Source organism: Streptomyces sp. NPDC030862, assembly GCF_055571835.1.
This window is the reverse complement of sequence record NZ_JBVIEN010000005.1, coordinates 524,882-580,077: the sequence shown is the minus strand read 5'-3', so window position 1 is coordinate 580,077 and position 55,196 is coordinate 524,882. Positions and strand designations below refer to the sequence as shown.

The window sequence follows — 55,196 nt, the reverse complement described above, 5'->3', positions numbered from 1 at the left end:
GTCGAGAATCGTGTCGCTGATCTGGTCAGCGATCTTGTCGGGGTGACCCTCGGTCACGGACTCCGAGGTGAACAGACGACGGGACACAACGCTCCCTGGGTTTGCAGCGGCTGCTGGCTGATCGTTTGCGGACCGGCAGGGGGCTGCGCCCCGCGTCGTTCCGAGGACAGTTTATCGGGCGCTCTCGACCGTCGGACCAGGTGTCTCGCACCGTGGGAGTCGGATTGGCCACGTACAGCCGTTCGTGGCTCGAAAACGATCCCGTTCTTGTCCAGAACGCCGGTCTTCTTACGGTTTCATCCCGCCGGAGGGGAACATGTGACATTCACCGGGCTTCTACCCGAGTCGCCCCAGACGGGGTACGACAAGGTCCCAGACGGTGTCCGCCAGGGCCTCCTTCGGGCCGTACGGTACGGGTGTCTCGGCGCCGTCCGCCGCCAGCACCACGGCCTCGCTCTCCTCGGCGCCGAAGGTCTTGCGCTCCCCCACCTCGTTGACGACGAGCAGGTCACAGCCCTTGCGGCGGAGCTTGTCCCGGCCGTTGGCGAGGACGTCGTCGGTCTCGGCGGCGAAACCGACGACCACCTGGTCGGGGCGGGCCCGGTCGGCGGAGATCTCGGCGAGGACGTCCGGGTTGCGGACCAACTCGACGGGCGCGGGCTCCTGGCCCTCGCGCTTCTTGATCTTGCCTTCGGCGTACGTGGCGGGGCGGAAGTCCGCGACGGCCGCGGCCATCACCACGGCGTCCGCGTCCGCCGCGGCCTTGAGCACGGCCTCGCGCAGCTGGACGGCGGTGCCCACGTGGACCACGTCGACGCCCGCGGGGTCCGGCATGCCGGTGTTGGCCTCGATGAGCGTCACCCGGGCCCCGCGGGCCGCCGCCGTGCGCGCGAGGGCGTACCCCTGCTTGCCGGAGGAACGATTCCCCAGGTAGCGGACGGGGTCCAGCGGCTCGCGGGTGCCACCCGCGCTGATGACGACGTGCCGGCCCACGAGGTCGGGCGCGGCGGCGCCCCGGGCGAGCACGCGACGGCAGACCTCGAAGATCTCGTCGGGGTCGGGCAGCCGGCCCTTGCCCGTGTCGGCGCCGGTGAGGCGGCCGACGGCGGGCTCGATGACGACGGCACCGCGGCGGCGCAGCGTGGCGACGTTCTCCTGGGTGGCGGGGTGCTCCCACATCTCGGTGTGCATGGCGGGCGCGAAGACCACCGGGCACCGGGCGGTGAGGAGGGTGTTGGTGAGCAGGTCGTCGGCGAGGCCGTGCGCGGCCTTCGCCAGCATGTCGGCGGTGGCGGGGGCCACGACCACGAGGTCGGCCTGCTGCCCGATCCGGACGTGCGGGACCTCGTGGACGTCCGACCAGACCTCGGTCGAGACGCAGTTCCCGGAGAGGGCGGACCAGGTGGCGGCGCCCACGAAGTGCAGCGCGGAGTCGGTCGGGACGACGCGGACGTCGTGGCCCGACTCGGTCAGCCGCCGCAGCAGCTCGCACGCCTTGTAGGCGGCGATGCCGCCGCTGACGCCCAGGACGACCTTCGGCTTGTGCACTCGTGCCTCCTCAAGGCATTTCCCACCGCGATGGTGCACCCCACGGCGCACCACCGGACACATCTCATGACACACCACAGGCCCGGCGGTGGGTACCGCCGGGCCTGCGAACGACGTGCTGATGCTGAAAAGCGCTGCTTCAGTGCGCCGGGCCCTCAACGGCCTCGGACGTCAGCAGGCCCGCGTTGATCTCGCGCAGCGCGATCGACAGCGGCTTCTCGTGGACGTGGGTGTCCACCAGCGGACCGACGTACTCCAGCAGGCCCTCACCGAGCTGCGAGTAGTACGCGTTGATCTGACGCGCGCGCTTGGCCGCGTAGATCACGAGGCTGTACTTCGAGTCCGTGGCCTCGAGCAGCTCGTCGATCGGCGGGTTGATGATGCCCTCGGGCGCGGTGATGGAAGAGGACACGCTCTACCTTCCGAAAACTTCTGGAAATGGGACAAAGATCAAACAACTTGCATCAAGGCTAGCAGCTCACGCGCTACGTCCTCGACCGAGGTGTTGACGAGCGTGGTGTCGAACTCGGATTCGGCGGCGAGTTCGATCTTGGCGACCGCGAGCCGGCGCTCGATGACCTCCGGCGGCTCGGTGCCGCGCCCGGTCAGGCGGCGGACCAGCTCGTCCCAGCTCGGCGGGGCGAGGAAGACCAACTGGGCCTCGGGCATCGACTCGCGGACGAGCCGGGCGCCCTGGAGGTCGATCTCCAGCAGGACGGGCTCGCGCGCCTCCAGCCGCTCCATGACGGCGCGGCGGGGGGTGCCGTAGCGGTTGCCCGCGAATTCGGCCCACTCCAGCAGCTCGCCGTTGGCGATCAGCTTGTCGAACTCGTCATCGCTGACGAAGTGGTACTGGACGCCGTCCCGCTCGCCGGGTCGCGGCTTACGGGTCGTGGCGGACACCGACAGCCAGACCTCGGGGTGCACCTTGCGCATATGAGCGACGACCGTGCTCTTGCCGACCCCGGAGGGGCCGGAGAGCACGGTCAGCCGCGGACGTACGTCCGATGTTGCAGCCATGGGGCGATTATTCCAGGTTTACCTCGATGCCCCGGACCGGCCCCGGCGGTCAGGCGCCGGAGCCACCGAACTCGCGCTCCAGGGACGCGATCTGGTTGGAGCCGAGCCCCCGCACGCGGCGGCTTTCGGAGATGCCCAGCCGCTCCATGATCTGCTTGGCGCGGACCTTGCCCACGCCCGGCAGCGACTCGAGGAGGGCGGACACCTTCATCTTGCCGATGACGTCGTTCTTCTGACCCTGCTGGATGACGTCGTGGAGGGAGGCACCGGAGTGCTTGAGTCGATTCTTGACCTCGGCCCGCTCCCGGCGAGCCGCGGCGGCCTTTTCGAGCGCGGCTGCGCGCTGTTCAGGGGTAAGGGGCGGAAGAGCCACGCCTACGTCACCTCGGATGTCGAACTGTCGGATACGGACCGGTGAGGAACCTAGTCGGCCCACACCAGGGGAGCAACGAGCAACGCAGTGCACGTTGGCTCTGCGACGGAGACTAGCGGCCATGGCCGCCGGAGTCAGCGAGAACAGACGAAAAGTCCTGGTCAGCATCGCTCTACCACGACAATACGGGCATATCGGCCGGGTTTTGCGGCCTGTTCCCGCCCTCGTGACGTCAACAAGGCCGCGAGGAGCCTCACCGGATGCCGTGACGCAGCTCACACGGCGGTCTCACCCACCGGTCGCCGCGCGCACCTCGTCCGCGTACCGCACCGCCGCCTCGCGCAGCGCCGCCGCCTCAGGGCCGTGGCGCAGCACGCCGCGGCTGACGTTGGGCACGACGTTGCGCACGGCCGCGCCGAAGACGCCCGGGAGGTCGGCCGGGGTGGCGCCCTGCGCGCCGATGCCGGGGGCAAGCAGCGGGCCGTTGATGTCGAGGTCGTACGAGGAGAGGTCGCCGAGCGTCGCGCCGACGACCGCGCCGAAGGAGCCGAGCGGGGTCTCCCCCGCGTTCTCCTCGGCGAGGTGGGCCAGCATCGTCGCGCCGATGGTGCGGCCGGCCGGGTCGTCGGTGCGTACCGCCCGCTGCACCTCGGCGCCCTCCGGATTCGAGGTGAGGGCGAGCACGAACAGCCCGGCGCCGCTCTCGCGCGCCAGGTCCACCGCCGGCTTCAGCGAGCCGTACCCGAGGTACGGGGAGACGGTCAGGGCGTCCGAGAAGAGCGGGGCGTCCTTGCGCAGGTAGGTCTCGGCGTACGCGGCCATCGTGGAGCCGATGTCGCCGCGCTTGGCGTCCATGACGACCAGCGCGCCCGCGTCCCGAAGGTCCGCGACGGCGCGCTCCAGGACGGCGATGCCGCGCGAGCCGAACCGCTCGAAGAAGGCGCTCTGCGGCTTGAAGACGGCGACCGTGCCGGCGAGGGCGTCGACGACGGTGCGGGTGAAGGTCTCCAGGCCCGCCACGTCGTCGTTCAGGCCCCAGGCGGCCAGGAGGGAGCTGTGCGGGTCGATGCCGACGCACAGCGGGCCGCGGGTGTCCATGGCGCGGCGGAGGCGGGCGCCGAAGGGTTCGAGCGGGCTCATACGGTGGCCTTTCGGGTGTCGGCGCCGACGGCCTCGGCGAGGGTGGCGTACGGCGAGGCGTTCAGCCGGGCCGCGAGGCCCTTGTGGATCGCGCGGGCGTAGAAGGGGCCCTCGTAGATGAAGGCGCTGTAGCCCTGGACGAGGGTGGCGCCCGCGAGGATGCGCTGCCAGGCGTCCTCGGCGGTCTCGATGCCGCCGACACCCACGAGGGTGATGCGGTCGCCCACGCGCGCGTACAGGCGGCGCAGGACCTCCAGGGAGCGCTCCTTGAGCGGCGCGCCGGACAGGCCGCCGGTCTCGCTCGTCAGGTACGCCGGGGACTTCAGGCCCTCGCGGCCGATGGTGGTGTTGGTGGCGATGATGCCGTCCAGGCCGAGCTCGACGGCGAGGTCGGCGACGGCGTCGACGTCCTCGTCGGCGAGATCGGGTGCGATCTTGACGAGCAGCGGGACGCGGCGGCCGGTGACCGTGCGGTCGGCGGCCTCGCGGACGGCGCTCAGCAGCGGCCGCAGGTGCTCGACGGCCTGGAGGTTGCGCAGGCCGGGCGTGTTGGGCGAGGAGACGTTGACGACCAGGTAGTCGGCGTGGCGGGCGAGCCGCTCCGTGGACGTCACGTAGTCGCCGACGGCTTCGGCCTCCGGGACGACCTTCGTCTTGCCGATGTTGACGCCGACGACGGTCTTGAAGACCGGCACGCGCGCCTGGAGGCGGTCGGCGACGGCGGCGGAGCCGTCGTTGTTGAAGCCCATGCGGTTGATCAGGGCGCGGTCCGCGACGAGGCGGAAGAGGCGCTTCTTGGGGTTGCCGGGCTGCGGCTCGCCGGTGACGGTGCCGATCTCGACGTGGTCGAAGCCGAGCATCGCCATGCCGTCGATGGCCGCGGCGTTCTTGTCGAAGCCTGCCGCGAGCCCGAAGGGGCCGTGCATGCGCAGGCCGAGCGCTTCGGTGCGCAGCTCCTTGTAGCGGGGCGCGAGGGCGGCGGCGAGGAAGGTGCGCAGCACGGGGACGCGGACGGCGAGACGGATCCAGCGGAAGGCGAGGTGGTGGGCCTTCTCGGGGTCCATCCGCTTGAAGACCAGGTGGAAGAAGAGCTTGTACATGGTGTGTGTCCTCATGAACGACTTCATGAGAAGGGGGACACCGGTCTGTCTGCCGGTGTCCCCCTCCCCCGTGGGCTGTCAGTCCTCGCGGGCCGCGATCAGGTGCTGGGCGTGTTCCTGGAGGGAACGCACGCCCACACCGCCGTGGTTGAGGGCGTCGATGCCCTGGACGGCGGCGGCCAGCGCCTGGACCGTGGTCAGGCACGGGACGCCACGGGCGACGGCCGCGGTGCGGATCTCGTAGCCGTCGAGACGACCGCCGGTTCCGTAGGGGGTGTTGACGATCAGGTCGACCTCGCCGTCGTGGATCAGACGCACGATGGTCTTCTCCCCGCCCGGGCCCTCGCCCTCGGACTGCTTGCGCACGACGGTGGCGTTGATGCCGTTGCGCTTGAGGACCTCGGCGGTGCCGGAGGTGGCCAGCAGCTCGAAACCGTGCGCGACCAGCTCACGCGCCGGGAAGATCATCGAGCGCTTGTCGCGGTTGGCGACCGAGATGAACGCCCGCCCCTTGGTGGGCAGCGGGCCGTAGGCGCCGGCCTGCGACTTGGCGTACGCGGTGCCGAAGACCGCGTCGATGCCCATGACCTCACCCGTCGAGCGCATCTCCGGGCCCAGGACGGTGTCCACACCGCGGCCCTGGACGTCGCGGAAGCGCGACCACGGCATGACGGCTTCCTTGACGGAGATCGGCGCGTCCAGCGGGAGGGTGCCGCCGTCGCCCTGCTTGGGCAGCAGGCCTTCGGCGCGCAGCTCGGCGATGGTGGCGCCGAGCGAGATGCGGGCGGCGGCCTTGGCCAGCGGCACCGCGGTCGCCTTGGAGGTGAAGGGGACGGTGCGGGAGGCGCGGGGGTTGGCCTCCAGGACGTAGAGGATGTCACCGGCCATCGCGAACTGGATGTTGATCAGTCCGCGGACACCAACGCCCTTGGCGATGGCCTCGGTGGAGGCGCGCAGGCGCTTGATGTCGTGCCCGCCCAGGGTGATCGGGGGCAGGGCGCAGGCGGAGTCGCCGGAGTGGATACCGGCCTCCTCGATGTGCTCCATCACGCCGCCGAGGTAGAGCTCGGTGCCGTCGTAGAGCGCGTCGACGTCGATCTCGATCGCGTCGTCGAGGAACCGGTCCACCAGCACCGGCCGGGTCGGGGAGATCTCGGTCGACTCGGCGATGTACGTCTCAAGGCGCGTCTCGTCGTACACGATCTCCATGCCGCGCCCGCCCAGCACGTAGGAGGGGCGTACGAGCACGGGGTAGCCGATCTCGTCCGCGATCGCCTTCGCCTCCGCGAAGGTCGTGGCCGTGCCGTGCTTGGGCGCGGGCAGGCCCGCCTCGGCCAGCACGCGGCCGAAGGCGCCGCGGTCCTCGGCGGCGTGGATCGCCTCCGGGGAGGTGCCCACGACCGGCACGCCGTTGTCCTTCAGCGCCTGGGCCAGGCCCAGCGGGGTCTGGCCGCCCAGCTGGACCACGACACCCGCGATCGGGCCGGCCTGCTGCTCGGCGTGGACGATCTCCAGCACGTCCTCAAGCGTCAGCGGCTCGAAGTACAGACGGTCGGAGGTGTCGTAGTCCGTCGAAACCGTCTCCGGGTTGCAGTTGACCATCACCGTCTCGTAGCCCGCCTCGCTCAGCGCGAAGGAGGCATGGACACAGGAGTAGTCGAACTCGATGCCCTGACCGATGCGGTTCGGGCCGGAGCCCAGGATGATCACGGCGGGCTTCTCGCGCGGCGCGACCTCACTCTCCTCGTCGTAGGACGAGTAGAAGTACGGCGTCTTCGCCGCGAACTCCGCCGCACACGTGTCGACCGTCTTGTAGACCGGGCGCACACCAAGGGCCTGGCGGACCTCGCGGACGACGTCCTCCCGCAGGCCCCGGATCTCGGCGATCTGGACGTCCGAGAAGCCGTGGCGCTTGGCCTCGGCAAGAAGGTCGGCGTCGAGGCGGTCGGCGGCGGCCAGCTCGTCGGCGATCTCCTTGATCAGGAAGAGCTGGTCGACGAACCACGGGTCGATCTTCGTCGCGTCGAAGACCTCCTCGGGGGTGGCGCCGGCGCGGATGGCCTGCATGACGGTGTTGATGCGGCCGTCCGTCGGGCGGACCGCCTCGCGCAGCAGCTCGGCCTTGTCGCCGACCGGGCCGGTGAAGGTGAACTGGCTGCCCTTCTTCTCCAGCGAGCGCAGCGCCTTCTGGAGCGCCTCGGTGAAGTTACGGCCGATGGCCATGGCCTCACCGACCGACTTCATCGTCGTGGTCAGCGTGGAGTCGGCGGAGGGGAACTTCTCGAAGGCGAAGCGCGGCGCCTTGACGACGACGTAGTCGAGCGTGGGCTCGAAGGACGCCGGGGTCTTCTCCGTGATGTCGTTCGGGATCTCGTCCAGCGTGTAGCCGACGGCGAGACGGGCCGCGATCTTCGCGATCGGGAAGCCGGTCGCCTTCGAGGCGAGCGCGGAGGAGCGCGAGACGCGCGGGTTCATCTCGATGACGATGACCCGGCCGTCCACGGGGTTGACCGCGAACTGGATGTTGCAGCCGCCGGTGTCGACGCCGACCTCGCGGATGATCGCGATGCCGACGTCGCGGAGGATCTGGTACTCGCGGTCGGTCAGCGTCATCGCCGGGGCGACGGTGATGGAGTCACCGGTGTGCACGCCCATCGGGTCGAAGTTCTCGATGGAGCAGACGACCACGACGTTGTCGTGCTTGTCGCGCATCAGCTCCAGCTCGTACTCCTTCCAGCCGAGGATCGACTCCTCCAGGAGCACCTCGGTGGTCGGCGACAGCGTCAGGCCCTGCCCCGCGATGCGGCGCAGCTCCTCCTCGTCGTGGGCGAAGCCGGAGCCGGCGCCGCCCATGGTGAAGGAGGGGCGGACGACGACGGGGTAGCCGCCGAGGGTTTCGACGCCCTTGAGGACGTCGTCCATGGAGTGGCAGATCACCGAGCGGGCGGACTCACCGTGGCCGATCTTGGCGCGGACGGCCTCGACGACGCCCTTGAAGAGGTCGCGGTCCTCGCCCTTGTGGATGGCCTCCACGTTGGCGCCGATGAGCTCGACGCCGTACTTCTCCAGCACACCCTGCTCGTGCATGGAGATCGCGGTGTTGAGCGCGGTCTGGCCGCCGAGGGTGGGCAGGAGCGCGTCGGGGCGTTCCTTGGCGATGATCTTCTCAACGAACTCGGGGGTGATCGGCTCGACGTAGGTGGCGTCGGCGATCTCCGGGTCGGTCATGATCGTCGCGGGGTTGGAGTTGACCAGGATGACCCGCAGGCCCTCGGACTTCAGGACACGGCAGGCCTGGGTGCCGGAGTAGTCGAACTCGGCGGCCTGGCCGATGACGATCGGGCCGGAGCCGATGACCAGGACGGACTGGATATCGGTGCGCTTAGGCACGCTCGGCCTCCATCAGGGATACGAAACGGTCGAAGAGGTACGCGGCATCGTGCGGGCCGGCGGCCGCCTCGGGGTGGTACTGAACACTGAAAGCCGGCTGGTCCAGCAGCTGCAGACCCTCCACCACGTTGTCGTTCAGACACACGTGGGACACCTCGGCCCGGCCGAAGGGCGTGTCGGACGGCTTGTCGAGCGGCGCGTCCACGGCGAAGCCGTGGTTGTGCGCAGTCACCTCGACCTTGCCCGTCGTACGGTCCTGCACCGGCTGGTTGATCCCCCGGTGGCCGTACTTCAACTTGTACGTACCAAAACCGAGCGCGCGGCCCAGGATCTGGTTACCGAAGCAGATGCCGAACAGCGGCGTCTTCCGCTCCAGGACGGCCTGCATGAGGGCGACGGGGTGGTCGGCGGTCGCCGGGTCGCCGGGACCGTTGGAGAAGAACACCCCATCGGGGTTGACGGCGTAGACGTCCTCGGCCGTGGCGGTGGCGGGCAGCACGTGCACCTCGATGCCGCGCTCGGCCATCCGGTGCGGGGTCATGCCCTTGATGCCCAGGTCGATCGCGGCCACGGTGAACTTCTTCTCACCGATGGCCGGGACGACGTACGGCTCGGTGGTGGCGACCTCGGCCGACAGGTTCGCGCCCTTCATCTGCGGCTGCGCCTGCACCTTGCCGAGCATCTCCGCATCCCCGCCGATCGCGTGACCGGAGAAGATGCCGACGCGCATGGCGCCGCGCTCGCGCAGGTGGCGGGTCAGGGCCCGGGTGTCGATCCCGCTGATACCGACCACGCCCTGGGCGGCCAGCTCCTCGTCCAGCGTGCGCGTGGCGCGCCAGCTCGACGGGATGCGGGCAGGGTCGCGGACCACGTAGCCGGAAACCCAGATCTTCTTCGACTCCGGGTCCTCGTCGTTGACGCCGGTGTTGCCGACGTGCGGCGCGGTCATCACCACGACCTGCCGGTGGTAGGACGGGTCGGTCAGGGTCTCCTGGTAGCCGGTCATGCCGGTGGAGAAGACGGCCTCGCCGAAGGTCTCCCCCACGGCCCCGTAGGCACGGCCGCGGAACGTGCGGCCGTCCTCCAGGACGAGTACGGCGGGAGTCTTGGCAGCTCCCCTGGTGGAGGTCGTCATCGTGCGGTGCCTTCCGTCGTGCTTGCGTGGTTCATGGAGTTGATGGCCTCGACCCAGGCCGTGTGCTCGGCCGCCCGGTCCGAGCGGAAGCCGGAGTCGATCAGCTTCTCGCCGTGCGCCCAGGTGACGATCAGCAGACCGCCCTCGGCGAGGACCTTGCCCGCGATGCCCTTGTCGAGCCGGGCCTCGCGAAGCTGCTCCGCCGGGACGAAGAAGTCGCGCGCCCCGGGGCGTACGACCTCCAGGCCCACGTCGGTGAGGGTCAGCTCGACGCGGCTCCGGGTGCCCAGGCCGTGGGCGACGATGCGGTCGAGCCACTGCCCCGCGGTGGTGGATCCGTGGTAGCGGCCGCTCATCGTCAGTTTCGCGGTGCCGGGGGTCTCCGGCATTCCCGGCAGGTCCGGGAGGTCCGACTGGAGGGCGCCGCGCCACTTCCAGCCCTGGCGCATCAGCCAGTAGACGAAGGCCACGAAGAGGAGCAGTCCGGCGACCCAGCCGAGCCGGGCGGCCCAGTCGGTCACTTCTGCGGATTTCTGCTCCGCGGCCAGTTCGAAGAGTGTCACGCCAGCTTCCCGTCCATGAGCGTCGCCCGGCCCCGCAGGAAGGTGTGGGTGACACGGCCCGGCAGCTCGCGGCCCTCGTAGGGCGTGTTGCGGCTGCGGGAGGCGAAGCCCGCGGGGTCCACGACACCACGGTATGCCGGATCGACCAGCGTGAGGTTGGCGGGCTCACCAGCCGAGACGGGGCGGCCGTGGCCGGTGGCGCGGCCGATCCGCGCGGGCTTGAAGGACATGCGGTCGGCGACGCCGGCCCAGTCGAGCAGCCCGGTCTCGACCATGGTGTGCTGGACGACGGAGAGCGCGGTCTCCAGGCCGACCATGCCCATGGCGGCCGCGGCCCACTCGCAGTCCTTGTCCTCGTGCGGGTGCGGGGCGTGGTCGGTGGCGACGATGTCGATCGTGCCGTCGGCGAGCGCCTCGCGCAGCGCCATCACGTCGCGCTCCGTGCGCAGCGGCGGGTTGACCTTGTAGACGGGGTTGTACGAGCGGACCAGCTCGTCCGTCAGGAGCAGGTGGTGCGGGGTGACCTCGGCGGTGACGTCGATGCCGCGGGACTTGGCCCAGCGGACGATCTCGACGGACCCGGCGGTCGACAGGTGGCAGATGTGCACGCGGGAGCCGACGTGCTCGGCGAGGAGCACGTCGCGGGCGATGATCGACTCCTCGGCGACGGCCGGCCAGCCGCCGAGACCGAGCTCCGCGGAGACGACGCCCTCGTTCATCTGGGCGCCCTCGGTGAGGCGGGGCTCCTGGGCGTGCTGGGCGACGACGCCGCCGAAGGCCTTCACGTACTCGAGGGCGCGGCGCATGATCACGGCGTCGTCGACGCACTTGCCGTCGTCGGAGAAGACGGTGACGCCGGCGGCGGACTCGTGCATGGCGCCCAGCTCGGCGAGCTTCTTGCCCTCCAGGCCGACGGTGACGGCGCCGATGGGCTGTACGTCGCAGTAGCCGTGCTCCTGGCCGAGCCGGTAGACCTGCTCGACGACACCGGCGGTGTCGGCGACGGGGAAGGTGTTGGCCATGGCGAAGACGGAGGTGTAGCCGCCGGAGGCGGCGGCGCGGGTGCCGGTGAGGACGGTCTCGGAGTCCTCGCGGCCCGGCTCGCGCAGGTGGGTGTGGAGGTCCACCAGGCCGGGCAGCAGGATCCGCCCCTCGGCCTCGATGACGGTCGCGCCCTCGGCCGACAGGCCCGTACCGACCTCGGCGATGGTCTCGCCGTTGATCAGGACGTCCTGGGCCTCGCCGCCCAGCACCTTCGCACCACGGATCAGGATCTTGCTCATGGGTCTTACTTCTCCTCGGTACGGGTGGACTGGGCGACGGCGGATTCGTTGCCGCCGAGCAGCAGGTAGAGGACGGCCATGCGGATGGAGACGCCGTTGGCGACCTGCTCCACGACCGTGCAGCGGTCCGAGTCGGCGACCTCGGCGGTGATCTCCATGCCGCGGACCATGGGGCCGGGGTGCATGACGATGGCGTGCTCCGGCATCTTCGCCATGCGCTCGCCGTCCAGGCCGTAGCGGCGGGAGTACTCGCGCTCGGTGGGGAAGAACGCGGCGTTCATGCGCTCGCGCTGGACGCGCAGCATCATCACGGCGTCGGACTTCGGCAGGGTGCTGTCGAGGTCGTACGACACCTCGCAGGGCCAGGTCTCGACGCCCACGGGCACGAGCGTGGGCGGGGCGACGAGGGTGACCTCGGCGCCGAGGGTGTGCAGCAGGTCGACGTTGGAGCGGGCGACCCGGCTGTGCAGGACGTCGCCGACGATCGTGATGCGCTTGCCTGCCAGGTCCTTGCCCAGGCCCGCGTCCCGGCCGACCAGGCGGCGGCGCATGGTGAAGGCGTCGAGCAGCGCCTGCGTGGGGTGCTGGTGGGTGCCGTCGCCGGCGTTGATGACGGCGGCGTCGATCCAGCCGGAGGTGGCCAGGCGGTACGGGGCGCCGGAGGCGCCGTGCCGGATGACGACGGCGTCGACGCCCATGGCCTCCAGGGTCTGCGCGGTGTCCTTGAGGGACTCGCCCTTGGAGACCGAGGAGCCCTTGGCGCTGAAGTTGATGACGTCGGCGGAGAGGCGCTTCTCGGCGGCCTCGAAGGAGATGCGGGTGCGGGTGGAGTCCTCGAAGAAGAGGTTGACCACGGTCCGGCCGCGCAGGGTGGGCAGCTTCTTGATCGGCCGGTCGGCGACCCGGGCCATCTCCTCGGCGGTGTCGAGGATGTGGACGGCGTCGTCGCGGGTGAGGTCGGCGGCCGAGATGAGGTGGCGCATCATCGGGGGTGTTTCTCCGGGTTCGTGGAGTTTCGTGGGCCGAGGCGAGTCCTGCTGCGGGGCCCTGGAGACGTGCGGGGGCGCAGCGAGGGCGCGCGCCGTACGAAGGAGGCGTACGGGACGCGCGTGCTACTGCTCGTCGGCGGCCGGGGCGGTCTCGCGGACGCCGAGCAGCACGGCGTCCCGGCCGTCCTCCTCGGCGAGCTGGACCTTGACCGTCTCCCGCAGCGACGTCGGGAGGTTCTTGCCGACGTAGTCGGCGCGGATGGGGAGCTCGCGGTGGCCGCGGTCGACGAGGACGGCGAGCTGGACGGCGCGGGGGCGGCCGAGGTCGCCGAGCGCGTCGAGGGCGGCGCGGATGGTGCGGCCGGAGAAGAGCACGTCGTCGACGAGGACGACCAGGCGGCCGTCGATGCCGTCACCGGGGATCTCGGTGCGGGCGAGCGCACGCGCCGGGCGCATGCGCAGGTCGTCGCGGTACATGGTGATGTCGAGGGAGCCGACCGGCACCGTGCGTCCGGTGATCTGGTCGAGTTTGTCGGCGAGACGGCGGGCGAGGAACACGCCGCGCGTGGGAATGCCGAGGAGGACCACGTCGTCGGCGCCCTTGGCACGTTCGACGATCTCGTGGGCGATACGGGTCAGAACCCGGGCGATGTCGGGGCCCTCGAGGACGGGGCGCGCGACATCGGACTGCTGAATGGCGTCCATACGAAACGGACCTCCTTCTCCGCCTCACGGGACGGACCTTAAAGGACGTCGGAATTGCGCCATCCACGGTACCAGCCCCCGGGGACTGCTCCCGCCCCCACCCCGTGAAGACGGTCGGTATGGACCATTCGGCTTGACGCAGCCAAGTAACGCTGCGTAACCTCACAGTGAGTTACCACTCTTCGTCCCGGGAGCTATATGTCCAGCGAATACGCAAAACAGCTCGGGGCCAAGCTCCGTGCCATCCGCACCCAGCAGGGCCTCTCCCTCCACGGGGTGGAGGAGAAGTCCCAGGGCCGCTGGAAGGCCGTCGTGGTCGGTTCGTACGAGCGCGGCGACCGCGCCGTGACCGTACAGCGCCTCGCCGAGCTGGCCGACTTCTATGGCGTCCCGGTGCAGGAGCTGCTGCCGGGCACCACGCCGGGCGGGGCCGCCGAGCCGCCGCCGAAGCTGGTCCTGGACCTGGAGCGCCTGGCGCACGTCCCCGCCGAGAAGGCGGGCCCGCTGCAGCGCTACGCCGCGACGATCCAGTCGCAGCGCGGTGACTACAACGGCAAGGTGCTCTCCATCCGCCAGGACGACCTGCGCACGCTCGCGGTGATCTACGACCAGTCGCCCTCGGTTCTCACCGAGCAGCTCATCAGCTGGGGCGTGCTGGACGCGGACGCGCGGCGGGCGGTCGCCCACGAAGAGGCCTGAGCCGGCCCTCTCCTCGTACGTACACGTCCGGTACGTCCGTACGCATCCGTACGCGTCCGTACACAGCAGAAACGTTGCCGCCGGGGGCGGCGGGACCTTGCGGGGTTCCTGCCGCGCCTGGCGGCTTTCGTATGCCGTGACGTACCCCCTGCCGCACCGGCGTACGCCGAAGGGCCCGCGGCGCTCGGCGGCGCTGCGGGCCCTTCGTACGGGCATACGGGCAGAGGGATCTCAGGCCCGGCGGAGGCTGGGCTTCAGGTCCTTGAAGCGGCCCAGGAGGCCGTTGACGAACGACGGGGAGTCATCGGTGGAGAACTCCTTGGCGAGCTGCACCGCCTCGTCGATCACCACGGCGTCCGGGGTGCCGTCCACCCACACCAGTTCGTACGCACCGAGGCGCAGGATGTTCCGGTCGACGACCGGCATGCGGTCGAGCGTCCAGCCCTCGGCGTAGGTGGAGATCAGCTCGTCGATGCGGGCCGCGTACGGCGCGTACCCCTCGACCAGCTCCATCGTGTACTCGCTGACCGGCGGCTGCCGGTCGTCCGACCGGGCGTGCCGGATCCAGTCCGCGAGGACCTCCTGCACGGACACGCCGCGCTGGTCGGCCTCGAAGAGGATCTGGAAGGCCCGCTTGCGGGCCTTGTTGCGGGCAGCCACGGTTAGCTGTTCACCCGGCCGAGGTAGTCGCTGGTGCGGGTGTCGACCTTGATCTTCTCACCGGTGGTGATGAAGAGCGGGACCTGGATCTGGTGGCCGGTCTCCAGGGTGGCGGGCTTGGTGCCACCGGTGGAGCGGTCGCCCTGGACGCCCGGCTCCGTCTCCTTGATGGTGAGCTCGACGGCGGCGGGGAGCTCGACGTACAGCACCTCGCCCTCGTGGGTGGCGACGGTGGCGGTGAAGCCCTCGATCAGGAAGTTGGCGGCGTCACCGACGGCCTTGCGGTCGACGTGCAGCTGGTCATACGTCTGCATGTCCATGAAGACGAAGTGCTCGCCGTCCATGTACGAGAACTGCATGTCGCGGCGGTCGACGGTGGCCGTCTCGACCTTCACACCGGCGTTGAAGGTCTTGTCGACGATCTTGCCGGAGAGCACGTTCTTGAGCTTGGTGCGCACGAAGGCCGGGCCCTTGCCGGGCTTGACGTGCTGGAACTCGACGACGGACCACAGCTGGTCGTTGTCGAGCTTGAGCACCATGCCGTTCTTGAGGTCGTTCGTGGTGGCCACGGTTGCGGAATCTCCTGGACTGACGCTGGTGGACGACCGAGGCGTGGTGCGTTGCGCGCCCGATTTAGGGTGCGAGCCCTAGAGCGCGAGCAGCTCCTTGGTCGTGATGGTGAGTAGCTCGGGTCCGCCGTCCGCCTCCTGGCGCACGACGAGCGTGTCATCGATCCGGACCCCGCCCCGGCCCGGGAGGTGGACCCCCGGTTCGACGGTGACCGGCACACAAGCGTCCAGTTTACCCATGGCGGCGGGTGCCAGCTGCGGGTCCTCCTCGATTTCGAGCCCGACTCCGTGTCCGAGGAAGGGCGCGACGGCGTCGCCGTACCCCGCCGCGTCCAGGATCTGGCGGGCGGCCCGGTCCACGTCGCGGTACGCGATGCCGGGGGCGAGGGTCTCCCGGGCGGCCCGCTGAGCGGCGAAGACGAGGTCGTACAGCTCGATCTGCCAGTCGGCGGGCGAGGTGCCGATGACGAAGGTGCGGCCGATCTCGCAGCGGTAGCCGCGGTAGTTCGCGCCGAGGCAGACGGAGAGGAAATCGCCCTCCTCGACGCGCCGGTCCGAGGGGCGGTGGCCGCCGCGGCCCGCGTGGGGGCCGGTGGCGACGGAGGTCGGGAAGGCGGGACCGTCGGCGCCGTGGTCGACGAGGCGGCGCTCCAGTTCGAGGGCGAGGTGGCGCTCGGTGCGGCCGACGAGGATCGACTCCAGGAGCTCGCCGAGGGCCTGATCGGTGATCTCGGCGGCGATCCGGAGGCAGGTGATCTCGTCCTCGTCCTTGACGATACGTTCCTGCTCGATGGCGCGGCCGAGATCGACGAGGCGCAGACGGGGCGCGACGGAGCCCATGGCGCGGTAGCGGGTGACGCTGAGGTGGTGCTCCTCGACGGCGAGCGTCTCCGCGCCCGCCTTGCCGGCGAAGTCGCAGGCGGCGACGGCGGGGTCGCCGCCGGAGGCCTGGAGCACGATCTGGCGCAGCTCCTCGTCGATGCGCCCCTCGGCCGGGTCGCCGGTGGGCGGGCGGGGGCACACCAGCACGTCGTCGTCGGCGCCGACGAGCAGGACGGCGCCGGGGGGCGAGCCGCCCGCGAGGTAGCGGACGTTCGCGGGACGGGAGACCAGAGCCGCCGCTGTGCCGGCCGCCGCGCACCGGTCGCGCAGCCGCCCGCGGCGGGCCGCATACACCTGTGACATGTCACGAGCCTACGAGCGCGCAGCCGAGGCGGCAGTTCGAGCAGGTCCGGACGGGGTGCGGCGACCGGGCGGGACGGGCGCGTACGCAGGTGGCCGCGGGCGGCCGCGGGTTCAGTACGCCGGGGGGCTGGCTATCGAGCGGGCCAGGATGTCGTCCAGGACGCGGGCCGTGGTCTCGACGTCGTACGTGGAGTTGTCGATGATGGGCAGGCCGGAGCCGTACCACCCGGCCATGCGGCCGTGGATGCCCGCGACCTCCTCGTCCGAGAGGCGCCGGTTGCCGGTGCGCTCGGCGTTGCGCTCCAGGACGATCTCCAGGCCCGGCAGGAGGACGACGGGCAGCAGGCCGGGGCCGACGTGGCGCTTCCAGCCGCCGAGGCCGACGACGGGGCGGTCGGGGAAGACGGCGTCGTCGAGGATGCAGGAGATGCCGTTGGCGAGGAAGTTGCGCGCGGCGAAGCCGCAGGTGCGGCGGGCGAGGCGGTACTGGGCCTCGGACTGGTCGTTCCAGCCGTCCTGGGGGTCGGCGAAGCCCGCGCAGACCCATTCGCGTACGTCGTCGAGGCTGATGTGCGCCGTGGGGACCTGGCGGTTCCTGGCCCAGTGGCGGGCCACCGTCGTCTTGCCCGCACCGGCCGGGCCGATGAGGAGGACGGCGAGCGTGGCGTTGCCGGTGCCGTGGCCGGTGTGCGGGGGGGTGGGGACGGCCACCGGGCCACCGGGCGGCAGCTGGATGTGACCGGTGGCGTCACGCGGAGGCGCGGCGGGCGAAGGCCCGGCGTGCGACGGCACGGCATGGGGCGGCCCGGCATGGGGCGGCCCGGCCTGCGGCGGCCCGGCCTGCGGAGCGGGGGCGGTCCAGCCCGCGGCGGGCGGGGTGTGCGGGATGGGCGGCGGCCCCGGTGGGGTGGGGGCGGGGGCCTGGGGGTGCTGGTGCTGGCTCATCCATGCGGCGGCTGCGTGCCCCGGCTGGTGGGGCGGCGGCAGCGGAGCCCCCACTGCGTGCTGCATCCGGTGCCACTCCATCTCGTCCGATCGGCGCTGGTCGGGCGGCCGTTGGGGCCTCCCGTTACCGAACCGTACCCTCCCCGGCCGCCACTATGGGAACGGCCGGGGAGCGCGTGGCCGTCAGGCCGTCAGTTCCTCGGCGAGCGCACGCAGGGCGAGGCGGTAGGAGCCGATCCCGAAGCCGGCGACGGTGCCGCTGGCCACGGCGGCCACCACGGAGGTGTGGCGGAACTCCTCGCGGGTGTACGGGTTGGAGATGTGCACCTCGATGAGCGGGGCGGTGCGCTGCGCGGCCGCGTCCCTCATGCCGTACGAGTAGTGCGTGAAGGCTCCGGGGTTGAGGACGACCGGGAGGGAGCCGTCGGCCGCCTCGTGGAGCCAGCGGATCATCTCGCCCTCGTCGTTCGTCTCGCGTACGTCCACGTCGAAGCCCAGCTCCTTGCCCAGGGTCTGGCAGGCGGAGACGAGTCCGGCGTAGGAGGTGGAGCCGTAGACGTCCGGTTCGCGCGAGCCGAGCCGGCCGAGGTTGGGGCCGTTGAGGACGAGGACCCGGCGGGCGGTCATGCGGAGACCTCCCCGTACGCGGCGACCAGGATGGCCGGATCCGGGCCTTCGAGGACCGTCGGCTTGGCGAGGCCGTCGAGCACGATGAAGCGCAGCAGGTCGCCGCGGGACTTCTTGTCGACCCTCATGGTCTCCAGCAGCTTGGGCCACTGGTCGCCGCGGTAGGTGAGGGGCAGGCCGACGGCCTCCAGGACCGTGCGGTGCCGGTCGGCGGTGGCGTCGTCCAGGCGGCCGGCGAGGCGGCCGAGCTCGGCGGCGAAGACCATGCCGACGGAGACGGCGGCGCCGTGGCGCCACTTGTAGCGCTCGTTCTTCTCGATGGCGTGCGCGAGGGTGTGGCCGTAGTTGAGGATCTCGCGCAGGCCCGACTCCTTGAGGTCGGACGAGACGACGTCGGCCTTGACGCGGATGGAGCGCTCGATGAGCTCCGCGGTGTGCGGGCCCTCGGGCGTGCGGGCGGCGGCCGGGTCGGCCTCGATCAGGTCGAGGATGACGGGGTCGGCGATGAAGCCGGCCTTGATGATCTCGGCCAGGCCGCTGACGTAGTCGTGGACCGGGAGGGAGTCGAGTGCGGCGAGGTCGCACAGGACGCCGGCGGGCGGGTGGAAGGCGCCGACGAGGTTCTTGCCCTCGGCGGTGTTGATGCCGGTCTTGCCGCCGACGGCCGCGTCGACCATCGCGAGGACCGTGGTGGGGACGGCGATCCAGCGCACGCCGCGCAGCCAGGTCGCCGCGACGAACCCGGCGAGGTCGGTGGTGGCGCCGCCGCCCACGCCGACGATGACGTCGGTGCGGGTGAAGCCCGTCTGGCCGAGCGCCTTCCAGCAGTAGGCGGCGACCTCGGCGGTCTTGGCCTCCTCGGCGTTCGGCACCTGGATGGCGACCGCCTCGTACCCCTGCTCGGCGAGGTCGGCGCGCAGGGCTTCGCCGGTCTCGGCGAGCGCCTCGGGGTGGATGACGGCGACGCGCTTGGCCCTGGGGCCGATGAGGCCGGGGAGTTCGCCGAGCAGGTGCCGGCCCACCAGTACCTCGTACGGGTCGGTGCCGGCGGTGCCGGCGACCTGGATGCGGGTCACTGCGTGGTCAGTCACTTCTGAAGCTCCAGTGCGTCGAGGACCGCCTGGGCGACCTCGTCGGGGGTCTTGTCGTCCGTGGCCACGACGACCCGGGCGACCTCGGTGTACAGGTGCCGCCGGGCCTCCATCAGCTCGCGCCACTGGCGGCGCGGGTTGACGGCGAGCAGCGGGCGGGCGGTGTTGAGGCCGACGCGGCGGACCGCTTCCTCGACGTCCATCGAGAGGTAGACGACCGGGAGCCCGGAGAGGAGCTCGCGGGTTCCGGCGTCGAGGACGGCGCCGCCGCCGAGGGCGAGGACGCCCGTGTGCTCGGCGACGGCGGCCCGTACGGCCTCGCGCTCCAGCGCGCGGAAGCGCTCCTCGCCGTCCTCGATGAAGATGTCGGAGATCTCTCGGCCCTCGGCGGCGACGATGTCGGCGTCGGTGTCCCGGTAGGACGTGTCGAGCCGCTCGGCGAGCAGCGCGCCCACGGTGGACTTGCCGGAGCCCATCGGCCCGACCAGGACGATCAGGGGGCCGGTGCTCACCGGATCTGGAGGTTGTCGAGGTACGACCGCACGTTGCGGCGGGTCTCGGTCACGCTGTCGCCGCCGAACTTCTCCGCGACCGCGTCCGCGAGGACCAGCGCCACCATCGCCTCCGCGACGATCCCGGCCGCCGGGACGGCGCAGACGTCGGAGCGCTGGTGGTGGGCCTGCGCCGCCTCACCGGTGGCCACGTCGACCGTGGCCAGCGCGCGCGGCACGGTCGCGATCGGCTTCATCGCCGCCCGCACCCGCAGCAGCTCACCCGTGGTCAGGCCGCCCTCCGTACCGCCGGAGCGGCCCGTGGTGCGCTTGATGCCCTCCGGCGTCGAGACGATCTCGTCGTGGGCCTTCGATCCGGGCACGCGGGCGAGCTCGAAACCGTCGCCGACCTCGACACCCTTGATGGCCTGGATGCCCATGAGCGCGGCGGCGAGACGGGCATCGAGACGGCGGTCCCAGTGGACGTGCGAGCCGAGGCCGACCGGCACGCCGTACGCGAGGACCTCGACCACGCCGCCGAGGGTGTCGCCGTCCTTGTGGGCCTGGTCGATCTCCGCGACCATCGCCTTCGACGCGTCCGCGTCCAGGCACCGCACCGGGTCCGCGTCCAGCTTCTCGACGTCGGCCGGGGTCGGGTACACCCCGTACGGCGCCTTCGCGGCGGCCAGCTCGACCACGTGGCTGACGATCTCGATGCCGGCCGTCTCCTTGAGGTAGGAGCGGGCCACGGCACCGAGGGCGACGCGGGCGGCGGTCTCCCGGGCGGAGGCGCGCTCCAGCACCGGACGGGCCTCGTCGAAGCCGTACTTCTGCATGCCGGCCAGGTCCGCGTGGCCGGGGCGGGGGCGGGTCAGCGGCGCGTTACGCGCCAGCTCGGCGAGCTCGGCCGGGTCGACCGGGTCGGCCGCCATGACCTTCTCCCACTTCGGCCACTCGGTGTTGCCCACCATGACCGCCACCGGGGAACCCATGGTCAGCCCGTGCCGCACACCGCCGAGGAAGGTCACCTCGTCCTGCTCGAACTTCATCCGCGCGCCGCGCCCATAGCCGAGGCGCCGCCGGGCCAGGTGGTCCGCCACCATCTCCGTGGTGATCGGGACACCGGCGGGAAGACCCTCCAGCGTCGCCACCAGTGCGGGGCCGTGCGACTCCCCCGCGGTCAGCCAGCGCAACCTGCTCAACGGTGCTCCTCATGCTCGCGCCTCGACTGCGACGGCGCGACCGGGTGCGCGGCCCTGGCCCGCCTTACCCCGATCCTCCCATGTCCCGGGCCTGGACCGGTCGACCGGTCCAGCAGGCGGACGCCGCTTTGGGCAAGATCAGGTGCGGAACCTGCGCCGGACCTTCACCACCAGGGCCGCCAGGACGCAGGCCACGACGATCCCGCAGAAGACCAGCGTGACCCAGTCGGGCAGCAGGGCGAGGATGCCCCGGGCGATCGCGGCGCCGTTCGACGCGGCCAGCGGCTGCCCGTGGTCCACCAGCTCGTTGTCCATGCCGTGCTCCGCCTCGTTCGGGTGATCGAACGGATCCTAAGGGGTGCGGAGACCTAGTGGGCGCCGAGGGCCTGCTCCCCCGCGGCCCGCATGGCCGCCAGCGGGGCCGGGGTCAGGCCGGTCATCTGCTCGACCTGGAGCACGGCCTGGTGGACGAGCAGGTCCAGACCGCCCACGACGGCACCGCCGCGCGCGGCCCAGGCGGCCGCCAGGGCCGTCGGCCACGGGTCGTACAGCACGTCGAAGAGGGTGCCCGGCCGGTCGGGGACCGCGGCGGCGAGCGCGTCGGTCGTCCCGGCGGGCGTGGTGGCGATGACGAGCGGCGCCCGGAAGGCTTCGGCGGCGTCGCTCCAGGGGCCGGTACGGACCTGGACGCCGAGCCGCTCGCCCCAGACGCGCATCTCGGCGGCGCGGGCCTCGCTGCGTACGTACGCGGTGACGGGCCCGGCGCAGATGCGGGACAGCGCGGCGAGCGCGGAGGAGGCGGTGGCGCCCGCGCCGAGGATCGCGGCGGAGTCGACCCGCTCCACACCGCGCTCCCGCAGGGCGGCGACCATGCCCGGGATGTCGGTGTTGCCGCCGACGCGGCGGCCGTCGGCGGTGAGGACCACGGTGTTGACGGCCTCCACCGACGCCGCGGTCTCGGTGATCTCGTCGAGGAGCGGTATGACGGCCCGCTTCAGCGGCATGGTCAGCGACAGCCCCGCCCAGGTCTCGTCCATCCTCTCGAAGAACCCGGGGAGCGCGGTCTCGTCCACGTCGTACCGGTCGTACGTCCAGTGGGTGAGGCCGAGCTCCGCGTAGGCGGCCCGGTGGAGGACCGGGGAGAGGGAGTGGGCGATGGGCGATCCGAGGACGGCGGCCCTGCGCGGGTCAGTCCCTGCCCTTGCTGTCATTGAATTTATCCTTCAGTTTCAGGAATTCGTCGTGCGTCTTGGCGAATTCCGTCTTGTTCATGCCGTCCGTGGCGACGAAGTACATCCAGCCTTCCTTCGTCGGGTCCATGGCGGCTTCCAGCGCCTCGATCCCGGGATTGCTGATCGGCCCGGGGGTGAGGCCCTTCTGGGTGTACGTGTTGTACGGGTCCTGGTTGCTGTTGATCTCGGATTCGCTGATGTCGATGTTGCTCTCGCCCTGGAGGTAGTTGAAGGCGGAGTCGAACTGCAGCAGCTGGTTGGTCTCGGTGTTGGTGGGCTTGAGGCGGTTGTACACGACCTCGCTCATCCGGCGGAAGTCGTCGTCCGTCTTGCCCTCGACCTGGACCAGGCTGGCGACCGTGAGCAGCTCCCAAGGGCTCTTGAGACCGAGGGTCTTGGCCTTGCCCTCCAGGTCGGCCTTGATGTACTCGGCCTTGGCGCGGGCGACCATCTTCTTGAGGACGTCCTCCGGCTTGGCGCCCTTCGCGACCGGATAGCTCGCCGGGAAGAGGAACCCTTCCAGCGGGTCCTTGACGTTGCGGTGGCCGGTCGCCCAGGTCGGGAGGCCGAGGTTCTTCGCCTCCGCTGCCGCCACCGCTTCGGTGGTTCCGGCCTTCAGCTGGAGCTTTTTGTCGATCTGCTCGTAGACCCAGGCGTTGCGTCTGCCCTCGGGGATGATGAGGGTGCTCTGGCTCTGCGGATTCAGCATCAGTTCGACGGCGCTCGTCGCCGACATACCCTTCTTGAGGGTGTAGACGCCCGCCTGGATGTTCTTGCCCTTGGGGTGCTTGCTCTGCGCGGAGACGAAAGCGCCCTGGCTCTTCACGACGCCGTTCTTGACGAGGATGCTGCCGATCTCGTACCCGCCGGCGCCCTGCGGGATGGTCACCTGGACGGTCTCGCTGGTGCCCGTGCCCTCGAAGTCGGGGGCCGCGCCGAACTGGCTCTGCCAGAACTGGTAGCCGAAGTACGCGACACCGCCCGCACCGCCCACCAGCACGAGGGCGACGACGAGGCAGGCCACGCCGTTGCGGCTCTTGCGCTTCTTCGCCTTCGTGGAGTCCTTGGCGCCCTTGGCGTTCCTCGACCGGCCGCGGCGCTCGCTCCGGGTGGACGCGGGGTCGTCGGCCTCGGGGTCATCGCGGTCGGCGTCGTCGCCGTCGCCGTTCGAGAAGAACGGGTGGTTCTCCTCCTCGGGCTCGGGCTCCCGCTCCTCCTCGTACGAGGGCTCCGGGTCGGCCGGCCGCCGCTGGCCCGGGGGCTGCGGCGGCGGGTAGGCCTCGGGGGTGCGGTAGGGGTCCGGTTCGCCACCGCCGTACGGGGGGGCCGGGGCAGGCGGGGCGCCATACGGCATCGCCGCCTGCTGGCCCGTGTCCCAACCCCCGTCGTACTGCTGGCCGTTGAACTGCTGTCCGCCGTACGGCTGCCCGGTGTACTGCTGACCGTCGTACTGGCGGCCGTCGTACTGCTGGGCGCCGTATGCGGCGTGCTCCTGGTACTGGTACTGCTGCTGGTTGCCGTACGGCTGCGCGTGCGGCTCCGGATGCACCTGCGGCTGCTGGTGCGGCTGGGGGTGTTGCGAGCCGTCGGCCTGCTGACCTCTCCACCCCTGGTCCCCGTACAGCGGGTCCTCGGGGTGCCACGGTTCGGAGCCGGGGCCCCGTCCATATCCAGTCATCGATCCCCAAACGGCCGCGAGGCTTCCGGACATCCGCCTCTACGTAGTGCAGCGCTTGTTCGAACGCGCCGTATCGCGCGGAACGTTACCGTATCGCGATCAGATGACCACTTCGACGCTCTCACCGGGCGGATTACCGGATACCCGTTCGGACTCAAGAGCGTTCTGGAGGATGATCACAGCGGCTGCCTGGTCGATCACAGACCGGCCCTTTTTGGACTTCACGCCCGATGCGCGGAGTCCCTGAGTGGCCGTCACTGTGGTCATCCTCTCGTCCACCAGCCGCACCGGCACGGGCGCGACCGAGCGGGCGAGCACCTGGGCGAAGGCCCGGACCTTGGCCGCCGCCGGGCCCTCGCCCCCGCTGAGGGAGCGAGGGAGCCCGACGACGATCTCGATCGGTTCGTACTCCTCGGCGATCTGCCGCAGCCGCCGGTGCGCGGCCGGGACGTCCCGTCCCGGCACGGTCTCCACCGGCGTCGCGAGGACCCCGTCGGGGTCGCACGAGGCGACCCCGATCCGGGCGTCCCCGACGTCTATCGCGAGGCGACGGCCGCGTCGCATCAGGCCGTTTCCGCGACGAGCCGCTCGACGGCCTCGACGGCCTCGCCGATCGCCTCGACGTTCTGGCCACCGCCCTGGGCGACGTCCGGCTTGCCGCCACCGCCACCGCCGAGGGTCTTGGCGGCCGTACGGACCAGCTCACCGGCCTTCAGACCGCGCTCGCGGGCGGCCTCGTTGGTGGCGATGACCGTCAGGGGGCGGCCGTTGGCGGTGGTGAACAGGGCGACCACGGCCGGGCGGTCACCCGGGATGCGGCCGCGGACGTCGAGGACCAGCTTGCGCAGGTCGTCGGCGGACGTGCCGTCCGGCACCTGACCGGTCACCACGGCCACGCCGCGGACGTCCTTGGCGCCCTGGGCGAGCCCGGCGGCGGCCTGGAGGACCTTCTCCGCGCGGAACTTCTCGATCTCCTTCTCGGCGTCCTTCAGCTTGCCGAGCATGGCGGAGATCTTGTCCGGCAGCTCTTCGGGGCGGCCCTTGACCAGCTCCTGGAGCTGGGCGACGACCGTGTGCTCCTTGGCGAGGAAGTGGTACGCGTCGACGCCGACGAGGGCCTCGATGCGGCGCACGCCCGAGCCGATCGAGGACTCGCCGAGCAGCTTCACCAGACCCAGCTGGGCGGTGTTGTGGACGTGCGTACCGCCGCACAGCTCCTTGGAGAAGTCGCCGATGGTGACGACGCGGACCTTCTCGCCGTACTTCTCGCCGAACTCGGCGATGGCGCCCTGGCGCTTGGCCTCGTCGATCGGCATGACCTCGGCGTGCACGTCGAGCTCGCGGGCGAGGACCTCGTTGATCTTCTGCTCGACGTCGGTCATGACGGCCTGCGGCACGGCGGACGGCGAACCGAAGTCGAACCGGAACCGGCCGGGCTGGTTCTCCGAACCGGCCTGGGCGGCCGTCGGGCCGAGGGCGTCGCGCAGCGCCTGGTGGGTGAGGTGGGTGGCGCTGTGGGCGCGGGCGATGGCCCGGCGGCGCTTGACGTCGATCGTGGCGTACGCCGTGGAGCCCACGGTCACCTCGCCGACCTGCACCGATCCCTTGTGGACGGAGACGCCCGGGACCGGCTGCTGGACGTCGCGCACCTCGATGACGGCACCGCTGTGCAGCCTGATGCGGCCGGTGTCGGCGATCTGGCCGCCGCCTTCGGCGTAGAAGGGGGTGCGGTCGAGGACGACCTCGACCTCGTCGCCCTCGGTGGCGGCGGGCGACGACACACCGTTGACGAGCAGGCCGACGACGGTCGTCTCGCCCTCGGTGTTGGTGTAGCCCACGAACTCGGTGGCGCCGGCGGAGTCGGCGATCGCACGGTAGGCGGAGACGTCGGCGTGGCCGGTCTTCTTGGCCTGGGCGTCGGCCTTGGCGCGCTCCCGCTGCTCCTTCATCAGGCGGCGGAAGCCCTCCTCGTCCACGGAGAGGCCCTGCTCGGCGGCCATCTCCAGGGTGAGGTCGATCGGGAAGCCCCAGGTGTCGTGGAGCAGGAACGCCTTGTCGCCGGAGAGGACCGTGCCACCGGCGGCCTTGGTCTCGGTCACGGCCGTGTCGAGGATGTTGGTACCGCCCTTGAGGGCCTTGAGGAACGCGGCCTCCTCGGCGAGCGCGACGGTCTCGATGCGCTTGCGGTCGGTCTCCAGCTCCGGGTACTGCTCGCCCATCGTGCGGATGACGGTGTCCACGAGCTCGCCGACGACCGGGCCCGAGGCGCCCAGCAGGCGCATGTTGCGGACGGCGCGGCGCATGATGCGGCGCAGCACGTAGCCGCGGCCTTCGTTGCCGGGGGTGACGCCGTCGCCGATGAGCATCACGGAGGTGCGCATGTGGTCGGCAACCACACGGAGCGAGACGTCGCTCTCCTGGGCCTGGCCGTAGCGCACACCGGTCAGCTCGGTGGCCTTGTCGATGACGACCTTCAGGGTGTCGGTCTCGTACATGTTCCGTACGCCCTGGAGGATCATCGCCAGGCGCTCCATGCCGAGGCCCGTGTCGATGTTCTTCGACGGGAGGTCGCCGAGGATGGGGTAGTCCTTGCCCCGGCCCTCGCCGCGCTCGTACTGCATGAAGACGAGGTTCCAGATCTCGACGTACCGCTCGTCGTTGACGGCCGGGCCGCCCTCGACGCCGAACTCCGGGCCGCGGTCGTAGTTGATCTCGGAGCAGGGACCGCAGGGGCCCGGGACGCCCATGTCCCAGAAGTTGTCCTTCTTGCCCAGGCGCTGGATCCGCTCGGCGGGGACGCCGACGACGTCGCGCCAGATCTGCTCGGCCTCGTCGTCGTCCTGGTAGACGGTGATCCAGAGCTTCTCCGGGTCGAGGCCGTAGCCGCCGTGCTCGACGGAGCTGGTCAGCAGCTCCCAGGCGAGCTTGATGGCGCCTTCCTTGAAGTAGTCGCCGAAGGAGAAGTTGCCGCACATCTGGAAGAACGTGCCGTGCCGGGTGGTCTTGCCGACCTCCTCGATGTCCGGCGTCCGCACGCACTTCTGGACGCTGGCGGCGCGCGGGAACGGCGGCTTGACCTCACCCAGGAAGTACGGCTTGAACGGGACCATGCCCGCGGGGACGAGGAGCAGAGTCGGGTCGTCCGCGATGAGCGACGCCGAAGGGACGACGGTGTGCCCGCGCTCCTCGAAGAAGCTCAGCCAGCGACGGCGGATTTCAGCCGACTCCATCAGTGGTCCTCATTCCGGTTGTACGAGTGGTGGTGGGGATACGGGTGGTGCGGGTCGCGCCGGTCCGGATCCGGGTCCGGGCGCCGCGCGCCGGGGTCCAGCGCCGCCGCCCGGCGCGGGGCCGGGAGGGCGTGGTCGTCGACCGGCGCCTGGAGGCCCAGGGCCTCGCCCAGTTCGGCCTCGCGCTGGAGCATGCCCGCGCGGACGTCGAGCGCGAAGTCCTTGAGCCGGTGGCCGGTCTCGATCGCCTTGTCGGCGGCCTGCGCGGCGAGGCTCTCGGGGGTCAGCTGCTTCAGCTTGCGGTTGACCTTGGTGGTGGCCCACACGCCGGCTGCTGCGCCCGCGGTGAACCAGAAAGCACGGCGGAACATCCCTGCGTCAGCCCTTTCGGTTCTTCCTGCTGCTCCGGGCCGACGGCACCGTACGGCCGACGACGACCGTGCGCCGGGGCTGCTCGGCCGGCTTGTCGTTCTTGTTCCGGCTCATCGCCCGGCGTACGCCGTAGCCGAACGCCGCGACCTTGACCAGCGGTCCGCCGAACGTCGAGGCGACCGTCGTGGAGAGTGCGGACGCGTTGGAGGTGACCTCCTGGACGTCCGTCGCGATGGCGTCGACCCGGTCGAGCTGGGTCTGCGCGGCGCGCACGGTCGCGGAGGCGTCGGCCAGTAGCGGAACCGCCTGCTCCGTCACCTCCGCCACGAGCCGGGTGGTCGCCTTCAGCGTCTGGGCCAGCCTCACCAGCACCACGGCCAGGAAGGAGACCAGGATCGCCCAGAAGACGGCCACCAGAATCCCGGCAACCTCTCCACCGGTCACAGCGCACCGCTCTCTCAATGGATGCTTCGAAAGTCGTTATCCGAGCCTATCGCGCCCGCCCGCGCTCCCCGAACCGCATTACGCGTGGCCCGAGCGGGAGAGGGGGACGGGCTCCTTCGGAGCCGTTCCGTCCGATTGTACGGAGTGCACCTGGCTCGGTACCCTCCGTGTTTCATGCGACGCAGCAACCTTCCGGCAGAGCTGAACCGGTTCGTCGGGCGTGAGGACGAACTCGACGAGCTGCGGCGGCTCCTGGCGGAGTTTCGGCTCGTGACGGTGGTGGGCGTCGGCGGGGTGGGAAAGTCCCGGCTGGCGCTGCGCGTCGCGGCGACCGTGGCCGAGGAGCCCGCCGACGGCGTTGCCGACGGGCTCGGTGACGGGCTCAACGGCGGGCGCGGCGGCGGACTCGGCGGCGGCGTGGCGAAACGCTCCTGCGACGAGGTCCGGCTGGCCGGGCTCGCCACCCTGCGGGACGCGGGGCTGCTGGAACACGCGCTGATGGAGGCGCTTGGCCTGACCGACCACACGCGCCGGCCGCCGCGCGAGGTGCTGGTGGAGCACCTCGCCGAGCGGCGGCTGCTGCTCGTCCTGGACGGCTTCGAGCACCTCGTGGAGGGGTGCGCCGCGCTCGTACGGGAACTGCTGTGCCGGGCGCCGGGGCTGACCGTGCTGGCCGCCGGGCGCAGGCCGCTGCGGATCGACGGCGAGGCGGTGCTGCCGCTGGCGCCGATGTCCGACGCCGACGCGGTGCGGCTGTTCCTCGACCGGGCCGCGGCGGCCGTGCCCGGCTTCCGGGCCGCCGACCCCTGCGCCGTACGGGAGCTGTGCCGCCGCCTGGACGGGATCCCGCTGGCGCTGGAACTGGCGGCGGGGCGGCTGCCGGCGCTCGGCCTGGAGGGCCTGCTGCACCGGTTGGACGACCGGTTCCGGCTGCTGACCTGTGGGGCCAGGGGCGAGCTCGCGCGCCACCGCACGCTGCGGACCGCCATCGGCTGGAGCCATGAGCTGTGCACGCCGGAGGAGCGGCTGCTGTGGGCGCGGCTGTCGGTCTTCGCCGGGCCGTTCGACCTGGACGCCGTCGAGTACGTGTGCGCCGGCCCGCAGCTGCCCGCCGAGCGGGTGCTGGACGTGCTCGGGGAACTGCTGGCCCAGTCCGTGGTGGTGCGCGAGGACACGGCGGCGGGCGTGCGGTACCGGATGCTCGACACGGTCCGGGCGTACGGCGCCGAGTGGCTGGCCGCGCTCGGCGACGAGGAGCGGCTGCGGCGGCGGCACCGCGACTGGTACCTGGGCCTGGCCGCCTGGTGCGAGCTGGACTGGTTCGGCCCGCGCCAGGCCGAGGTCGCGGCCTGCACCGACAGCGCCCTGCCCGATCTGCGCGCCGCGCTGGAGCTGTGCCTGGAGGAGCCGGGGGAAGCGCACCTGGCGCAGCACCTCGCCGGGACGCTGTGGTTCTACTGGGTGGGCTGCGGGCGGCTCGCGGAGGGCCGGCACTGGCTGGACCGGGCCGTGGCGCTGGAGTCCCGCCACGGCGAGGCGCGGCTGAAGGCGCTGTGGGTGCTGGGGTACGTCGCGATCCTCCAGGGCGACAACACGGCGGCGATGGCGGCGCTGTACACCTGCGAGGAGGACGCGGCACGTTCGGGCAGCGCGCTGGCGGCCGCGTACGCCACCCACCGGATGGGCTGTCTGGCGCTGGTCTCGGACGACATGCCGCACGCCGAGGAGCTGCTGGGGCGGGCGCAGGACGCCTACCGGGCGCTGGGCGAGCTCAACAGCCAGGTGCTGATGGGCCAGGTGGAACTGGCCATGGCGAAGGTGTTCCTGGGCGACCTGGACGGTGCGGTGGCGCTGTGCCGGGAGGTACGCGTGGTCTGCGAGGAGCGCGGCGAGCGGTGGACCCGGGCGTACGCGCTGTACGTCCTGGCCTACGCGGCCTGGACGCGCGGTGAGCACGGCGAGGCGCGGGGCCTGCTCGGCGAGTGCATCGCCATCGACCACGCGTTCCACGACCTGGTCGGCCTGGTGCTGGCGGTGGAGCTGCTCGCCCTGGTGACGGCGAGCGAGGGCGATCCGGCGGAGGCCGCGGTGCTCCAGGGCGCGGCCGCGCCGATGTGGGAGGCGGTCGGTCTGCCCCTGTTCGGCTCCGGCTACTTCGGCGCGCCCCGCGCCCTGTGCGAACAGCGGGCGACCGAGCTGCTGGGCGCGGAGCGGTACCGCGGGTACGAGGCGGAGGGGCGGGCCCTGTCCCTGGAGGCGGCGGTGGCGCGGGCGCTGGCGGGCGGACCGGAGGCGCGGGCGCGTTCGGCGCCACCGGCCTGAGCGCGGTGGGGCCGCGGACCGCGGCCGGGAAACGCGGAGAGCCCGCCGCCTCCCGTTGGGGAGGCGGCGGGCTCGAAGCCGGTGAGGGCTACGCCTGCGTCAGCGGGCGTAGTACTCGACGACCAGCTGCTCGTCGCAGATGACCGGGATTTCCTTGCGGTTCGGCTCGCGGTCCAGGCGGAAGGCCAGGGCCTTCAGGTTGACCTGGAGGTAGCGCGGGGTCTCACCGTCGGGGGCGAAGCCACCCTCGCGGGCGACCTGGAACAGCGTCTTGCTGCGGCTGCGCTCGCGGACCATGACGACGTCGTCGGGGCGCACGCGGAAGGACGGCTTGTCGACCTTGCCGCCGTTGACCTCGATGTGGCCGTGGACGACCATCTGGCGGGCCTGGTAGATGGTGCGGGCGATGCCCGAACGCAGGACCAGGGCGTCGAGGCGGCGCTCGAGCTCGACGACCAGCGCCTCGCCCGTCTTGCCCTCGGCCTTCTTGGCGCGGTCGTAGGCGCGCGCCATCTGGCGCTCGCTGATGTCGTACTGGGCGCGCAGACGCTGCTTCTCGAGCAGACGGACCTTGTAGTCCGAGTTCTGCTTGCGGCCACGGCCGTGCTCACCCGGCGGGTAGGGGCGAGCCTCGAAGTACTTGACGGCCTTCGGCGTCAGCGCGATACCGAGCGCACGGGACTTCTTGACCTTGGGACGCGACTGGTTAGGCACGTTCTCCAGACCTCCGATATAGGTTAGGTTAGGCTTACCTTAATCAAGGAGATCGCATGTCGAGCCCTGGGAACACCACGCGCATCACAGACAGCAGCACAAAGAGCGACACTCCTGCCTCGCAGAGTGTCGATGTGACGGAGGTCCGATCAGCTCATGGTCAGCCGCGTCCCAGCGGGCTTGAAATCGCCCGGATGCCGTCAGCAGCCGAGCGCACACGAACTCTCGTACAGAGTACATGCTCCGCGGTGCTGATCGCGCCCGGGACCGACGGCGCCCGCCCCGAGCAGCTGGTGCCCGACGCGCGGACCGTCGGCACCGAGGGCGAGGTCTTCCTGCTGTACCCCGCCGACTCCCCGGCCGTACGGGCCGCGACGCACGCGCAGGACGACGAGCTGCCCGCCGTACTGGAGCTGACCGACGTCGCCCCGGTCGCCGTCCCGGACCGGATCCGTGGCCGCGCCTGGGTCTCCGGCTGGCTGACCTGCGCGCCCGGCATCGCCGCCCCCGGCCACATGATGCTGCGCCTGGAGGTCGGCGAGGTGTACGTCGACGACCTGTGGGGCGACGCGACGGTCGGCCCCGAGGCCTTCGCGGCCGCCCGGCCCGACCCGCTCGCCGCGTACGAGACCGAACTGCTCCAGCACCTGGCCGCCGCCCACGACGACCACGTCCAGGACCTGAGCACCCTGCTCGGCCGCGAGGACGCCCAGGACGCGCAGCACGCGCAGGAGGTGGAGCGTGTGGTGCCGCTCGCGCTGGACCGGTTCGGGCTGCGGGTGCGGTGCCGGGACACCGCCGGGCGTTGCTTCGACGCGCGCTTCGACTTCCCCGCGCCCGTGCGCGACGTCGACGGGCTGCGGCGGGCCATGCACACCCTCTTCCAGGCCGCGCGGAGCTGACACCCGGGCGCCGGTTACGCGGTGCCTTCGCCCCGCAGCCGCTCGCGCACCTTCTCCACCACGTCCGCGTACCGCGCCTCCGCGCCGTACCGCGTGGGTTCGTAGTACCGCTTGCCGTGGATCGCGTCCGGCGCGTACTGCTGGGCGGCGATACCGCCCGGGACGTCGTGGGGGTAGACGTATCCCTGGGCGTGGCCCAGCTTGGCCGCGCCCTTGTAGTGGCCGTCGCGCAGATGGGGCGGGACCGGTCCCGCCAGCCCGTTCCGTACGTCCTCCCGGGCGGCGGAGATCGCCGTCGTCGCGGCGTTCGACTTCGGGGCGAGGGCGAGTGCGATCGTGGCGTGGCTCAGGGTGAGGGCCGCCTCCGGGAAGCCGATCATGGCCACCGCCTGGGCCGCCGCGACCGCGAGGGGCAGGGCGGTCGGGTCCGCGAGCCCGATGTCCTCGCTGGCGGAGATCATCAGCCGGCGGGCGATGAACCGCGGATCCTCCCCCGCCTCGATCATCCGCGCCAGATAGTGCAGTGCCGCGTCCACGTCCGAACCGCGGATCGACTTGATCAGCGCGCTCGCCACGTCGTAGTGCTGGTCGCCGTCCCGGTCGTACGTCACCGCCGCCCGGTCGACCGTCTCCTCCAGGGTGGAGAGGGTGATCTCCGGCTCGCCCTTGGCCATCGCCGCGCCGGCGGCCGCCTCCAGCGCGGTCAGCGCCCGGCGGGCGTCGCCGCCCGCGATCCGCAGCAGATGCGCCCGGGCGTCCTCGGGCAGGGTGACCGCGCCGCCCAGACCGCGCTCGTCGGTGAGCGCGCGCTCCAGCAGGCCGCTGATGTCGTCGTCGGTGAGCGGCTCCAGGGTGAGCAGGAGCGAACGGGAGAGCAGCGGGGAGATCACCGAGAAGTACGGGTTCTCGGTGGTGGCGGCGATGAGGGTGACCCAGCGGTTCTCCACGGCGGGCAGGAGCGAGTCCTGCTGGGCCTTGCTGAAGCGGTGGATCTCGTCGAGGAAGAGGACGGTCTCCTTGCCGAAGCCACCGGTGGCGCGGCGGGCACCGTCGATGACCGCGCGGACCTCCTTGACGCCGGCCGTGATCGCGGAGAGCTCCACGAAGCGCTTGTTGGTCGCCTTGGAGACGACGTACGCCAGGGTGGTCTTGCCCGTGCCCGGCGGACCCCACAGGATCACGGACGAGGCGCCCGCCGGGCCGCCGGAGCCCTCGCCCACCAGGCGGCGCAGCGGGGATCCGGGCTTGAGCAGATGCTGCTGGCCGACGACCTCGTCCAGGGTGCGCGGGCGCATCCGGACGGCCAGGGGTCGGCCGGCCGGGTCCTTCTCCTGGCGGTCTTCGGCTGCGGCGGTAAAGAGGTCGGGCTCCACATCCAGAAGCCTATGTCAGCCCACTGACAGTCCCGGCCGGGCCGCTCGGCGCACGTCAGCCGGGCTCACGTCAGCTGGTCCAGAAGTCCCACCAGCGGGTCAGGACCAGCATCCCGATGATCCCGATGTGGACGGCCGGCAGGACCCACGTGAACTCGTCGAAGAAACCGCGCAGCGCGCGGGGCGCGGGCAGCAGCCCGTTGCGGACGTTGTGCGAGGTCACGTACCAGAACATGACGATGGTCGCGATCCACGCCAGCGAGCACCACAGGCACAGCGCGTTGATCTCGTACAGCGACTGGTACATCAGCCACATGCAGAAGCCGACGCCGAAGAGCGTGCCCGCGTTCAGCCCGAGCCAGTACCAGCGGCGGTAGCGGGCACCGGCGAGCAGGGCGACGCCGATGGCGATCACCATGGCGTACGTGACCAGGCCGAGCATCGGGTTCGGGAAGCCGAAGGCCGACGCCTGCTCGCTCTTCATGATGTTGCCGCAGGAGACGACCGGGTTCAGGCTGCACCCCGGCGTGAAGTTCGGGTCCTCCAGCAGCTTGAACTTGTCCAGCGTGATCACCCACGCCGCGAGCAGCCCCGCCGCGCCCGTGACCACCAGCATCCACGCGAAGGCCCGGCTCGCCCCCGTACCCGTGCCCGTCCGGGAGTCCGGGGACCCGTCGTGAACCGTCGCAGTCGTCATATCGCCGTTCCATCGTTCGGAGGCTGGTGGGCAGGGGTCATTTTGCCGCACGCGGGCCACCGTCCGCCGTTCGGTGGACATAAGGGAGGCGGGGACCGGTCGGTCACCGGTCCCCGCCTCCACGACCCTGCGTGTTCGGTCGTGTCAGGCGTAGCGGGCCTGGAGGACCTCGACGACCGCGTCCAGCGCGACCGCCTCCTGCTCGCCGGACTCCATGTCCTTGAGCTGGACCACACCGTCGGCCAGGTCGCGCTCGCCCGCGACGAGCGCGTACCGGGCGCCGCTCCTGTTGGCCATCTTCATGGCGCCCTTCAGACCCCGGCCCCCGTACGCGAAGTCGGTCGCGACCCCGGCCCGGCGCAGCTCGGTGACGATGCCGAACAGGGTCCGGCGCGCCTCGTCGCCCAGCGGCACGGCGTAGACGCTGGTGGTGGCCGGCAGGTCGAGCGTGATGCCCTCCGCCTCCAGGGCGAGGACCGTGCGGTCGACGCCGAGCGCCCAGCCGACGGACGGCAGGGCGGGACCGCCGATCATCTCGGAGAGGCCGTCGTAGCGGCCGCCGCCGCCGACCGCCGACTGGGAGCCCAGGCCGTCGTGGACGAACTCGAAGGTGGTGCGCGTGTAGTAGTCCAGCCCGCGCACCAGCCTCTCGTCGTCCTCGAAGGCGACGCCCGCCGCCGTCAGCAGCTCGCGCACCTGCTCGTGGTACGCCTTGCACGCGTCGCACAGGTGGTCGCGCAGCAGCGGGGCGCCGACCAGCTGCTTCTGGACCTCGGCGCGCTTGTCGTCGAGGACGCGCAGCGGGTTGATCTCCACGCGGCGGCGGGTGTCCTCGTCGAGGTCGAGGTCGCGCAGGAAGCCCTGGAGGGCCTCGCGGTAGACCGGGCGGCACTCCTTGTCGCCGAGCGAGTTCAGCAGGATGCGGAACTCACGCAGGCCCAGCGAGCGGTACGCCTGGTCGGCGAGGATGATCAACTCGGCGTCGAGCGCCGGGTCCTCGGCGCCGATCGCCTCGGCACCGACCTGCGAGAAGTGGCGGTAGCGGCCGGCCTGGGGGTTCTCGTAGCGGTAGTACGAGCCGGAGTACCAGAGCTTGACGGGGAGGTTGCCCGCCTTGTGGAGGTTGCCCTGGAGTGCCGCGCGCAGCACGGAGGCGGTGCCCTCAGGGCGCAGCGCGAGGTTGGCACCGCCCTTGGTGGTGAGGGTGTACATCTCCTTGGTGACGATGTCGGTGGACTCGCCGACACCGCGGGCGAACAGCTCGACGTCCTCGAAGCCGGGCGTCTCGACGTAGCCGTAGCCGGAGTTCTTCAGCGGCGCGGAGATGGCCTCGCGTACAGCGAGGAAGATCGCCGAGCGGGGCGGAAGCAGGTCGTACGTGCCCTTGGGGGCCTGGAAAGTACTCACGGAAGTTCTCTCGTCACATTCCTCGTCGGGGAGCGGGGCCCGCTCCCTGGCCGGCCGCCACCTCCCGCAGGTACGGGTTGGTGGCGCGCTCGCGGCCGATGGTCGTCTGGGGGCCGTGGCCGGACAGCACCACGGTCGAGTCGTCGAGCGGCAGGCACACGCGGGCCAGCGACGCGAGCATCTCGTCCATGTCACCGCCCGGCAGGTCGGTGCGTCCGATGGAGCCGGCGAACAGCAGGTCGCCCGAGAAGAAGACGGGCGGGATGTCCGCCGCCTCGGGCATGCCGAAGGTCACCGACCCCTTGGTATGGCCGGGCGCGTGCGACACGGTCAGCTCCAGACCCGCCAGGCTCAGCTTCGCCCCGTCGGTGAGCTCGTGGACGTCGTCCGGCTCCCCCACCGTCAGCTCCCCCATCAGCGGCATCCCGATGGAGCGGCCGAGGGCCTTCTCCGGGTCGCTCATCATGTACCGGTCGGCGGGGTGGATCCACGCGGGTACGTCATGGGCGCCGCAGACCGGGACGACGGAGGCGACGTGGTCGAGGTGGCCGTGGGTCAGCACGACGGCGACGGGCTTCAGCCGATGCTTCTTGAGCGTCTCCTCGACTCCCTGGGCGGCCTGGTGGCCCGGGTCGATGATCACGCACTCCTCGCCCGCGGCGGGGGCGACCAGGTAGCAATTGGTCCCCCAGGCCCCGGCGGGGAACCCGGCAATGAGCACGATCGTCCTTAAAAAGTCGTCCGGCGGAAGAATGCAGCAGATCAGAGCCTACCGGCGCTGCTCATTCCACAGCCAACCCGTATACGGTACGGGCACGCTCCGCCAGGACAGGTGGGAACGGACGGACGGCCGACAACCGACCGACAACCGACAAGGAGAAACACCCGGTGGTCAGCAGCGATCAGCGGCGGCGCCAGCTCGCCAGGGAGAAGTACGAGCGGCAGATGAAGCGCCGTGAGGAGGCCCGCAAGAAGGCCAAGCGCCGCAACACGGTCATCATCGCCTCGGTCGTCGCGGTGCTGGTGGTCGGTGCCGGGGCGTACACCAACTTCCGCTCCGAGTCCGCCGCGGACGCGAAGAAGCCGGTCGACCTGCCGTCGCCGTCGGCGAGCGAGAGCTCCGCGCCGGAGCCGAAGATGACCATCGACGCCAAGGCGAAGTACACGATGGCGCTCACCACGAACCACGGCGACGTCAAGATCGCCATGGACGCGGCGAAGACCCCGCGCACGGTGAACTCGTTCAAGCACCTCGCGGACAAGAAGTACTTCGACGGCACCACGTGCCACCGCCTCACCACCCAGGGCATCTTCGTGCTCCAGTGCGGCGACCCGAAGGGCGACGGCACGGGCGGCCCGGGCTACACCATCCCGGACGAGAACCTGACCGCGCTGGGCAAGGCGGGCGCGGACGGCACGGTGACCTTCCCCGCCGGGACGGTGGCGATGGCCAACACCATGCAGCCGAACACCGGTGGCAGCCAGTTCTTCCTGGTCTACAAGGACACCAAGCTGCCCCCGCAGTTCACCCCCTTCGGCACGATGGACGCGGCCGGCCTGAAGGCCGTCCAGGAGATCGCCAAGGGCGGGGTCGAAGGCGGCACCACGGACGGCGCGCCGAAGAAGGCCGTGACCATCGAGAAGGCCACCGTCGGCAAGGCGTGAGGCCCGTCGCCCCCGCCCGGGGCGGAGTGGCGCGTGAACTGCCGAATTTCGGTCGCGCTGAGTGCGGACAGCCGGGCGGCCGGTCGCCTAGATTGGCGTTGTGCAGCGCGAACTCGACTGTCGCGTTGTGGAGGGCGGGCGAGGCCCGTCAGGGAACTGTGGACGATGCCCGGGGGTGACCGCCCTCGTCGGCATCATGTGGAGGAGGCGCTGTGAGCAGCGACCCGTGGGGCCGCGTCGACGAGACGGGCACCGTGTACGTGCGTACAGCCGACGGCGAGCAGGTCGTCGGATCGTGGCAGGCCGGTTCTCCCGAGGAGGCGCTGGCCTACTTCGAGCGCAAGTACGAGGGCTTGGTGGTCGAAATCGGCCTCCTCGAGAAGCGGGTGAAGACCACCGATCTGTCGGCCAAGGACGCGATGGCCGCGATCGACCACATCCGTCAGCAGGTGGACGAGCACCACGCCGTGGGTGACCTCGACGCGCTGCGCAAGCGGCTGGACCAGCTGGTCGAGACGGTCGAGGCGCGGCGCGAGCAGCGCAAGGCCCAGAAGGCCAAGCAGACCGACGAGGCCCGCAAGGCCAAGGAGGCGCTGGTCGTCGAGGCCGAGGAGCTGGCCCAGAGCGAGCAGTGGCGGGCCGCGGGCGAGCGGCTGCGCGCGCTGGTGGACACCTGGAAGGGCCTGCCCCGGCTCGACCGGAAGTCCGACGACGAGCTGTGGCACCGCTTCTCGCACGCCCGGTCGGCGTTCTCCAAGCGGCGCAAGGCGCACTTCGCGTCGCTGGACGCGCAGCGCGAGGAGGCCCGCAAGGTCAAGGAGAAGCTGGTCGCCGAGGCGGAGGCGCTCTCCGGGTCCACGGACTGGGGTGTCACGGCCGCCCGCTACCGGGAGCTGATGGCGGAGTGGAAGGCGGCGGGCCGCGCCCAGCGCGAGCACGAGGACGAGCTGTGGAACCGTTTCCGCGGCGCCCAGGACGTCTTCTTCGCGGCGCGCAGCGAGGTCTTCGCGGAGCGTGACGCCGAGCAGGCCGAGAACCTCAAGCTGAAGGAGGAGCTCGCCGGCGAGGCCGAGAAGCTGGTGCCGGTGACGGACCTGAAGGCGGCCCGCGCGGCCTTCCGGGCCATCAACGAGCGCTGGGAGGCCATCGGCCACGTACCGCGTGACGCCCGCCCGAAGGTCGAGGGCCGGATGCACGCCGTGGAGCGGGCGATCCAGGAGGCCGAGGAGACCGAGTGGCGGCGTACGAACCCGGAGGCACGCGCGCGTGCGGCGGGTCTGACGGGGCAGCTCCAGGACGCGGTCGACAAGCTGAAGAAGCAGATCGACGCGGCCCGGGCGGCGGGCAACGATGCCAAGGCCGACAAGCTGTCGCGTGAGCTGGAGGGCCGGCAGGCGCTGCTGGACCAGGCGCTGAAGGGTCTGCAGGAGTTCGGCGGCTGACACCCGCTATCGCGTAACGGAAGATGGCCCCGACCGTGGTCGGGGCCATCTTCCGTTACGTCATCACGGCCGGCGGGCCGAGGTGACGCGGTAGACGTCGTACACGCCCTCCACGCCGCGCACCGCCTTCAGGACGTGGCCCAGGTGCTTGGGATCGCCCATCTCGAAGGTGAAGCGGGAGGTGGCGACGCGGTCCCGGGAGGTCTGGACGGCCGCCGAGAGGATGTTGACGTGCTGGTCGGACAGCACCCGGGTGACGTCCGAGAGGAGCCGGGAGCGGTCCAGCGCCTCGACCTGGATGGCGACCAGGAAGACGGACGACTGGGTCGGCGCCCACTCGACGTCGAGGATCCGCTCGGGCTGCTGCGAGAGCGAGTCGACGTTGACGCAGTCGGCGCGGTGAACCGATACGCCGCTGCCGCGGGTGACGAAGCCGATGATCGGGTCGCCCGGCACCGGCGTACAGCAGCGGGCCAGCTTGACCCAGACGTCCTCGACGCCCTTGACCACGACGCCCGGGTCGGCCTTGGTGCGGCGCTTGCCGCGGCCGCGGCTCGGCGGCGCCGACTCGGCGATGTCCTCGCTGGCGGCCTCCTCGCCGCCGAGCGCCTGCACCAGCTTCTGGACGATGGACTGGGCGGTGACATGGCCCTCGCCGATCGCCGCGTACAGCGAGGAGATGTCGCTGTAGCGCATCTCGTGCGCGAGCGTGACCAGCGAGTCGCCGGTGAGGATGCGCTGGATCGGCAGGTTCTGCTTGCGCATGGCGCGCGCGATGGCGTCCTTGCCCTGCTCGATCGCCTCGTCGCGGCGCTCCTTGGAGAACCAGGCGCGGATCTTGTTCCTGGCCCGGGGCGACTTGACGAAGCCCAGCCAGTCGCGGGAGGGTCCGGCGCCCGCGGCCTTGGAGGTGAAGACCTCCACCAGGTCGCCGTTGTCGAGGGTGGATTCCAGCGGGACGAGCCGCCCGTTGACCCGCGCTCCTATGGTGCGGTGGCCGACCTCGGTGTGGACGGCGTACGCGAAGTCGACGGGCGTCGCCCCGGCGGGCAGCGCTATGACGTCACCCTTCGGGGTGAAGACGAAGACCTCGTTGCGGGAGAGGTCGAAGCGCAGGGACTCCAGGAACTCGCTGGGGTCCTCGGTCTCCTTCTGCCAGTCGAGCAGCTGGCGCAGCCACGCCATGTCGTTGATGTGGTCGTCCTTGCCGGCCTTCTTCGGTACGTCGGTGCGCACCTTGGAGGCGCCGGCGACGGCCTCCTGCTTGTACTTCCAGTGGGCGGCGATGCCGTACTCGGCGCGGCGGTGCATGTCGAAGGTGCGGATCTGCAGCTCGACGGGCTTGCCGTTGGGGCCGATGACCGTCGTGTGGAGCGACTGGTACATGTTGAACTTCGGCATCGCGATGTAGTCCTTGAACCGGCCGGGGACCGGGTTCCATCGCGCGTGGACGGTGCCGAGGGCGGCGTAGCAGTCGCGGACCGTGTCGACGAGGACGCGGATGCCCACCAGGTCGTAGATCTCCGCGAAGTCACGGCCGCGGACGATCATCTTCTGGTAGACGCTGTAGTAGTGCTTCGGGCGGCCGGTGACGGTCGCCTTGATGCGTGCGGCGCGCAGGTCGGACTGGACCTCGTCGATGACGGTGGCGAGGTACTCGTCGCGCTTGGGGGCGCGCTCGGCGACGAGGCGGACGATCTCGTCGTACATCTTGGGGTAGAGGATCGCGAAGGCGAGGTCCTCGAGCTCCCACTTGATGGTGTTCATGCCCAGGCGGTGGGCGAGCGGCGCGTAGATCTCCAGGGTCTCGCGCGCCTTCTTCTCCTGCTTCTCGCGCTTGAGGTAGCGCATGGTGCGCATGTTGTGCAGGCGGTCGGCGAGCTTGATGACGAGGACGCGCGGGTCCTTGGCCATGGCGACGACCATCTTGCGGACGGTCTCGGCCTGGGCGGCCTCGCCGAACTTGACCTTGTCGAGCTTGGTGACGCCGTCGACGAGGAGGGCGACCTGGTCGCCGAAGTCCTTGCGCAGCTGCTCCAGGCCGTACTCGGTGTCCTCGACGGTGTCGTGGAGGAGGCCCGCCATCAGCGTCGCGGGGTCCATGCCGAGCTCGGCGAGGATGGTGGTGACGGCGAGCGGGTGCGTGATGTACGGGTCGCCGCTCTTGCGCTTCTGGCCGCGGTGCCAGCGCTCGGCGACCTGGTAGGCGCGCTCGATCTGGCGGAGGGTCGACGTCTCGATCTTCGGGTCGTTGCTGCGGACTATGCGCAGCAGGGGCTCCAGGACCGGGTTGTACGGCGACGAGCGCTGCACGCCGAGCCGGGCGAGGCGGGCGCGGACGCGGTTGGAGGAGCCGCCGGAGCGGGCGGCGGCGGGCGTGGTGGGCTTCGGGGCCGAGACGGAGGCCGGGCCGGAGGAGCGCTGCGGGGTGGCCGGGGGCCTGGGCGCGCCCTCCGCGGGCTCGTTCCGGTTCTGGGGCGTGGCTGGGGTCGCCGCGGCCTGGTCGGCCCGCTGGTCGGGTTTCGCGGCGGAGAGTGGCTGGGCCTCGTCTGGCAAGAGCGCTCCTCGTGCGGGTCCCGGGTCCCCCGGTCGAGCCCGGACACCCATGGTATCGACCCGGGCGGCCGGGTGCTTCACGCGGTTGGGGGCGGGTAGGGACGGCGGGTACGAGACCGCCGCGGGACCGCCGCGGGAACGGGCGCGGGTACAGGTGGCGGCTACACGTGGCGGGTACGACGACGGGCGCCGCGGGGGTGGTCCCCGGGCGCCCGTCGTACGTGCCTGCCTCGCGCGGTCAGAGCGTGATGAGCGCCTCCAGCGGCGCGCCGCCCAGGGCGGGCTCCAGGCGGGCCCGGCCGCCCAGGAAGCCGAGCTCCATGAGGACGGCGACGCCCGCGACCTCCGCGCCGGCCCGCCGGATGAGCTCCAGCGCGGCCTCGGCGGTGCCGCCGGTGGCGAGGACGTCGTCGATGACCATCACGCGGTCACCGGGGAGGAGGTCCTCGGCGTGCACCTCGATCTCGGCGGAGCCGTACTCCAGGTCGTACGCCTGGCTGAGCGTGGCCCCGGGCAGCTTGCCCGCCTTGCGGACGGGGATGAAGCCCAGCTGCGCGGTGACGGCGACCGGCGCGGCGAGGATGAAGCCGCGCGCCTCCAGGCCGACGATCTTGGTGGCGCCGCTGCGGACGCAGAGCTCGGCCAGCGCGCCGGTGAGGGCGTGGAACGCCTTCGGGTCGGCGAGCAGCGGGGTGATGTCCTTGAAGACCACGCCCGGCTTGGGGTAGTCCGGGACGTCCCGGATGCGGCTGAGCAGGAGTTCCTGCGTGCTGCTGTCGGTCATCGCCTCTTCCCCCGGCCGCGGGTCGGCTGACGGCGCTGGCCGACGACGGCCCCGGCGGGCGTCGCGTCGTCGCCGTCCTGGTCCGCGCCGTCCTGCGGCTCGCCGCCGCCGTCCGTGGCGTCGGCGGAGGCGGACTCGCCCTTGGCGGCGGCGGCCCGCTTGGCCAGGACGCGCTTCTTCAGCGCCTTCATCTGCGGGTCGCGCTCCTTGAGGTCGGCGACCAGCGGCGTGGCGATGAAGATCGAGGAGTACGCACCGGCGGCGAGGCCGACGAAGAGCGACAGCGAGATGTCGTTCAGCATGCCGGCGCCCAGGAAGCCGCCGCCGATGAAGAGCAGGCCCGCGACCGGCAGCAGCGCCACCACGGTGGTGTTGATGGAGCGCACCAGCGTGCTGTTGAGGCTGCGGTTGGCGATCTCGCTGTACGTCCAGCGCGTCTGCTTGGTGATGTCCTTCGACGCCTCCTTGAGACCGTCGAAGACGACGACGGTGTCGTAGAGGGAGTAACCGAGGATCGTGAGCAGACCGATCACGGTGCCCGGCGTGACCTCGAAGCCGACCAGGGCGTAGATGCCGACCGTGATGGTGAGGTCGTGGATCAGGGCGATCAGCGCGGCGAGCGCCATGCGCCACTCGAAGGCGATCGCCAGGTAGATCACCACGAGCACCATGAAGACGCCGAGGCCCGTCCAGGCCTTGTTGGCGATCTGCTCGCCCCAGCTCGGACCGACCTGCTGGGCGTTGAGCTGGTCCACGGGGACCTTCAGGTCGTCGGCGAGCGCCGTGGCGATCTTGTCGGCCTGGGCCGTGTCCACGTCGCTGATCTGGATGCGCAGGCCGCCGTTGCCCAGCTCCTGGACGATCGGGGTGTGGCCGGAGACCTCCGCGGTGGCGTCCCTGGCCTCGGCGACGGAGACCGAGGTCTTGGGGGTGGTGATGACCACGCCGCCCTTGAACTCGATGCCCATGTTGAGGCCCTGGATCAGCAGCCCGGCGATGGCCGTGATGGTGATCAGGATGGAGACGCCGTACCAGAGCATCCGCTTGCCGACGAAGTCGTAACCGACCTCACCGCGGTACAGGCGGGCGCCGAGGGTGCCGAGTCGTGACATCTCACGCCTCCTTCGGGTCGATGGTCGCGGAGGCGGAACGGCGCGAGCGACGCAGCGGAGGCTTGACTCCGAGGCGCTTGGGGTCCAGTCCCGACCACGCGTGGCCGCTGCCGAAGAACTTCGTCCGGGCGAACAGCGTCATCAGCGGCTTGGTGAAGAGGAACACGACGACGACGTCGAGGAGGGTCGTCAGGCCGAGCGTGAACGCGAAGCCCTGCACCTTGCCGACGGTCACGATGAACAGCACCGCGGCGGCGAGGAACGACACGAAGTCGGAGACGAGGATGGTGCGCCGGGCGCGCGGCCAGGCCCGCTCGACGGCCGGGCGGAGCGTGCGGCCCTCGCGGATCTCGTCACGGATGCGTTCGAAGTACACGATGAACGAGTCCGCGGTGATACCGATCGCGACGATGGCGCCGCAGACGGCCGGCAGGTTCAGCGCGAAGCCGATGGCCGGGCCGAGGAGCGACATCAGGGCGTAGGTGAGGACCGCGGAGGCCAGGAGGCTGAGGAGCGCGATGAGCGCCAGGCCCCGGTAGTACACCACCAGGTAGATCACGACGAGCGCGAGGCCGATGGCGCCGGCGATCAGGCCGGCCATGAGCTGCTCACCGCCGAGCGCCGGGCTGACGGTGTCGACGCTCTCCTCCTCGAAGGAGAGCGGGAGCGCGCCGTAGGACAGGATGTTGGCCAGGTCGGTGGCGGTGTCCTGGTTGAAGCTGCCGGTGATCTCGGCGCTGCCGCCGCCGATGACGCTGTTGACGGACGGGGCGGAGACCACCTGGCCGTCGAGCATGATCGCGAACTGGTTCTGCGGCGGGGCCTGCGAGGCGAGCTTGCCGGTGGTGGCGGCGAACTTCTTGGCGCCCTTGTCGGTGAAGCCGAGCTGGACGATCCAGATGCCGCGGCTCGGGTCGAGGACGCCCTTGGCCTCGTCGACGTCCGTGCCCTCGACCTCGGACGGGCCGAGGATGTACTTGGCGTCGCCCTCGCTGCCACAGGCCACGGTGGGCTTGGCCGGGTCGGCGTTGCGCGCCGGGTTGGGCACTTCCTTGTTCTCGCCCTTGGGGCGGCAGTCCAGCGCGGCGAACTGCGCTTCCAGGCCGGCGGCGCCCGCGTCGGCGGAGCCGGACGGCTGCGGGGTGCCGGACGGGCTGCCGGTGGGGCTACCGGACGGGGCCGGCTTGCCGGAGGGGGTCGCCGACGGCGAGGGGGCCTTCTTCAGGGCGTCCGGGACGGCGCGGCCCTGAGTGGTGGCGCTGGGCGAGGGGGTCGCCTTGCCGCTGGGCGTGGCCTTGCCGCTGGGGCTGGCGCTGGGGCTCGGGGAGCCGCTCGCGGCGGGCGGCTCCTCGATGGGGCCGCTGCCGGCGGCGGTGAGCACCGGCCGGAAGTACAGCTGGGCGGTGGTGCCGACCTGCTCGCGGGCCTGCTTGGAGTCCGTCGCCTTGGGGATGTTGACGATGATGTGCCGCTCGCCCTGCTGCTGGACCTCCGCCTCCGAGACACCCAGACCGTTGACGCGGCGTTCGATGATGCCGATCGCGGTCTGCATGTTGGTGTTGTTGATGGAGTCCGGCTTGCCGGGCTGGTTCTCCGCCCTGAGCGTGATGCTCGTGCCGCCGGCGAGGTCGATGCCCAGGCGCGGGGTGAGGTCACCCGACGCGAACATCCCGCCGATCAGGGCGCCCATGACGATCAGGATCAGGGCCAGGGCACGCCCTGGCCTGCCCTGGCCCCCCGTCGTCTGCCCTCTGCCCTTCTTGGGTGCTGCCACCTTCTCGTTTCTCCCTGTCCAACCGCCACGCGCCGGGTGAGCGTCGAGGCGGCCACGAAGTGGTGTGGGGATTCCCCCGCGTGTGTCGGCACGGACGCGCGGACCGCGGTACGCCGCTGCGCGGCGTCACGCGGTCCCCGGATGATGCCAGCCTTACTTCGCGTCGGTGTCGCCGTCGCTCTTGTCGTCGGTCTTGGCGTCCTTGGCGTCCTTGGTGGCGTCGATCGCCTCGGGAGCGGTCCCGGCGTCGTCGGCCGCGTCCTTCTTGCCGAGGTCGATCTTGTCACCCTCGGTGAGCGAGGAGATGTCGTCCGGGACGACGGCCTCATCGGCCTCGGCGTCGGTGCCGGTGTCGCCGTGGACGATGCGGTTGTACTCCTCGTCCTCGAGGACGGCGCCGATCGCGTTCTTCGCGTAGACGGCGTGGACGCCCGGGGCGACCTCGAGGAGGACGGTGTCCTCGCCGACCTCCTTGACGGTGGCGTACATCCCCCCGATCGTCCGCACGCCGGAGCCGGGCTGCATCTGGTTGCGCATCGCCGCTGCCTGCTGCTGCTTCTTCTTGGCGGAGCGGGTCATCAGGAACATGGCCCCGATGAGGACGATGAACGGGAGAAGGGTCACGATATCCACGGGACGACAAATCCTTCGCACGGTCGCGGTCGGCGTCGGGGTCGGCCGCGGCCTGGTCTTCGGGGGTGGGTACGCCGACCGAAGGGTCGGCATCGGCGGAGTCTAGGCGAGTCCGCATCATTGGAACAACGCCCAGCATGGCACCGTGGTTCCGGGCCCGGCGAGTGACCTCGCCGTCACGCCCCGAACAGCCCCTGTTGTCCGCTTCCCGGCCCGTGGGCCTGCGGCGGTACGAGCCCGAGGTGGGCCCACGCGGCGGGCGTCGCGACCCGCCCCCTGGGCGTACGGGCCAGCAGCCCCTCCCGTACGAGGAAGGGCTCGGCGACCTCCTCGACGGTCTCGCGCTCCTCGCCCACGGCGACGGCGAGCGTGGACAGACCGACCGGGCCGCCGCCGAAGAGCTTGAGGAGCGCCTGCAGCACCGCCCGGTCGAGCCGGTCGAGGCCGCGGCCGTCCACCTCGTACACCGCGAGCGCGGTGGCGGCGATCTCGCGGGTGATCACGCCGTCGGCCTTGACCTGGGCGTAGTCGCGGACGCGGCGCAGCAGGCGGTTGGCGATGCGGGGCGTGCCGCGGGAGCGGCCGGCGATCTCGGCGGCGCCGTCCGCCTCGATCTCGACGTCGAGCAGCCGGGCGGAGCGGTGGACGACCCGCTCCAGCTCGCTCGGGGCGTAGAACTCCATGTGGGCGGTGAAGCCGAAGCGGTCGCGCAGCGGGGGCGGCAGCAGTCCGGCCCGGGTGGTGGCGCCGACCAGGGTGAAGGGCGGCAGCTCCAGCGGGATGGCGGTGGCGCCGGGGCCCTTGCCGACGATGACGTCGACGCGGAAGTCCTCCATCGCCATGTAGAGCATCTCCTCGGCGGGCCGGGACATCCGGTGGATCTCGTCGAGGAAGAGGACCTCGCCCTCCTGGAGGGAGGAGAGGATCGCGGCGAGGTCGCCGGCGTGCTGGATGGCGGGGCCGGAGGTGATCCGGATGGGGGCGCCCATCTCGGCGGCGATGATCATGGAGAGGGTGGTCTTGCCGAGGCCGGGGGCGCCGGAGAGCAGCACGTGGTCGGCGGTGGCCCCGCGCGCGAGGGCCGCCTTGAGCACCAGGTCCAGCTGCTCGCGCACCCGCTCCTGGCCCACGAACTCGTCCAGCGACTTGGGGCGCAGGGCGGCCTCGACGGCCTGGTCCTCGCCGTCGGCGGCCGCGCCGACCAGCCGCTCGGCGGGGTCGGTCGCGGGGTCGTCGGCCGGGGGTGCGGTGTCGTCCCAGTTCACAGTTCGAATGCCTCGCGGGGTCAGCGGGTGCGGTTGAGGGTCTGGAGCGCGGCCTTGAGGAGCTGGCCGATCTGCGGCTCGCCGCCGGCCGCCTCGGCCTGCGGGGTGACGGCCGCGACCGCCTCGTCGGCCTCGCGCGTGGCGTAGCCGAGGCCGATCAGGGCGGCGTGCAGCTGGTCGCTCCAGGAGCGGGTGGCCGTCGCGGCGCGGGCGGCGGGTACGAAGCCGAGGGGCTCGCCGAGCCGGTCCTTGAGCTCCAGCAGCAGCTTCTGGGCGCCCTTCTTGCCGATGCCGGGGACGGCGGTGAGCGCCTTCTCGTCGCCGGAGGCGACCGCGGCGCGCAGCGCGTCGGGGCTGTGCACGGCGAGCATGGCCTGGGCGAGGCGCGGGCCGACGCCGCTGGCGGTCTGGAGCAGCTCGAAGACCTGGCGCTCGTCGTCGTCGGCGAAGCCGTACAGCGTGAGGGAGTCCTCCCGGACGACCAACGAGGTGGCGAGGCGGGCTTCCTGACCGACCTTCAGGCCGGCGATGGTGTTCGGCGCGCACTGGACGGCCATGCCGACGCCGCCGACCTCGATCACGGCGGTGGTCGGGGCGAGCGCGGCGACGGGGCCGCTCACGAAGGCGATCATGCGGTACGGCCTTTCACGGTCATGGCCCGGTGGGCGGCGACGGCTTGCTGGAGCCGGTTCTGGGCGGGGGCCCGCCAGATGTGGCAGATGGCGAGGGCGAGGGCGTCGGCGGCGTCGGCCGGTTTCGGCGGGGCGTCGAGCCGCAGGAGGCGGGTCACCATGGCGCCGACCTGCGCCTTGTCGGCGCGACCGCTGCCGGTGACGGCGGCCTTGACCTCGCTGGGGGTGTGCAGGGCGACGGGCAGTCCGCGGCGCGAGGCGCACAGGATGGCGACGGCGCTGGCCTGGGCCGTGCCCATGACCGTACGGACGTTGTGCTGGCTGAAGACACGCTCCACGGCGACCATTTCGGGGCGGTGCTCGTCGAGCCACTCCTCTATGCCGCGCTCGATGGCGACCAGCCGGTGACCGGTCTCCGCGTCGGCCGGTGTGCGCACGACACCGACGCCGAGCATCGTCAGCGGACGGCCGGCGACGCCTTCGACGACACCGACACCGCACCGCGTCAGCCCTGGGTCCACCCCGAGAACGCGCACGCCACCCCTCCTTCGTCAATCTGTTTGTGCAGGCTATCGGGTGGCACTGACAACGCGACGGGCCGACGGTGTGTGTCCCGTCGGCCCGTCGCGTGCGTGCGTGCGTACGTCGGTCAGGCGTCGACCTTCGCCATGACGTCGTCGGAGACGTCGAAGTTGGCGAAGACGTTCTGCACGTCGTCGCTGTCCTCCAGGGCGTCGATCAGCTTGAAGATCTTGCGCGCGCCCTCCTCGTCCAGTTCGACCTGCATGGTCGGGACGAAGTTGGCGTCGGCCGAGTCGTAGTCGATGCCGGCCTCCTGGAGGGCGGTGCGGACCGCGACCAGGTCGGTGGCCTCGCTGAGGACCTCGAAGCTCTCACCGAGGTCGTTGACCTCCTCGGCACCCGCGTCCAGGACCGCGCCGAGCACGTCGTCCTCGGTCAGCTCGCCCTTGGGGACGATGACGACGCCCTTGCGGTTGAACAGGTACGACACCGAGCCCGGGTCGGCCATCGAGCCGCCGTTGCGGGTCATGGCGACGCGGACGTCGGAGGCGGCGCGGTTGCGGTTGTCGGTGAGGCACTCGATGAGCACCGCGACGCCGTTCGGGCCGTAACCCTCGTACATGATCGTCTCGTAGTCGGCGCCACCGGCCTCCAGGCCGGCGCCGCGCTTGACCGCGGAGTCGATGTTCTTGTTCGGGACGGAGCTCTTCTTCGCCTTCTGGATGGCGTCGTAGAGCGTGGGGTTACCGTCCGGGTCGCCGCCGCCGGTGCGGGCGGCGACCTCGATGTTCTTGATCAGCTTCGCGAAGAGCTTGCCGCGCTTGGCGTCGATCACGGCCTTCTTGTGCTTCGTCGTAGCCCATTTAGAGTGGCCGGACATCTGCCTGTCTCCTTCGCGTAACCCATTTCAGAACGAACCCCAGAGATCCTACCGGGATCGGTTCAGCGCGCGGCGCGCACCATCTCGACGAACAGACCGTGGACGCGGTGGTCGCCCGTCAGTTCGGGGTGGAACGACGTGGCGAGCGCGTTGCCCTGCCGTACGGCGACGATGTGGCCGTCGTGCTCGGCGAGGACCTCGGCCTGGGCGCCGACCGACTCGACCCAGGGGGCGCGGATGAAGACGCCCTCCACGGGCCCGCCGTCGACGCCGGCGACCTCGACGCCCGCCTCGAAGGACTCGTTCTGCCGCCCGAAGGCGTTGCGCCGCACGATCATGTCGATGCCGCCGAGGGTCTCCTGGCCCGAGCGCGGGTCGAGGATCTTGTCGGCGAGCATGATCAGGCCGGCGCAGGTGCCGTAGACGGGCATGCCCGCCTTGATGCGCTCGCGCAGGGGCTCCATGAGCCCGAAGAGCACGGCCAGCTTGGAGATGGTGGTGGACTCGCCGCCGGGGATGACCAGGCCGTCGACCTCGGCGAGCTCTTCGGGGCGCCGGACCGGCCTGGCCACGGCGTCCGCCGCGGCCAGGGCGATCAGGTGCTCCCGTACGTCGCCCTGGAGGGCCAGGACGCCTATCACGGGGGTGTTGCTCATGGTGTTGTGTGCCTTACCAGCCGCGGTTCGCGTAGCGCTCGGCCTCGGGGAGGGTGTCGCAGTTGATGCCGACCATGGCCTCGCCCAGGTTGCGGGAGGCGTCGGCGATGATCTTCGGGTCGTCGTAGAAGGTGGTGGCCTTCACGATGGCGGCGGCGCGCTTGGCCGGGTCGCCCGACTTGAAGATGCCGGAGCCGACGAAGACGCCCTCGGCGCCGAGCTGGCGCATCAGCGCGGCGTCGGCGGGGGTGGCGACGCCACCGGCGGAGAACAGCACGACCGGCAGCTTGCCGAGCTCGGCGACCTCCTTGACGAGCTCGTACGGGGCGCGCAGCTCCTTGGCGGCGGCGAACAGCTCGTTGTTGTCGAAGCCGCGCAGCTTGGCGATCTCGTTCTTGATCTGGCGCAGGTGGCGGACGGCCTCGACGACGTTGCCGGTGCCGGCCTCGCCCTTGGAGCGGATCATGGCCGCGCCCTCGGCGATGCGGCGCAGGGCCTCACCGAGGTTGGTGGCGCCGCAGACGAAGGGGGTGGTGAAGGCCCACTTGTCGGAGTGGTTGACCTCGTCGGCCGGGGTGAGGACCTCGGACTCGTCGATGTAGTCGACGCCGAGGGACTGCAGGACCTGGGCCTCGACGAAGTGGCCGATGCGGGACTTGGCCATGACCGGGATGGAGACCGCGTCGATGATCTCCTCGATCATGTTCGGGTCGGACATCCGGGCCACGCCGCCGTCCTTGCGGATGTCGGCGGGGACCCGCTCCAGGGCCATGACCGCGACGGCGCCGGCGTCCTCGGCGATCTTCGCCTGCTCGGCGTTGACCACGTCCATGATCACGCCGCCCTTGAGCTGCTCGGCCATGCCGCGCTTCACGCGGGCGGTGCCGGTCTCGGGGGACTGCGGGGTGGTGGGGAGCGTGCTGGACACGAGGGACCTCACTCGAAAGAACAGGGGGTTTTCGACAACAGTGAGGAAACCCGCCCCGGCCAGTCCACATCAAGGGCCAATAGTGAGCCGGTGGCTCGTTTTCGCGTGGGTGACCTGGTTACGGCCGGTCCGCGAGTGCCACGGGGGGCTCGTCGTCCATCTCGAACGCCATCGGGAACGGCGCGTGGCCCGCCAGCCGGAACCAGCGCACCGTGCGGTGCCTGCGCAGCGCGCGCGCCGCCCGTACGGCGTCGTTGTGGAACCGCCGGGCCATCGGCACCCGCCGCACCGCCGCCGCGAGCTCCAGGGCCGCCTCCTCGCCGCCGGGTGCGTCCCGCACCACCTCGACCTGCTCCGGCTCCCCGAACACGGCGCGCAGCGCCTGGCTCAGCTCGCTCTCGGCGACCTCGCGGTGCTCCTCCTCGGCCTGCCGGGCCGCGTGCGCCGCCTCGTACAGCACGATCGACGCCGCCGGGTCCAGCACCTTGGAGGTGGCCAGCTCCTGGGCGACGGAGGCGCGCCGTACGAGCTGGGCGTCGAGCGCGGCGCGGGCGGCGTCGATCCGGGCGTGCAGCCGGTCGAGCCGGCCCGCGGTCCAGCTCAGGTAGAGACCGATCGCGACCAGGCCGACGACGATCCAGATGAGGGTTTCGATCACGGGCGCACAGGCTACCGGGGCGCCGGCATGTGCCCTTCCCACACCGAGCGGTCGTGCGCGAAGAGGACGCGGCTCGGCTCGAACTCCGCGAGCCGGTCCAGCCAGGGCCGGTAGCGGCCCTCGAACTCCTCGGCCCCCTCGGCGCGGGCGCGGCGGGCCATCTCGTCGGATGCGAACTCCGAGGCGAAGTCGTACGCCTGCCCCGCCAGCACCGTGGTGCCTTCGTGTCCGGAGACCACCAGGGACTGGTGCCCGGCCGTGTGCCCGGGCGTCGGGACGACCCGGACTCCCGGCCATATCTCGGCCTCGCCGTCGAGCTCCTCGTAGCGCGCGCCGGGGAAGTCGACGAGCGCGTCGATGGTGTAGTCCCCGGCGCGGGCGGTGGCGAGCTCGCCGCGCTGGACGAGAACGGGGCGGCCCGCGAGGAGCGGGTTCCCGCCGCAGTGGTCGAAGTGGAGGTGGCAGTTCACGACGAGGGCGATGTCGTCCGTGCTCACGCCTCTCGCCGCGAGCGCGGCACCGAGGTCCTTGCGGCGGGGCCGGTAGTGCGCCTCGGCCTCGGGGTCGCCGGAGCCGAGGCCGGTGTCGAAGAGCAGGAGTCCGGCCTCGTGCCGTACGAGGTACGCGAGCACGGGCTCGACGCGCGGGTGCGCTGTGCCCGCCTCGGCGGCGGGGCGGATGAAGTACCCGAGGTCGAGCCGTTCGATGGCGGTGTGCTGTCCCATGCCGTCCATGATGTCTACGCGTCGGCGCGGCGGAAGAGGGCCGTCCACAGGAACGGCTCGCCGAAGTGCGGTGACTTCGGTGCCTCGTCGCGCATGCGGCGCAGCTCGATCTCGGTCAGACCGGCGAAGACGCGACGCAGCGCGTCGGGTGTGTAGGCGAGGCCGCCCCGGAGCCCGCCCTCGCGGTTCTCGCGGCTGGGCCGGTAGAAGGCGGTGTCGGGCAGCTCGGAGCCCATGCCGCCGGGGCCGGCCGCGAAGCACGTCAGGGCGAAGTGGCCCCCGGGCGCAAGAACGCGGTCCAGGAGGGCGAGGTAGCTCACGCGGCGGTGGGGCGGCAGGTGGTGGAAGCAGCCGGAGTCGTACACCAGGTCGTACGGGCCGTCGGGCCGCTGTGCGGTCCAGTCGGCGTCGAAGGCGTTTCCGCAGTGGAAGCGGACCTTCGCCCCCGCCTCGCGGGCCCGCTCCCCGGCCCAGGCGATGGCGGCCGGGGACAGGTCCACGGCGTCCACCTCGCACCCGAGGGAGGCGAGGTAGAGCGCATTGCGCCCGGGCCCGCAGCCCAGGTCGAGGACGCGGGCGCCCGGGGCGAGAAGCCCGCGCTCGGCGTACGAGACGAGGTTCTCGTCCGGCTTGGAGACGAAGAACGGCACCGGCCGGGACCGGTCCGCGTAGAACCCGTCCCACCAGTCGGCCGCCCCGTCCGTCCACCGGTCGACCTCCGGCGCGAAGAGCCCGTCCAGGAGCGCCATGACGTCGTCCACCGTGCGTATGTCCCGGTCCATCCGGTCCCCCTCCCACGTGGTCACGATTTTAGGCCGGAACACGACAAAACCCCAGGTCAGCCGAGCTGGCCTGGGGCCCTGGAGCCGTGTCCACGGGGCTTGCGCGCCGTGTGCGCGCCGGGCCCCCGGCACCCCGCTCCACCGCCCTCCCGCGCCCTGCCGAAGGCCGGGAGAGCGCCTTCCAGGACGGCGCCGGAGCGGCTTTTTCCACGGGCGGCCGACGCCCCTTTCGGCCCCCTCCGATGCCCCCGTTCCACCGCCCGCAGGCCCTGGCGCGCCGGGGCCACACCGTCGGCAGGCCCTGGCCTCGCACCGGGGCCACACCGTGCGCGTGCCCTAGTCCCGCGCCAGCCCCCACCTCGCCCGCAGGCCCCCCACCCGCTCGTCCGCGGCCACCGAGGCCGCGCCGTCCGTCACCGTCTCGTACACCGCCAGGATGTCCGCGCCCACCGTCGACCAGTCGAAGCGCCGCACATGCGCGCTGCCCCGCTCGTGGAGCTCCTGGCGGCGGGCCGGGTCGCCCAGGAGGCGGATCGCCGCGTCCGCCAGGGCGTCCGCGTCCTCGTTGGCGAACAGCTCGCCCGCCGCGCCCTTGTCCAGCACCTGCGTGAACGCGTCCAGGTCGCTGGCCAGCACCGGCGCGCCCGCCGACATGGCCTCGACCAGGATGATGCCGAAGCTCTCGCCGCCCGTGTTGGGCGCCACGTACACGTCCACGCTGCGCAGCAGCCGCGCCTTGTCCTCGTCGCTGACCATGCCGAGGAACTCCACCCGGCGGCGCATGTCGACCGGGAGCGAGGCGACGGCCTCCTCCTCGTCGCCCCTGCCCGCGACCAGCAGCCGGGTCTCCGGCAGGGCCTCCAGGATCCTCGGCAGCGCCTTCATCAGCACCGGCAGGCCCTTGCGCGGCTCGTCGATCCGGCCGATGAAGCCCAGCGTGCCGCCCTGCCACTCCGGCTTGGGGTCGGCCTTGGCGAAGAAGTCGACGTCCACCCCGTTCGGGATGACCACCGCGTCCCCGCCCAGGTGCTCCACCAGCGTCCGGCGGGCGTACTCGCTCACCGCGATCCGCGCGCTGATCTTCTCCAGCGCCGGCTGGAGGATCGGGTACGCCGCGATCATCGCGCGTGAGCGCGGGTTGGACGTGTGGAAGGTCGCAACGATGGGCCCCTGCGCCGCCCAGCACGCCAGCAGCCCCAGCGACGGCGACGCCGGCTCGTGGATGTGGATCACGTCGAAGGTGCCGTCGTGCAGCCAGCGCCGCACGCGCGCCGCCGACAGGAAGCCGAAGTTCAGCCGCGCCACCGAGCCGTTGTACGGCACGGGCACCGCGCGCCCCGCCGAGACCACGTACGGCGGCAGGGGCGTGTCGTCGTCGGCGGGGGCCAGCACGGACACCTCGTGCCCGAGCCGGATCAGGTGGTCCGCGAGGTCACGGATGTGGAACTGGACGCCGCCCGGCACGTCCCAGGAGTACGGGCATACGATGCCGATCCTCACGACGTCACCCGGCCCCGGTCGGGGCCCTGGCCCCGGTCAGGCCCCTGGCCCCGGCCCCGCTCCTCGTCCAGGTCCGCGAGCCACAGCCGCTGCAGCATGTGCCAGTCCTCGGGGTGCTCGGCGATCCCGGTGGCGAAGGCGTCGGCCAGCGCCTGCGTCATGATCGCGGTCTTCTCCGCCCGCGTCCCCGTCTCGGGCACGTCCACCGGCGGATGGACCCGCGCCTTCATGACCGGCGTGCCGTCGTACCAGAGCGTCACCGGCAGCAGCAGCGCACCCGTCTGCTGGGCCAGCATCGCGGGCCCGCCCGGCATCCGCGCCGCCTCGCCGAAGAACTTCACCTCGACGCCCGACGCCGACAGGTCCCGGTCCGCCACCAGGCACACCAGCCCGCCCGCGCGCAGCCGCCGCGCCAGGGTCCCGAACGCCGACCCGCCGGTGTGCGGCAGCACCTCCATGCCCAGCGACTCGCGGTACGCCACGAACCGGTCGTACAGCGACTCCGGCTTCAGCCGCTCGGCCACCGTCGTGAACGGCACGCCCAGCGACCGGGTCACCCACACCCCGGCCAGGTCCCAGTTCGCCAGGTGCGGCAGCGCCAGCACCACGCCGCGCCCGGAGGCCAGCCCGTCCGTCAGGCGGTGGACCTCCCGTACCTCGACGCCGTCCGCCACGCGCCGCGCGCTCCACGAGGGCAGCCGGAAGGACTCCATCCAGTAGCGCATGTACGAACGCATCCCGGCCCGGGACAGCTCGGCCAGCCGCTCCGGCGACGCGTCCGGCACCACGCGCGCGAGGTTGGACTCCAGCCGCAGCACGCCCTTGCCGCGCCGCTTCCACGCCGTGTCGGCGATGCGCCGCCCGAGGCCCACCGCGACCGGCTCGGGCAGCTTCTTGACCGCCGCCCAGCCCAGCCCGTACAGCGCGTCCGTCAGCCGGTCCTTCGCCCCGCTCATGTGGCCTCACTCCCCCGCGCCCCGGCGGCGTCCGCCTCCGCAGCCTCGCGCCGCACCGTCACGACACGCTGCCCCAGCGTCACCGCGCTTCCCACGGCCACCAGCCACAACGCGATCGGCAGCAGCACCTGGACGCCCGGGACGCCGAAGCCGTGCAGTCCGGCGAGACCCGCCGCCACCAGCGAGACGACCAGCCGCTCCGCGCGCTCGACGAGGCCGTTGACCGCCACCGGCAGGCCGATCGACTCGCCCCGCGCCTTGGTGTACGACACGACCTGGCCGCTGGCCAGGCAGAAGATGGCCACGGCACACAGCACATTGTCGTCGCCCTGGCCGGCGTACCACAGGGCGAAGCCACCGAAGATGGCCCCGTCCGCGACCCGGTCCAGGGTCGAGTCCAGGAAGGCGCCCCAGCGGCTGGAGATCCCGGCCTGCCGGGCCATGTTCCCGTCCACCAGGTCCGAGAACACGAACAGCGTGATGACGATCGTGCCCCAGAAGAACTCGCCCCGCGGGAAGAAGACCAGCGCCCCGGCCACCACCCCCGCCGTGCCGATGAGGGTCACGGCGTCGGGGCTCACTCCGCGGCGGAGCAGAAACGCGGCGAACGGTGTGAGAACACGCGTGAAAAACGCACGCG

General features: G+C 71.5%; 55 protein-coding genes (1 of these 55 cut by a window edge). 5 read left to right on the top strand and 50 right to left on the bottom strand.

All coding sequences use genetic code 11. From position 1 onward, the window contains the following. From ACZ42X_RS17205 to pyrR, 13 genes are all read right to left on the bottom strand, one after another. Positions 1-87, bottom strand: an 87-nt coding sequence (locus ACZ42X_RS17205; RefSeq protein WP_468290178.1) for an S-adenosylmethionine synthetase N-terminal domain-containing protein, incomplete at its 3' end; no start/stop codon positions are given. 249 nt (positions 88-336) lie between these two features. Next, complete coding sequence (gene coaBC, locus ACZ42X_RS17200) at positions 337-1,548, bottom strand: bifunctional phosphopantothenoylcysteine decarboxylase/phosphopantothenate--cysteine ligase CoaBC (protein ID WP_468290107.1); 1,212 nt, start codon at positions 1,546-1,548, stop codon at positions 337-339. A 139-nt stretch (positions 1,549-1,687) separates the two neighbouring features. Continuing rightward, complete coding sequence (rpoZ, locus tag ACZ42X_RS17195; protein ID WP_355367345.1) at positions 1,688-1,960, bottom strand: DNA-directed RNA polymerase subunit omega; 273 nt, start codon at positions 1,958-1,960, stop codon at positions 1,688-1,690. 38 nt (positions 1,961-1,998) lie between these two features. Further along, complete coding sequence (gmk, locus tag ACZ42X_RS17190; RefSeq protein ID WP_468290103.1) at positions 1,999-2,568, bottom strand: guanylate kinase; 570 nt, start codon at positions 2,566-2,568, stop codon at positions 1,999-2,001. A gap of 49 nt (positions 2,569-2,617) precedes the next feature. Then, positions 2,618-2,941 carry an integration host factor gene (locus tag ACZ42X_RS17185; protein ID WP_355367339.1) on the bottom strand — a complete coding sequence of 108 codons (324 nt, stop codon included), beginning with the start codon at positions 2,939-2,941 and terminating at the stop codon, positions 2,618-2,620. Positions 2,942-3,229: 288 nt separating this feature from the next. After that, positions 3,230-4,081 carry an orotidine-5'-phosphate decarboxylase gene (pyrF, locus tag ACZ42X_RS17180; protein ID WP_468290100.1) on the bottom strand — a complete coding sequence of 284 codons (852 nt, stop codon included), beginning with the start codon at positions 4,079-4,081 and terminating at the stop codon, positions 3,230-3,232. After that, positions 4,078-5,181, bottom strand: coding sequence for a quinone-dependent dihydroorotate dehydrogenase (locus ACZ42X_RS17175; RefSeq protein ID WP_468290175.1), 1,104 nt, complete (start codon positions 5,179-5,181; stop codon positions 4,078-4,080). The genes pyrF and ACZ42X_RS17175 overlap by 4 nt, the downstream gene beginning before the upstream one ends. 78 nt (positions 5,182-5,259) lie before the next feature. Further along, positions 5,260-8,571, bottom strand: coding sequence for a carbamoyl-phosphate synthase large subunit (carB, locus tag ACZ42X_RS17170; RefSeq protein ID WP_468290097.1), 3,312 nt, complete (start codon positions 8,569-8,571; stop codon positions 5,260-5,262). Next, positions 8,564-9,706 carry a glutamine-hydrolyzing carbamoyl-phosphate synthase small subunit gene (carA, locus tag ACZ42X_RS17165; RefSeq protein WP_468290094.1) on the bottom strand — a complete coding sequence of 381 codons (1,143 nt, stop codon included), beginning with the start codon at positions 9,704-9,706 and terminating at the stop codon, positions 8,564-8,566. The genes carB and carA overlap by 8 nt, the downstream gene beginning before the upstream one ends. After that, a complete protein-coding gene (locus tag ACZ42X_RS17160) occupies positions 9,703-10,269 on the bottom strand; it encodes a PH-like domain-containing protein (protein WP_468290092.1) in 567 nt (188 codons plus the stop codon). Before ACZ42X_RS17160 ends, carA begins: the two co-directional genes overlap by 4 nt. Next, positions 10,266-11,552, bottom strand: a complete 1,287-nt coding sequence (locus ACZ42X_RS17155; RefSeq protein WP_468290089.1) for a dihydroorotase — start codon at positions 11,550-11,552, stop codon at positions 10,266-10,268. The genes ACZ42X_RS17160 and ACZ42X_RS17155 overlap by 4 nt, the downstream gene beginning before the upstream one ends. Before the next feature lie 5 nt (positions 11,553-11,557). Further along, on the bottom strand, positions 11,558-12,538 hold the full coding sequence (locus ACZ42X_RS17150) for an aspartate carbamoyltransferase catalytic subunit (RefSeq protein WP_468290086.1): 981 nt from the start codon (positions 12,536-12,538) through the stop codon (positions 11,558-11,560). 126 nt (positions 12,539-12,664) lie between these two features. Then, on the bottom strand, positions 12,665-13,246 hold the full coding sequence (gene pyrR / locus ACZ42X_RS17145; protein ID WP_468290083.1) for a bifunctional pyr operon transcriptional regulator/uracil phosphoribosyltransferase PyrR: 582 nt from the start codon (positions 13,244-13,246) through the stop codon (positions 12,665-12,667). A 198-nt stretch (positions 13,247-13,444) separates the two neighbouring features. Between pyrR and bldD the strand changes: the two genes are divergently transcribed. Next, the gene (gene bldD / locus ACZ42X_RS17140) at positions 13,445-13,945 is read left to right on the top strand and encodes a transcriptional regulator BldD (RefSeq protein WP_064068023.1); all 501 of its coding nucleotides are present in this window, start codon (positions 13,445-13,447) and stop codon (positions 13,943-13,945) included. Positions 13,946-14,176: 231 nt separating this feature from the next. Here bldD and nusB read toward each other — a convergent pair whose 3' ends face one another. From nusB to ACZ42X_RS17065, 15 genes are all read right to left on the bottom strand, one after another. Then, positions 14,177-14,605 (bottom strand): transcription antitermination factor NusB, encoded by a 429-nt coding sequence (gene nusB, locus ACZ42X_RS17135; RefSeq protein ID WP_355365527.1) that lies wholly within the window; start codon positions 14,603-14,605, stop codon positions 14,177-14,179. Between the two features lie 2 nt (positions 14,606-14,607). Further along, on the bottom strand, positions 14,608-15,174 hold the full coding sequence (gene efp / locus ACZ42X_RS17130; protein WP_355365530.1) for an elongation factor P: 567 nt from the start codon (positions 15,172-15,174) through the stop codon (positions 14,608-14,610). A 78-nt stretch (positions 15,175-15,252) separates the two neighbouring features. Continuing rightward, the gene (locus tag ACZ42X_RS17125) at positions 15,253-16,359 is read right to left on the bottom strand and encodes an aminopeptidase P family protein (RefSeq protein ID WP_468290078.1); all 1,107 of its coding nucleotides are present in this window, start codon (positions 16,357-16,359) and stop codon (positions 15,253-15,255) included. A gap of 111 nt (positions 16,360-16,470) precedes the next feature. Beyond that, the gene (locus ACZ42X_RS17120) at positions 16,471-17,370 is read right to left on the bottom strand and encodes a Pro-rich N-terminal domain-containing protein (protein WP_468290075.1); all 900 of its coding nucleotides are present in this window, start codon (positions 17,368-17,370) and stop codon (positions 16,471-16,473) included. Positions 17,371-17,487: 117 nt separating this feature from the next. Continuing rightward, complete coding sequence (gene aroQ, locus ACZ42X_RS17115) at positions 17,488-17,931, bottom strand: type II 3-dehydroquinate dehydratase (protein WP_361428808.1); 444 nt, start codon at positions 17,929-17,931, stop codon at positions 17,488-17,490. Next, positions 17,928-19,022 (bottom strand): 3-dehydroquinate synthase, encoded by a 1,095-nt coding sequence (gene aroB / locus ACZ42X_RS17110; protein ID WP_468290072.1) that lies wholly within the window; start codon positions 19,020-19,022, stop codon positions 17,928-17,930. Before aroB ends, aroQ begins: the two co-directional genes overlap by 4 nt. Next, a complete protein-coding gene (locus ACZ42X_RS17105) occupies positions 19,019-19,534 on the bottom strand; it encodes a shikimate kinase (RefSeq protein WP_468290069.1) in 516 nt (171 codons plus the stop codon). The genes aroB and ACZ42X_RS17105 overlap by 4 nt, the downstream gene beginning before the upstream one ends. After that, on the bottom strand, positions 19,531-20,715 hold the full coding sequence (aroC, locus tag ACZ42X_RS17100) for a chorismate synthase (protein WP_468290066.1): 1,185 nt from the start codon (positions 20,713-20,715) through the stop codon (positions 19,531-19,533). The genes ACZ42X_RS17105 and aroC overlap by 4 nt, the downstream gene beginning before the upstream one ends. Before the next feature lie 138 nt (positions 20,716-20,853). Then, positions 20,854-21,030 (bottom strand): hypothetical protein, encoded by a 177-nt coding sequence (locus ACZ42X_RS17095; protein ID WP_468290063.1) that lies wholly within the window; start codon positions 21,028-21,030, stop codon positions 20,854-20,856. A gap of 53 nt (positions 21,031-21,083) precedes the next feature. Next, a complete protein-coding gene (locus ACZ42X_RS17090; protein ID WP_468290060.1) occupies positions 21,084-21,926 on the bottom strand; it encodes a shikimate dehydrogenase in 843 nt (280 codons plus the stop codon). Then, a complete protein-coding gene (mltG, locus tag ACZ42X_RS17085; protein WP_468290057.1) occupies positions 21,904-23,625 on the bottom strand; it encodes an endolytic transglycosylase MltG in 1,722 nt (573 codons plus the stop codon). Before mltG ends, ACZ42X_RS17090 begins: the two co-directional genes overlap by 23 nt. Positions 23,626-23,724: 99 nt before the next feature. Continuing rightward, positions 23,725-24,189 carry a Holliday junction resolvase RuvX gene (gene ruvX / locus ACZ42X_RS17080; RefSeq protein ID WP_361428821.1) on the bottom strand — a complete coding sequence of 155 codons (465 nt, stop codon included), beginning with the start codon at positions 24,187-24,189 and terminating at the stop codon, positions 23,725-23,727. Then, positions 24,189-26,855, bottom strand: a complete 2,667-nt coding sequence (gene alaS, locus ACZ42X_RS17075) for an alanine--tRNA ligase (protein WP_468290055.1) — start codon at positions 26,853-26,855, stop codon at positions 24,189-24,191. Before alaS ends, ruvX begins: the two co-directional genes overlap by 1 nt. Continuing rightward, on the bottom strand, positions 26,855-27,226 hold the full coding sequence (locus tag ACZ42X_RS17070) for a DUF6167 family protein (RefSeq protein ID WP_468290053.1): 372 nt from the start codon (positions 27,224-27,226) through the stop codon (positions 26,855-26,857). Before ACZ42X_RS17070 ends, alaS begins: the two co-directional genes overlap by 1 nt. Positions 27,227-27,233: 7 nt before the next feature. After that, complete coding sequence (locus tag ACZ42X_RS17065) at positions 27,234-27,671, bottom strand: DUF948 domain-containing protein (RefSeq protein ID WP_361428827.1); 438 nt, start codon at positions 27,669-27,671, stop codon at positions 27,234-27,236. A 174-nt stretch (positions 27,672-27,845) separates the two neighbouring features. Between ACZ42X_RS17065 and ACZ42X_RS17060 the strand changes: the two genes are divergently transcribed. After that, positions 27,846-29,993 carry an ATP-binding protein gene (locus ACZ42X_RS17060; RefSeq protein ID WP_468290050.1) on the top strand — a complete coding sequence of 716 codons (2,148 nt, stop codon included), beginning with the start codon at positions 27,846-27,848 and terminating at the stop codon, positions 29,991-29,993. Between the two features lie 99 nt (positions 29,994-30,092). Here ACZ42X_RS17060 and rpsD read toward each other — a convergent pair whose 3' ends face one another. Beyond that, positions 30,093-30,707: a 30S ribosomal protein S4 gene (gene rpsD, locus ACZ42X_RS17055; protein WP_064068039.1), complete on the bottom strand. Its 615-nt coding sequence runs from the start codon at positions 30,705-30,707 to the stop codon at positions 30,093-30,095. Positions 30,708-30,901: 194 nt separating this feature from the next. On the opposite strand from rpsD, the gene ACZ42X_RS17050 reads away from it, so the two are divergent. Continuing rightward, positions 30,902-31,609 carry a DUF2470 domain-containing protein gene (locus tag ACZ42X_RS17050; RefSeq protein WP_468290047.1) on the top strand — a complete coding sequence of 236 codons (708 nt, stop codon included), beginning with the start codon at positions 30,902-30,904 and terminating at the stop codon, positions 31,607-31,609. Positions 31,610-31,623: 14 nt separating this feature from the next. On the opposite strand, the gene ACZ42X_RS17045 is transcribed toward ACZ42X_RS17050, so the two are convergent. The 4 genes from ACZ42X_RS17045 to ACZ42X_RS17030 form a co-directional block, all read right to left on the bottom strand. Further along, complete coding sequence (locus ACZ42X_RS17045) at positions 31,624-32,982, bottom strand: replication-associated recombination protein A (RefSeq protein WP_468290044.1); 1,359 nt, start codon at positions 32,980-32,982, stop codon at positions 31,624-31,626. 70 nt (positions 32,983-33,052) lie between these two features. Beyond that, positions 33,053-33,679, bottom strand: a complete 627-nt coding sequence (locus ACZ42X_RS17040; RefSeq protein ID WP_468290041.1) for a vitamin K epoxide reductase family protein — start codon at positions 33,677-33,679, stop codon at positions 33,053-33,055. Positions 33,680-33,823: 144 nt separating this feature from the next. After that, positions 33,824-35,086 carry a histidine--tRNA ligase gene (gene hisS, locus ACZ42X_RS17035; RefSeq protein ID WP_468290038.1) on the bottom strand — a complete coding sequence of 421 codons (1,263 nt, stop codon included), beginning with the start codon at positions 35,084-35,086 and terminating at the stop codon, positions 33,824-33,826. Between the two features lie 13 nt (positions 35,087-35,099). Then, the gene (locus ACZ42X_RS17030; protein ID WP_468290035.1) at positions 35,100-35,807 is read right to left on the bottom strand and encodes an MBL fold metallo-hydrolase; all 708 of its coding nucleotides are present in this window, start codon (positions 35,805-35,807) and stop codon (positions 35,100-35,102) included. 167 nt (positions 35,808-35,974) lie between these two features. On the opposite strand from ACZ42X_RS17030, the gene ACZ42X_RS17025 reads away from it, so the two are divergent. Together ACZ42X_RS17025 and ACZ42X_RS17020 are read left to right on the top strand one after the other, a co-directional pair. After that, positions 35,975-36,751, top strand: coding sequence for a peptidylprolyl isomerase (locus tag ACZ42X_RS17025; RefSeq protein WP_468290032.1), 777 nt, complete (start codon positions 35,975-35,977; stop codon positions 36,749-36,751). 212 nt (positions 36,752-36,963) lie between these two features. Next, positions 36,964-38,193 (top strand): DUF349 domain-containing protein, encoded by a 1,230-nt coding sequence (locus tag ACZ42X_RS17020; RefSeq protein ID WP_468290029.1) that lies wholly within the window; start codon positions 36,964-36,966, stop codon positions 38,191-38,193. A gap of 63 nt (positions 38,194-38,256) precedes the next feature. Here ACZ42X_RS17020 and ACZ42X_RS17015 read toward each other — a convergent pair whose 3' ends face one another. The 17 genes from ACZ42X_RS17015 to pgsA all read right to left on the bottom strand — a co-directional run. Next, a complete protein-coding gene (locus ACZ42X_RS17015; RefSeq protein ID WP_468290026.1) occupies positions 38,257-40,749 on the bottom strand; it encodes a RelA/SpoT family protein in 2,493 nt (830 codons plus the stop codon). A gap of 238 nt (positions 40,750-40,987) precedes the next feature. Then, complete coding sequence (locus tag ACZ42X_RS17010; RefSeq protein WP_468290023.1) at positions 40,988-41,533, bottom strand: adenine phosphoribosyltransferase; 546 nt, start codon at positions 41,531-41,533, stop codon at positions 40,988-40,990. Then, positions 41,530-42,645 carry a protein translocase subunit SecF gene (gene secF, locus ACZ42X_RS17005; protein WP_468290020.1) on the bottom strand — a complete coding sequence of 372 codons (1,116 nt, stop codon included), beginning with the start codon at positions 42,643-42,645 and terminating at the stop codon, positions 41,530-41,532. The genes ACZ42X_RS17010 and secF overlap by 4 nt, the downstream gene beginning before the upstream one ends. Position 42,646: 1 nt before the next feature. After that, the gene (gene secD, locus ACZ42X_RS17000; protein ID WP_468290017.1) at positions 42,647-44,419 is read right to left on the bottom strand and encodes a protein translocase subunit SecD; all 1,773 of its coding nucleotides are present in this window, start codon (positions 44,417-44,419) and stop codon (positions 42,647-42,649) included. Between the two features lie 153 nt (positions 44,420-44,572). Beyond that, the gene (gene yajC, locus ACZ42X_RS16995) at positions 44,573-45,052 is read right to left on the bottom strand and encodes a preprotein translocase subunit YajC (protein ID WP_468290015.1); all 480 of its coding nucleotides are present in this window, start codon (positions 45,050-45,052) and stop codon (positions 44,573-44,575) included. A 176-nt stretch (positions 45,053-45,228) separates the two neighbouring features. Then, positions 45,229-46,317, bottom strand: coding sequence for a Holliday junction branch migration DNA helicase RuvB (ruvB, locus tag ACZ42X_RS16990; protein ID WP_468290013.1), 1,089 nt, complete (start codon positions 46,315-46,317; stop codon positions 45,229-45,231). A 20-nt stretch (positions 46,318-46,337) separates the two neighbouring features. Beyond that, entirely contained in the window at positions 46,338-46,949 is a 612-nt protein-coding gene (ruvA, locus tag ACZ42X_RS16985) for a Holliday junction branch migration protein RuvA (RefSeq protein WP_468290010.1), read from the bottom strand. Beyond that, entirely contained in the window at positions 46,946-47,485 is a 540-nt protein-coding gene (gene ruvC / locus ACZ42X_RS16980; RefSeq protein ID WP_361428862.1) for a crossover junction endodeoxyribonuclease RuvC, read from the bottom strand. The genes ruvA and ruvC overlap by 4 nt, the downstream gene beginning before the upstream one ends. A 113-nt stretch (positions 47,486-47,598) precedes the next feature. Continuing rightward, positions 47,599-48,351, bottom strand: a complete 753-nt coding sequence (locus ACZ42X_RS16975; RefSeq protein ID WP_344362458.1) for a YebC/PmpR family DNA-binding transcriptional regulator — start codon at positions 48,349-48,351, stop codon at positions 47,599-47,601. A gap of 62 nt (positions 48,352-48,413) precedes the next feature. Further along, on the bottom strand, positions 48,414-49,007 hold the full coding sequence (gene pdxT, locus ACZ42X_RS16970) for a pyridoxal 5'-phosphate synthase glutaminase subunit PdxT (RefSeq protein WP_468290006.1): 594 nt from the start codon (positions 49,005-49,007) through the stop codon (positions 48,414-48,416). Between the two features lie 13 nt (positions 49,008-49,020). Continuing rightward, the gene (gene pdxS / locus ACZ42X_RS16965; RefSeq protein WP_468290173.1) at positions 49,021-49,869 is read right to left on the bottom strand and encodes a pyridoxal 5'-phosphate synthase lyase subunit PdxS; all 849 of its coding nucleotides are present in this window, start codon (positions 49,867-49,869) and stop codon (positions 49,021-49,023) included. A 184-nt stretch (positions 49,870-50,053) separates the two neighbouring features. Then, positions 50,054-50,593, bottom strand: a complete 540-nt coding sequence (locus ACZ42X_RS16960; protein ID WP_361428867.1) for a hypothetical protein — start codon at positions 50,591-50,593, stop codon at positions 50,054-50,056. An 11-nt stretch (positions 50,594-50,604) separates the two neighbouring features. Continuing rightward, complete coding sequence (locus tag ACZ42X_RS16955; RefSeq protein WP_468290002.1) at positions 50,605-51,318, bottom strand: N-acyl homoserine lactonase family protein; 714 nt, start codon at positions 51,316-51,318, stop codon at positions 50,605-50,607. A gap of 14 nt (positions 51,319-51,332) precedes the next feature. Beyond that, a complete protein-coding gene (locus ACZ42X_RS16950; RefSeq protein WP_468289999.1) occupies positions 51,333-52,100 on the bottom strand; it encodes a class I SAM-dependent methyltransferase in 768 nt (255 codons plus the stop codon). A 336-nt stretch (positions 52,101-52,436) separates the two neighbouring features. After that, complete coding sequence (locus tag ACZ42X_RS16945; RefSeq protein WP_468289996.1) at positions 52,437-53,600, bottom strand: glycosyltransferase family 4 protein; 1,164 nt, start codon at positions 53,598-53,600, stop codon at positions 52,437-52,439. Next, positions 53,597-54,556, bottom strand: coding sequence for a phosphatidylinositol mannoside acyltransferase (locus ACZ42X_RS16940; protein ID WP_468289993.1), 960 nt, complete (start codon positions 54,554-54,556; stop codon positions 53,597-53,599). The genes ACZ42X_RS16945 and ACZ42X_RS16940 overlap by 4 nt, the downstream gene beginning before the upstream one ends. Then, positions 54,553-55,196: the 3' portion of a phosphatidylinositol phosphate synthase gene (pgsA, locus tag ACZ42X_RS16935; protein WP_468289990.1), read on the bottom strand. Its footprint extends 16 nt past the window's final position; the window shows 644 of its 660 coding nt (coding positions 17-660); its start codon lies beyond the right edge, outside the window — the gene reads right to left on this strand; the stop codon is at positions 54,553-54,555. The genes ACZ42X_RS16940 and pgsA overlap by 4 nt, the downstream gene beginning before the upstream one ends.

Bases quoted from the DNA above. Each gene is read 5' to 3' on its own strand.
- gmk (WP_468290103.1), bottom strand. From the start codon at position 2,568: ATGGCTGCAACATCGGACGTACGTCCGCGGCTGACCGTGCTCTCCGGC.
- pyrF (WP_468290100.1), bottom strand. From the start codon at position 4,081: ATGAGCCCGCTCGAACCCTTCGGCGCCCGCCTCCGCCGCGCCATGGAC.
- ACZ42X_RS17175 (WP_468290175.1), bottom strand. From the start codon at position 5,181: ATGTACAAGCTCTTCTTCCACCTGGTCTTCAAGCGGATGGACCCCGAG.
- carA (WP_468290094.1), bottom strand. From the start codon at position 9,706: ATGACGACCTCCACCAGGGGAGCTGCCAAGACTCCCGCCGTACTCGTC.
- ACZ42X_RS17155 (WP_468290089.1), bottom strand. From the start codon at position 11,552: ATGAGCAAGATCCTGATCCGTGGTGCGAAGGTGCTGGGCGGCGAGGCC.
- ACZ42X_RS17150 (WP_468290086.1), bottom strand. From the start codon at position 12,538: ATGATGCGCCACCTCATCTCGGCCGCCGACCTCACCCGCGACGACGCC.
- pyrR (WP_468290083.1), bottom strand. From the start codon at position 13,246: ATGGACGCCATTCAGCAGTCCGATGTCGCGCGCCCCGTCCTCGAGGGC.
- bldD (WP_064068023.1), top strand. From the start codon at position 13,445: ATGTCCAGCGAATACGCAAAACAGCTCGGGGCCAAGCTCCGTGCCATC.
- ACZ42X_RS17125 (WP_468290078.1), bottom strand. From the start codon at position 16,359: ATGTCACAGGTGTATGCGGCCCGCCGCGGGCGGCTGCGCGACCGGTGC.
- ACZ42X_RS17120 (WP_468290075.1), bottom strand. From the start codon at position 17,370: ATGCAGCACGCAGTGGGGGCTCCGCTGCCGCCGCCCCACCAGCCGGGG.
- aroQ (WP_361428808.1), bottom strand. From the start codon at position 17,931: ATGACCGCCCGCCGGGTCCTCGTCCTCAACGGCCCCAACCTCGGCCGG.
- ACZ42X_RS17095 (WP_468290063.1), bottom strand. From the start codon at position 21,030: ATGGACAACGAGCTGGTGGACCACGGGCAGCCGCTGGCCGCGTCGAAC.
- ACZ42X_RS17090 (WP_468290060.1), bottom strand. From the start codon at position 21,926: ATGACAGCAAGGGCAGGGACTGACCCGCGCAGGGCCGCCGTCCTCGGA.
- mltG (WP_468290057.1), bottom strand. From the start codon at position 23,625: ATGACTGGATATGGACGGGGCCCCGGCTCCGAACCGTGGCACCCCGAG.
- ruvX (WP_361428821.1), bottom strand. From the start codon at position 24,189: ATGCGACGCGGCCGTCGCCTCGCGATAGACGTCGGGGACGCCCGGATC.
- alaS (WP_468290055.1), bottom strand. From the start codon at position 26,855: ATGGAGTCGGCTGAAATCCGCCGTCGCTGGCTGAGCTTCTTCGAGGAG.
- ACZ42X_RS17070 (WP_468290053.1), bottom strand. From the start codon at position 27,226: ATGTTCCGCCGTGCTTTCTGGTTCACCGCGGGCGCAGCAGCCGGCGTG.
- ACZ42X_RS17060 (WP_468290050.1), top strand. From the start codon at position 27,846: ATGCGACGCAGCAACCTTCCGGCAGAGCTGAACCGGTTCGTCGGGCGT.
- ACZ42X_RS17050 (WP_468290047.1), top strand. From the start codon at position 30,902: ATGCCGTCAGCAGCCGAGCGCACACGAACTCTCGTACAGAGTACATGC.
- ACZ42X_RS17040 (WP_468290041.1), bottom strand. From the start codon at position 33,679: ATGACGACTGCGACGGTTCACGACGGGTCCCCGGACTCCCGGACGGGC.
- ACZ42X_RS17010 (WP_468290023.1), bottom strand. From the start codon at position 41,533: ATGACCGACAGCAGCACGCAGGAACTCCTGCTCAGCCGCATCCGGGAC.
- secF (WP_468290020.1), bottom strand. From the start codon at position 42,645: ATGTCACGACTCGGCACCCTCGGCGCCCGCCTGTACCGCGGTGAGGTC.
- ruvA (WP_468290010.1), bottom strand. From the start codon at position 46,949: ATGATCGCCTTCGTGAGCGGCCCCGTCGCCGCGCTCGCCCCGACCACC.
- ACZ42X_RS16975 (WP_344362458.1), bottom strand. From the start codon at position 48,351: ATGTCCGGCCACTCTAAATGGGCTACGACGAAGCACAAGAAGGCCGTG.
- pdxT (WP_468290006.1), bottom strand. From the start codon at position 49,007: ATGAGCAACACCCCCGTGATAGGCGTCCTGGCCCTCCAGGGCGACGTA.
- pdxS (WP_468290173.1), bottom strand. From the start codon at position 49,869: ATGGCCGAGCAGCTCAAGGGCGGCGTGATCATGGACGTGGTCAACGCC.
- ACZ42X_RS16955 (WP_468290002.1), bottom strand. From the start codon at position 51,318: ATGGGACAGCACACCGCCATCGAACGGCTCGACCTCGGGTACTTCATC.
- ACZ42X_RS16950 (WP_468289999.1), bottom strand. From the start codon at position 52,100: ATGGACCGGGACATACGCACGGTGGACGACGTCATGGCGCTCCTGGAC.
- ACZ42X_RS16940 (WP_468289993.1), bottom strand. From the start codon at position 54,556: ATGAGCGGGGCGAAGGACCGGCTGACGGACGCGCTGTACGGGCTGGGC.